General features: G+C 60.9%; 55 protein-coding genes (2 of these 55 cut by a window edge). 35 read left to right on the top strand and 20 right to left on the bottom strand.

Translation table 11 applies throughout. The annotated features are described in order from the left end of the window. The 4 genes in view from AC1DXU_RS05440 to AC1DXU_RS05425 are tightly spaced (at most 8 nt apart) and all read left to right on the top strand, a layout consistent with a single transcriptional unit that may run on beyond the window. Positions 1–148, top strand: the 3' end of a protein-coding gene (locus AC1DXU_RS05440) for an ABC transporter permease (protein WP_477365284.1). The gene continues 764 nt to the left of window position 1, outside the view; 148 of the gene's 912 nt are visible here — the last part of the coding sequence; its start codon lies beyond the left edge, outside the window; its stop codon occupies positions 146–148. A gap of 1 nt (position 149) precedes the next feature. Beyond that, complete coding sequence (locus AC1DXU_RS05435; protein ID WP_477365281.1) at positions 150–968, top strand: ABC transporter permease; 819 nt, start codon at positions 150–152, stop codon at positions 966–968. Positions 969–976: 8 nt separating this feature from the next. Beyond that, positions 977–1,723 carry an aspartate/glutamate racemase family protein gene (locus tag AC1DXU_RS05430; RefSeq protein ID WP_477366046.1) on the top strand — a complete coding sequence of 249 codons (747 nt, stop codon included), beginning with the start codon at positions 977–979 and terminating at the stop codon, positions 1,721–1,723. Between the two features lie 5 nt (positions 1,724–1,728). After that, on the top strand, positions 1,729–2,556 hold the full coding sequence (locus tag AC1DXU_RS05425; RefSeq protein WP_477365278.1) for a GNAT family N-acetyltransferase: 828 nt from the start codon (positions 1,729–1,731) through the stop codon (positions 2,554–2,556). 53 nt (positions 2,557–2,609) lie between these two features. Here AC1DXU_RS05425 and melA (AC1DXU_RS05420) read toward each other — a convergent pair whose 3' ends face one another. The 6 genes from melA (AC1DXU_RS05420) to melA (AC1DXU_RS05395) form a co-directional block, all read right to left on the bottom strand. Next, the gene (gene melA, locus AC1DXU_RS05420; protein WP_477365275.1) at positions 2,610–3,980 is read right to left on the bottom strand and encodes an alpha-galactosidase; all 1,371 of its coding nucleotides are present in this window, start codon (positions 3,978–3,980) and stop codon (positions 2,610–2,612) included. A 21-nt stretch (positions 3,981–4,001) separates the two neighbouring features. Then, on the bottom strand, positions 4,002–5,669 hold the full coding sequence (locus AC1DXU_RS05415; protein ID WP_477365272.1) for an ABC transporter ATP-binding protein: 1,668 nt from the start codon (positions 5,667–5,669) through the stop codon (positions 4,002–4,004). A 9-nt stretch (positions 5,670–5,678) separates the two neighbouring features. Then, entirely contained in the window at positions 5,679–6,815 is a 1,137-nt protein-coding gene (locus AC1DXU_RS05410; protein WP_477365269.1) for an ABC transporter permease, read from the bottom strand. A 1-nt stretch (position 6,816) separates the two neighbouring features. Further along, a complete protein-coding gene (locus AC1DXU_RS05405) occupies positions 6,817–7,824 on the bottom strand; it encodes an ABC transporter permease (protein ID WP_477365267.1) in 1,008 nt (335 codons plus the stop codon). A gap of 209 nt (positions 7,825–8,033) precedes the next feature. Beyond that, positions 8,034–10,118, bottom strand: a complete 2,085-nt coding sequence (locus AC1DXU_RS05400; RefSeq protein ID WP_477365264.1) for an ABC transporter substrate-binding protein — start codon at positions 10,116–10,118, stop codon at positions 8,034–8,036. Between the two features lie 111 nt (positions 10,119–10,229). Beyond that, complete coding sequence (gene melA / locus AC1DXU_RS05395) at positions 10,230–11,696, bottom strand: alpha-galactosidase (RefSeq protein ID WP_477365261.1); 1,467 nt, start codon at positions 11,694–11,696, stop codon at positions 10,230–10,232. Between the two features lie 206 nt (positions 11,697–11,902). Between melA (AC1DXU_RS05395) and AC1DXU_RS05390 the strand changes: the two genes are divergently transcribed. From AC1DXU_RS05390 to AC1DXU_RS05355, 8 genes are all read left to right on the top strand, one after another. Continuing rightward, on the top strand, positions 11,903–12,778 hold the full coding sequence (locus tag AC1DXU_RS05390; RefSeq protein ID WP_477365258.1) for an AraC family ligand binding domain-containing protein: 876 nt from the start codon (positions 11,903–11,905) through the stop codon (positions 12,776–12,778). Between the two features lie 73 nt (positions 12,779–12,851). Then, on the top strand, positions 12,852–13,625 hold the full coding sequence (locus tag AC1DXU_RS05385; protein WP_477365255.1) for an SDR family NAD(P)-dependent oxidoreductase: 774 nt from the start codon (positions 12,852–12,854) through the stop codon (positions 13,623–13,625). A 131-nt stretch (positions 13,626–13,756) separates the two neighbouring features. Continuing rightward, complete coding sequence (hisD, locus tag AC1DXU_RS05380; RefSeq protein WP_477365252.1) at positions 13,757–15,079, top strand: histidinol dehydrogenase; 1,323 nt, start codon at positions 13,757–13,759, stop codon at positions 15,077–15,079. A 9-nt stretch (positions 15,080–15,088) separates the two neighbouring features. Continuing rightward, positions 15,089–16,114: a zinc-dependent alcohol dehydrogenase gene (locus AC1DXU_RS05375; RefSeq protein WP_477365249.1), complete on the top strand. Its 1,026-nt coding sequence runs from the start codon at positions 15,089–15,091 to the stop codon at positions 16,112–16,114. Positions 16,115–16,146: 32 nt separating this feature from the next. After that, positions 16,147–16,878, top strand: coding sequence for a histidine utilization repressor (hutC, locus tag AC1DXU_RS05370; RefSeq protein ID WP_477365246.1), 732 nt, complete (start codon positions 16,147–16,149; stop codon positions 16,876–16,878). A gap of 206 nt (positions 16,879–17,084) precedes the next feature. Continuing rightward, complete coding sequence (locus AC1DXU_RS05365) at positions 17,085–18,098, top strand: ABC transporter substrate-binding protein (RefSeq protein WP_477365243.1); 1,014 nt, start codon at positions 17,085–17,087, stop codon at positions 18,096–18,098. Positions 18,099–18,212: 114 nt separating this feature from the next. Next, positions 18,213–18,980 (top strand): ABC transporter permease, encoded by a 768-nt coding sequence (locus tag AC1DXU_RS05360; protein ID WP_477366043.1) that lies wholly within the window; start codon positions 18,213–18,215, stop codon positions 18,978–18,980. A 10-nt stretch (positions 18,981–18,990) separates the two neighbouring features. Then, positions 18,991–19,773, top strand: a complete 783-nt coding sequence (locus tag AC1DXU_RS05355) for an ABC transporter ATP-binding protein (RefSeq protein WP_477365240.1) — start codon at positions 18,991–18,993, stop codon at positions 19,771–19,773. 114 nt (positions 19,774–19,887) lie between these two features. Here the strand turns inward: AC1DXU_RS05355 and AC1DXU_RS05350 are convergent, their stop codons facing one another. The 3 genes from AC1DXU_RS05350 to AC1DXU_RS05340 form a co-directional block, all read right to left on the bottom strand. Next, the gene (locus AC1DXU_RS05350; protein WP_477313130.1) at positions 19,888–20,703 is read right to left on the bottom strand and encodes an oxidoreductase; all 816 of its coding nucleotides are present in this window, start codon (positions 20,701–20,703) and stop codon (positions 19,888–19,890) included. A 66-nt stretch (positions 20,704–20,769) separates the two neighbouring features. Next, positions 20,770–22,062, bottom strand: a complete 1,293-nt coding sequence (gene fabF, locus AC1DXU_RS05345; protein ID WP_477365237.1) for a beta-ketoacyl-ACP synthase II — start codon at positions 22,060–22,062, stop codon at positions 20,770–20,772. A gap of 45 nt (positions 22,063–22,107) precedes the next feature. Then, a complete protein-coding gene (locus AC1DXU_RS05340) occupies positions 22,108–22,686 on the bottom strand; it encodes a TetR/AcrR family transcriptional regulator (RefSeq protein WP_477365234.1) in 579 nt (192 codons plus the stop codon). 449 nt (positions 22,687–23,135) lie between these two features. Between AC1DXU_RS05340 and AC1DXU_RS05335 the strand changes: the two genes are divergently transcribed. The 7 genes from AC1DXU_RS05335 to AC1DXU_RS05305 all read left to right on the top strand — a co-directional run bounded on the left by AC1DXU_RS05335 (position 23,136) and on the right by AC1DXU_RS05305 (position 31,048). Next, positions 23,136–24,704 carry an ABC transporter substrate-binding protein gene (locus AC1DXU_RS05335; protein ID WP_477366040.1) on the top strand — a complete coding sequence of 523 codons (1,569 nt, stop codon included), beginning with the start codon at positions 23,136–23,138 and terminating at the stop codon, positions 24,702–24,704. 178 nt (positions 24,705–24,882) lie between these two features. Next, complete coding sequence (locus AC1DXU_RS05330; protein ID WP_477365231.1) at positions 24,883–25,866, top strand: ABC transporter permease; 984 nt, start codon at positions 24,883–24,885, stop codon at positions 25,864–25,866. Continuing rightward, positions 25,863–26,765 carry an ABC transporter permease gene (locus tag AC1DXU_RS05325; RefSeq protein WP_477365228.1) on the top strand — a complete coding sequence of 301 codons (903 nt, stop codon included), beginning with the start codon at positions 25,863–25,865 and terminating at the stop codon, positions 26,763–26,765. Before AC1DXU_RS05330 ends, AC1DXU_RS05325 begins: the two co-directional genes overlap by 4 nt. Next, on the top strand, positions 26,762–27,577 hold the full coding sequence (locus AC1DXU_RS05320) for an ABC transporter ATP-binding protein (protein ID WP_477365225.1): 816 nt from the start codon (positions 26,762–26,764) through the stop codon (positions 27,575–27,577). Before AC1DXU_RS05325 ends, AC1DXU_RS05320 begins: the two co-directional genes overlap by 4 nt. Further along, the gene (locus tag AC1DXU_RS05315) at positions 27,574–28,512 is read left to right on the top strand and encodes an ABC transporter ATP-binding protein (RefSeq protein ID WP_477365222.1); all 939 of its coding nucleotides are present in this window, start codon (positions 27,574–27,576) and stop codon (positions 28,510–28,512) included. Before AC1DXU_RS05320 ends, AC1DXU_RS05315 begins: the two co-directional genes overlap by 4 nt. A 21-nt stretch (positions 28,513–28,533) precedes the next feature. After that, positions 28,534–29,010 carry a GNAT family N-acetyltransferase gene (locus AC1DXU_RS05310; RefSeq protein ID WP_477365219.1) on the top strand — a complete coding sequence of 159 codons (477 nt, stop codon included), beginning with the start codon at positions 28,534–28,536 and terminating at the stop codon, positions 29,008–29,010. Positions 29,011–29,038: 28 nt separating this feature from the next. Beyond that, a complete protein-coding gene (locus tag AC1DXU_RS05305; RefSeq protein WP_477365216.1) occupies positions 29,039–31,048 on the top strand; it encodes a beta-N-acetylhexosaminidase in 2,010 nt (669 codons plus the stop codon). A gap of 77 nt (positions 31,049–31,125) precedes the next feature. Here AC1DXU_RS05305 and AC1DXU_RS05300 read toward each other — a convergent pair whose 3' ends face one another. The 5 genes from AC1DXU_RS05300 to AC1DXU_RS05280 all read right to left on the bottom strand — a co-directional run bounded on the left by AC1DXU_RS05300 (position 31,126) and on the right by AC1DXU_RS05280 (position 36,758). Continuing rightward, positions 31,126–31,626, bottom strand: coding sequence for a peptide deformylase (locus tag AC1DXU_RS05300; protein ID WP_477365213.1), 501 nt, complete (start codon positions 31,624–31,626; stop codon positions 31,126–31,128). 6 nt (positions 31,627–31,632) lie between these two features. Continuing rightward, entirely contained in the window at positions 31,633–32,838 is a 1,206-nt protein-coding gene (locus AC1DXU_RS05295) for an ROK family protein (protein WP_477365210.1), read from the bottom strand. 176 nt (positions 32,839–33,014) lie between these two features. Further along, entirely contained in the window at positions 33,015–33,758 is a 744-nt protein-coding gene (locus AC1DXU_RS05290) for a class II aldolase/adducin family protein (RefSeq protein ID WP_477365208.1), read from the bottom strand. A 224-nt stretch (positions 33,759–33,982) separates the two neighbouring features. Then, a complete protein-coding gene (locus AC1DXU_RS05285; RefSeq protein ID WP_477365205.1) occupies positions 33,983–35,566 on the bottom strand; it encodes an ABC transporter substrate-binding protein in 1,584 nt (527 codons plus the stop codon). Between the two features lie 34 nt (positions 35,567–35,600). Next, positions 35,601–36,758 (bottom strand): serine hydrolase domain-containing protein, encoded by a 1,158-nt coding sequence (locus AC1DXU_RS05280; protein WP_477365203.1) that lies wholly within the window; start codon positions 36,756–36,758, stop codon positions 35,601–35,603. Between the two features lie 156 nt (positions 36,759–36,914). Here AC1DXU_RS05280 and AC1DXU_RS05275 point away from each other — a divergent pair, with 156 nt between their 5' ends. From AC1DXU_RS05275 to AC1DXU_RS05260, 4 genes are all read left to right on the top strand, one after another. Then, positions 36,915–37,562, top strand: a complete 648-nt coding sequence (locus AC1DXU_RS05275; RefSeq protein WP_477365200.1) for a TetR/AcrR family transcriptional regulator — start codon at positions 36,915–36,917, stop codon at positions 37,560–37,562. 250 nt (positions 37,563–37,812) lie between these two features. Next, positions 37,813–39,204 carry an endo-1,3-1,4-beta-glycanase EglC gene (gene eglC / locus AC1DXU_RS05270; protein ID WP_477365197.1) on the top strand — a complete coding sequence of 464 codons (1,392 nt, stop codon included), beginning with the start codon at positions 37,813–37,815 and terminating at the stop codon, positions 39,202–39,204. Positions 39,205–39,304: 100 nt separating this feature from the next. Then, positions 39,305–41,059: a type I secretion system permease/ATPase gene (locus AC1DXU_RS05265; RefSeq protein ID WP_477365194.1), complete on the top strand. Its 1,755-nt coding sequence runs from the start codon at positions 39,305–39,307 to the stop codon at positions 41,057–41,059. Continuing rightward, positions 41,059–42,369, top strand: a complete 1,311-nt coding sequence (locus AC1DXU_RS05260; RefSeq protein ID WP_477365191.1) for an HlyD family type I secretion periplasmic adaptor subunit — start codon at positions 41,059–41,061, stop codon at positions 42,367–42,369. The genes AC1DXU_RS05265 and AC1DXU_RS05260 overlap by 1 nt, the downstream gene beginning before the upstream one ends. A gap of 92 nt (positions 42,370–42,461) precedes the next feature. On the opposite strand, the gene AC1DXU_RS05255 is transcribed toward AC1DXU_RS05260, so the two are convergent. Together AC1DXU_RS05255 and AC1DXU_RS05250 are read right to left on the bottom strand one after the other, a co-directional pair. Further along, complete coding sequence (locus tag AC1DXU_RS05255; protein WP_477365188.1) at positions 42,462–44,291, bottom strand: patatin-like phospholipase family protein; 1,830 nt, start codon at positions 44,289–44,291, stop codon at positions 42,462–42,464. Between the two features lie 718 nt (positions 44,292–45,009). Continuing rightward, positions 45,010–46,248 carry a tyrosine-type recombinase/integrase gene (locus AC1DXU_RS05250; protein ID WP_477365185.1) on the bottom strand — a complete coding sequence of 413 codons (1,239 nt, stop codon included), beginning with the start codon at positions 46,246–46,248 and terminating at the stop codon, positions 45,010–45,012. 88 nt (positions 46,249–46,336) lie between these two features. On the opposite strand from AC1DXU_RS05250, the gene AC1DXU_RS05245 reads away from it, so the two are divergent. The 10 genes from AC1DXU_RS05245 (at position 46,337) to AC1DXU_RS05200 (ending at position 52,410) form a co-directional block, all read left to right on the top strand. Further along, complete coding sequence (locus AC1DXU_RS05245) at positions 46,337–46,810, top strand: MerR family transcriptional regulator (protein ID WP_477365182.1); 474 nt, start codon at positions 46,337–46,339, stop codon at positions 46,808–46,810. 58 nt (positions 46,811–46,868) lie between these two features. Continuing rightward, complete coding sequence (locus AC1DXU_RS05240; RefSeq protein WP_477365179.1) at positions 46,869–47,072, top strand: DNA-binding protein; 204 nt, start codon at positions 46,869–46,871, stop codon at positions 47,070–47,072. A gap of 194 nt (positions 47,073–47,266) precedes the next feature. Then, positions 47,267–47,425 (top strand): hypothetical protein, encoded by a 159-nt coding sequence (locus tag AC1DXU_RS05235; protein WP_477365176.1) that lies wholly within the window; start codon positions 47,267–47,269, stop codon positions 47,423–47,425. Then, positions 47,422–48,033, top strand: coding sequence for a DUF1376 domain-containing protein (locus AC1DXU_RS05230; RefSeq protein WP_477365173.1), 612 nt, complete (start codon positions 47,422–47,424; stop codon positions 48,031–48,033). Before AC1DXU_RS05235 ends, AC1DXU_RS05230 begins: the two co-directional genes overlap by 4 nt. Beyond that, positions 48,030–48,797 carry a hypothetical protein gene (locus AC1DXU_RS05225; RefSeq protein WP_477365170.1) on the top strand — a complete coding sequence of 256 codons (768 nt, stop codon included), beginning with the start codon at positions 48,030–48,032 and terminating at the stop codon, positions 48,795–48,797. The genes AC1DXU_RS05230 and AC1DXU_RS05225 overlap by 4 nt, the downstream gene beginning before the upstream one ends. Next, positions 48,794–49,135 (top strand): hypothetical protein, encoded by a 342-nt coding sequence (locus AC1DXU_RS05220; protein WP_477365168.1) that lies wholly within the window; start codon positions 48,794–48,796, stop codon positions 49,133–49,135. Before AC1DXU_RS05225 ends, AC1DXU_RS05220 begins: the two co-directional genes overlap by 4 nt. A gap of 100 nt (positions 49,136–49,235) precedes the next feature. After that, positions 49,236–50,204, top strand: coding sequence for a hypothetical protein (locus tag AC1DXU_RS05215; protein ID WP_477365165.1), 969 nt, complete (start codon positions 49,236–49,238; stop codon positions 50,202–50,204). A gap of 234 nt (positions 50,205–50,438) precedes the next feature. Beyond that, a complete protein-coding gene (locus AC1DXU_RS05210; RefSeq protein WP_477365162.1) occupies positions 50,439–50,945 on the top strand; it encodes a hypothetical protein in 507 nt (168 codons plus the stop codon). A 206-nt stretch (positions 50,946–51,151) separates the two neighbouring features. Beyond that, complete coding sequence (locus tag AC1DXU_RS05205; RefSeq protein WP_477365159.1) at positions 51,152–51,619, top strand: hypothetical protein; 468 nt, start codon at positions 51,152–51,154, stop codon at positions 51,617–51,619. 176 nt (positions 51,620–51,795) lie between these two features. Beyond that, entirely contained in the window at positions 51,796–52,410 is a 615-nt protein-coding gene (locus AC1DXU_RS05200; RefSeq protein WP_477365156.1) for a hypothetical protein, read from the top strand. 614 nt (positions 52,411–53,024) lie between these two features. Here AC1DXU_RS05200 and AC1DXU_RS05195 read toward each other — a convergent pair. Further along, positions 53,025–53,903 (bottom strand): hypothetical protein, encoded by an 879-nt coding sequence (locus tag AC1DXU_RS05195; protein ID WP_477365153.1) that lies wholly within the window; start codon positions 53,901–53,903, stop codon positions 53,025–53,027. Between the two features lie 154 nt (positions 53,904–54,057). Here AC1DXU_RS05195 and AC1DXU_RS05190 point away from each other — a divergent pair, with 154 nt between their 5' ends. After that, positions 54,058–54,621: a hypothetical protein gene (locus AC1DXU_RS05190; protein ID WP_477365150.1), complete on the top strand. Its 564-nt coding sequence runs from the start codon at positions 54,058–54,060 to the stop codon at positions 54,619–54,621. 333 nt (positions 54,622–54,954) lie between these two features. Further along, positions 54,955–55,485 (top strand): hypothetical protein, encoded by a 531-nt coding sequence (locus AC1DXU_RS05185; RefSeq protein ID WP_477365147.1) that lies wholly within the window; start codon positions 54,955–54,957, stop codon positions 55,483–55,485. A 72-nt stretch (positions 55,486–55,557) separates the two neighbouring features. Here the strand turns inward: AC1DXU_RS05185 and AC1DXU_RS05180 are convergent, their stop codons facing one another. The 3 genes from AC1DXU_RS05180 to AC1DXU_RS05170 form a co-directional block, all read right to left on the bottom strand. Next, positions 55,558–55,794, bottom strand: a complete 237-nt coding sequence (locus AC1DXU_RS05180; protein ID WP_477365144.1) for a hypothetical protein — start codon at positions 55,792–55,794, stop codon at positions 55,558–55,560. Between the two features lie 122 nt (positions 55,795–55,916). Further along, positions 55,917–56,300, bottom strand: a complete 384-nt coding sequence (locus AC1DXU_RS05175) for a sunset domain-containing protein (RefSeq protein ID WP_477365142.1) — start codon at positions 56,298–56,300, stop codon at positions 55,917–55,919. A gap of 427 nt (positions 56,301–56,727) precedes the next feature. Further along, a protein-coding gene (locus tag AC1DXU_RS05170; RefSeq protein ID WP_477365139.1) for a J domain-containing protein crosses the window boundary here: on the bottom strand, positions 56,728–56,922 show its 3' portion. 345 nt of this gene lie beyond the right edge of the window; 195 of the gene's 540 nt are visible here — the last part of the coding sequence; its start codon lies off the right edge, out of view; the stop codon is at positions 56,728–56,730.

Raw genomic sequence — 56,922 nt, 5'->3', positions numbered from 1 at the left:
GAGCGCCTCGGTGGCGCTGATGATGAAGAACCAGATGTCGCTGCTGCAATATCCGGCCGCGGCCGCCAATGCGGTCGTGCTGCTGGTGCTGGTGCTGTTGATGGTTGCCGGCATCCTGCGCATCGTCGACATCCGCAAGGAGCTCTGACGTGAGCCACGAAAAGCGCAGCCTGGAATTCTATGTGCTGGCGGCGTTCTTCGCCCTCTTCGTGCTGTTTCTCTACGGCCCGCTGTCGGCGATCCTGATCCTGTCCTTCCAGGGTGAGAATGGCGGGCTGACGTTTCCGCTCAACGGCGTCTCGCTGCACTGGTTCGCCAATCTGTTCGAGCGCCAGGCGGTTGGCGATTTCGGCGGCAGCTTCAAGCGCTCGCTGATGCTGGGGGTGATGGTGATGATCGTCACCGTGGTCGTGTCGCTGCTCGCCGGCCTTGCCTTCCGTCAAAAATTTCGCGGCGCCACCGCTTTGTTCTACCTCGCCGTCGCCAGCCTTGTGGTGCCGTCGATCATCATCTCGCTCGGCATCGGCGTCGTCTTCCAGCAGATCGGCTTTCGCCCGGCCTGGTACACGTCGGCCTTCGGCGCCCATCTGACCTGGACCTTGCCGTTCGGCGTGCTGATCATGTTCGCCGTCTTCAACCGGTTTTCGCCGGCCTATGAGGAAGCCGCGCGCGATCTTGGCGCCACGTCCTGGCAGACCTTCGCTTATGTCGTGCTGCCGATGATTGCGCCCAGCCTGATCGGCGTCGGCCTGTTCGGCTTCACGCTGTCCTATGACGAGTTCGCGCGCACGCTGATGACGTCGGGCACCTTCAACACACTGCCGCTGGAAATCTACGGCATGACCACCAACGTTACGACGCCGGTGCTCTATGCGCTGGGCACGGTGACCACGGTGTTCTCCTTCCTGGTGATCCTGGCGACGCTTGGCGCCATCCTCTATGTCGGCCGCCGCCGGGCAAGGGCTTGAGAACCGCAGTGCAGATCCTCGTCGTCAATCCGAACACCACCACCAGCATGACCGAAACCATCGCGGCGGCGGCGCGGTCGGTCGCCGGCGCCGCGACGGAGATCGTCGCCGTCACCTCGTCGATGGGGCCGGTGTCGATCGAAGGTTATTATGACGAGGCGCTTGCCGTGCCCGGCCTGCTGGTCGAGATCGCCGCCGGCGAGCGCGCTGGTGCGCAGGCTGCGATCATCGCCTGTTTCGATGACACCGGCCTCGACGCGGCGCGCGCCATGGCCAACATTCCGGTGATCGGCATTTGCGAGGCGGCGCTCAGCATCGCCTCGTTTATCGCCCAGCGCTTTACCGTGGTGACGACGACCACGCGGTCATGGGTTCCCGTCGAGGCGCTGGTGCAGCGTTACGGCATGGCCGGGCGAGCCCGCGTACGGGCCGCCGACATTGCGGTCCTCGCGCTTGAAGATCCGGCATCCGGCGCGGTCGAAAAACTGCGCGGCGAGATCGCGCGCGCCATCGACGAGGATCGCGCCGAAGCCATCGTGCTCGGCTGCGCCGGGATGGCCGATCTTGCTCTCCGGCTGCAGGCGGAATTTGGTCTGCCGGTCATCGACGGCGTCGGTGCCGCGGTCAAGCAGGCCGAGGCGTTGATTGCGCTTGGCCTGTCGACATCCAAGCGTGGCGCCTATGCAAACCCGCTGGCAAAGCCGTATCGTGGCGCCTTGAAATCCTTCGCCCCGGGAACCGTTGCCGCCGAGTGACCGCAATGCCTCGAACGATCCGGATGCTCGCTGAGAGCGAAGTGGAAACCCTTGTCGACTGGGCAGCCGTAGAAGGCTGGAACCCCGGTCTCGACGATGCTGCGGTGTTCCGTGCGGCGGATCCAGATGGCTTCATCGGCGCTTTTGTCGACGGCGAAATGGTCGCCGGGATTTCGGCCGTGGCCTATGGCGACGATTTCGGCTTCATCGGCCTCTACATTTGCCGCCCCGACATGAGGGGCAAGGGCCATGGCAAGGCAGTGTGGGATGCCGGCATGGCGCGGCTTGGCAACCGGACCGTTGGCCTCGATGGCGTTGCCGAGCAGCAGGCCAACTACCGCAGCATGGGCTTCGTGCCCACCTATGATACCGTTCGCTACAGCGGGCGCGCTGCCAGCCTAGTTGGCAGGGGCGATATCCGGCCCGTCACGCCTGGCCTTGTCGCCGATATCCTGGCCTACGACCGCCACTGTTTTCCGGCGCCACGGCAAGCCTTCCTGCAGAGATGGCTGCAGCCGCCGCGCAGCGCGCTTGCAGTCGTCAACTCGGGAAGGGTTTCCGGCTATGGCGTCGCACGGCCATGCCGCGACGGTTTCAAGATCGGGCCTTTGTTCGCCGACGACATGGACGTTGCGCTGCAACTTGTGACGGGATTGGCAGGCCGTCAGCCAAGCGACACGCTGCACATCGACGCTCCCGCGACCAATGGTGGGTTCATCGGGGCACTCGAGGCGGCTGGTTTGTCACCGGGCTTCACAACGACCCGAATGTACAGGGGAGGTGTGCCGGCCCCATCGGGAGTTTTCGGGATAACGACCCTGGAGCTCGGCTGAAGCCGAGCCCCAGGCATACGGTCAATCATTCCCGCATCGTTTGGAAGCGACGATCAGGCCGCCCGGGCTCCCGGCGTTTTGCGTGCCCAGGCTGGAAGCCAGTCGCCATGGGTGGCGAGCAATTCATCCACCAGCGACCATATCTGGTCGAGGTCGAGTTCGGCTGCCGTGTGCGGGTCCATCATTGCCGCGTGATAGATATGCTCGCGGTTTTCGGTCATCAGCGCCTGAACCGTCAGTTCCTGCACATTGATGTTGGTGCGGATCAGCGCGGTCAGCTGCGGCGGCAGGTCGCCGATGAAGGTGGGCTGGATGCCGGAGGCATCGACCAGGCACGGCACCTCGGCGGCGCAATTGGTGGGCAGCGAGGTGATGCAGCCATTGTTGCGGACGTTGCCGTAGATCACCGACGGCTCGCCGGTCCACACCGAATTCATGATCGAGGAGGCATATTCCTTCGACTGCTCGACCTCGATCCTTTCGGCTGAGCGGTAGGCTTCGGCTTGTCCCTTCCAGCGTTCGATCTGCTCGATGCAGCGCTTGGGATATTCGTCCAGCGGGATGCCGAACTTCTCGATCAGATCGTCGCGGCCTTCCTTGATGAAGTAGGGCGTGTACTCGGCGAAATGCTCCGAGCTTTCGGTGACGAAATAACCGAGCCGCGTCAGCATTTCATAGCGCACCTTGTTTGGACAGCGCGGGTTCCAGCCCGGCTTCGGTGCTCGGCCCTCGCGATAGGCGCGCACAAGATCGGGATAGAGATTGCGGTAGGAGCCGTCTGGCTGGCGATGCTCGAATTTGAGGTAGAAGGCCATGTGGTTGATACCGGCCGAGCGGTAGCGGATTTCCTCGTAGGGAATGTCGAGGTCATGCGCCAGTTCCATCGCCGTTCCCTGTACCGAATGGCAGAGGCCGACCTGCTTGATCTCGGGGTATTTCTCCGCGATCGCCCACGTGTTGATCGCCATCGGGTTGACGTATTGCAGCATGATCGCCTGCGGGCAGACGGCGAGCATGTCCTCGCAGACCTTCCAGAGATGCGGCACGGTTCTGAGGCCCCGCATGATGCCGCCGACGCCCAGCGTATCGGCGATGGTCTGGCGCAGGCCGTATCTCTTCGGGACTTCGAAATCGGTGACCGTGCAGGGCTCGTAGCCGCCGATCTGGAAGGCGACGACGACGAAATCGGCACCCTTCAGCGCCTTGCGCTGATCGGAATAGGTTTCGGCCTTGGCCTTGACGCCGAGGGTCGAGATCAGCTTGTTGACGACGATGGCGCTCTCTTCGAGGCGCTGCGGATTGAGGTCCATCAGGGCGATGCTTGCCCCCGACAATGCGGGACGCTGCAGCACATCGCCGACGATGTTCTTCATGAACACCGTGGAGCCAGCTCCGATAAATGTGATCTTGGGATTTCTTGTCATAACAGTCTCCGGAAAATGCGATCAGGCTACCTCGAAAGCGGCTTTGACGAGCCGTTGCGTGTAGGCGGTTTTGGGATTGGACAGAACTTCGTTGACGGGCCCCGCTTCGACGATCTTGCCGTGCTGCATGACGATCACACGGTGGCAGAGCGCGCGGACGACCTTGAGATCGTGCGAGATGAAGAGGTAGCTGAGGCCGCGGTCGCGCTGTAGCTTGCGCAGCAGTTCGATGATCTGCGCCTGGACCGAAAGGTCCAGCGCCGATGTCGGCTCGTCGAGCACAATGAACTCGGGTTCCAGCGCAATGGCGCGGGCGATTGCGATGCGCTGGCGCTGGCCGCCGGAAAACTCGTGCGGGAAGCGCGAGAGGATATTGCCCGGCATGCCGGCGCTGGTCAGCGCGTCGCGCACCCGGTCGATGCGGTCGTTCCTTGTCGCCCCGATCCTGTTGACGACCAGCCCTTCCTCGATGATCTGGCCGATCGTCATACGCGGGTTGAGCGATGAAAACGGGTCCTGGAAGACGATCTGCATGCGCGAGCGCAACGGCCGCATCTCAGCCCGCGAACGACCATGGATCGGCTGGCCGTCGAAATAGATCTCGCCGCCGCTGCTGGTGTTGAGCCTGAGCAAGGCTTCGCCGAATGTCGTCTTGCCCGATCCGGATTCACCGACGAGGCCCAGCGTCTCGTGGCGGCAAAGGGTCAGGTCGAGACTGTCGACGGCGACGAGTTCGCGCAGGTCCGGTTTCAGGAACGTGCCATGCCGCAGCATGAAGGAGACGCGCACGCGCTTGGCATCGAGGATGATGCCGGCGCCTTCCGGCAGCGGGTTGGCCTGGCCGCGCGGCTCGGAGGCCAGCAAATGCTTTGTGTAGGGATGCTGCGGATCGGCGAACAGCCTGTCCGTCACATTGTGCTCGCACATGGCGCCGTGCTGCATGACATAGACATAGTCGGAGAACTGCCGCACCACCGTCAGGTCATGGGTGATCAGGATCACGGCCATCCGCAATTGTTTCTGCAGGTTGCGAATGAGGTTCAGGATCTGCGCCTGAACGGTCACGTCGAGTGCCGTCGTCGGCTCGTCGGCTATCAGCACGTCGGGATCGTTGGCGAGCGCCATGGCGATCATCACGCGCTGGCGCTGGCCGCCCGAAAGCTGGTGCGGATATTGCCGCAGCCGCGCCGAAGGGTTCGGTATCTGCACCTGCTGCAGCAGTTCGAGCGCTCGCGCCTCGGCCTGCCCGCGGCTGACCCTACGATGCACCCTGATCGCCTCGACGATCTGGCTGCCGATCGTGTAGATCGGATTGAGCGAACTCATCGGCTCCTGGAAGATCATCGAAATGCGGTCGCCGCGCAGTTTGCGCCGCTCCCGTTCGGAGAATTTCAGGATGTTGGCGCCGTCGTACTCGACGGTCGATTTCGCCGACACCACCGCGCGCTTGGACAGCAGCCCCATGACAGTGCGCGCCGTCACCGACTTGCCCGATCCGGATTCGCCGACGATGGCGATCGTCTCGCCGCGATAGAGCTGGAAGGAGATGTCTTTGACCGCTTCGACCGTGCCGTGTTCGACCTTGAAATCGACCGCGATGTTGCGGGCGTCGATGACCGGGTTTTCCGAACGTCCGTCATGGTCGAGCCGGACAGGCGGGGCGAAGGAATTGACGAGCGCGTTGGTCATCACATTCCCTCAGTATGGATCGACTGCGTCGCGCAGCCCATCGCCAAGCGCGTTGAACGCGAAGACGGTGACGAGCACGAAGCCAACGGGTGCAAGAATCCAGGGATAGGTGCCGATGACCGAGTAGGTCGCGGTGTCCTGCAGCATCAGCCCCCACGAGATCAGCGGCGGCTTCACCGCGAAACCGAGGAAGCCCAGGAACGATTCGAGCAATACGACACTCGGGATCGCCAGTGTGACGGCAACGATGACGTGGCTCATCACATTGGGGAAAATGTGCTGCATGATGATGCGACGGTCGGTGGCGCCGACAGCGATCGCGGCACGGACATAGTCGATCCGGGCAAGCGCCAGCGTCTTGCCGCGGACCTCGCGCGACATCTGCGCCCAGCCGAGCGCCGACATGACGATGATCACGAAGGCGAGGAAGACGTTGGTCGGCGCTGTCACCGGGACCAGCGATGTCAGCGCCAGATAGAGCGGCAATTGCGGAAAAGCGAGCACCAGTTCGACGAAGCGCTGCACCCAGACATCGAAGGTACCTCCAAAATAGCCCGAGACCATGCCCACAGTCGTGCCGATGACGGTGACGATGAAGACCACGGTCAGCGCGATCATCAAAGAGATGCGCGACCCGTAGATGGCGCGGGCCAGCACATCGCGGCCGAATTTGTCGGTGCCGAGGAAATGCACTGGCTGGCCGTCGGTCGAGCCAAAGAAGTGCCGGTTGGCGGGGATCAGGCCAAGGAGCCTGTAGTCCGCGCCCTTGACGAAGAAACCGAGCAGGCGCGGATGATCGTAGTCCGGTCCGACGACCGGCTGGAAGGTCACGGGATCAAGTTCCTCCGAATCCGCCAGCGCATAGACGCGCGGTTGGAAGACGAAATTGCCGTCCTTGTCGTGGAAGGTCATCATTTGCGGCGGCGCGAAGCCGACGTCGGTCACCTTGGGATCCACAGGGGCGAAGAAATCGGCAAACACTGCCATCAGCACCAGAAACACAACCAGGATCAGCCCGGCCATGCCGGTCCAGGATCGCTTCAGGCGACGCCAGACGAGCGCCATATAGCTCTCGTTGGCATGCGGCCGTCGCTTGGTGACGGGTTCTTCGACCGGGGGCGGCAGGGAGGGATCGATCGCAAGCATCTCAAGCCCCCGCATACTGGCGGACACGGGGGTCGAGCAGGACCAGCAGCATGTCGGCGATGATGTTGCCGACGATCAGCGTCGCCGACAGCACCATCATGAAGGTCGCGGTGACATAGACGTCGCCGACCGCCATCGAGCCGACGATCGCTGGCCCGACGGTCGGCAGGGCAAAGATGATTGCCGTCTCGATCTCACCGGTCAGCATGTAGGGCAGCACTACGCCCTGATACATGACAAGGGGATGCAGCGCGTTCGGCACCGCATGGCGCATGACGACCGCAGCGCCGCTCAGGCCCTTGGCGCGGGCCGTTTCGACATACTGAGCATTCAGCGTGTCGAGCAGATTGCCGCGCATGACGCGCATATTGTAGGCAAGGCCGCCGAAGGTCGCGATCGCAACGACCGGCCAGACATGTTTGACGAGATCGGCGAATTTGGCCCACGACCACGGCGCTCCGCCATATTGCGGCGAGAAGAAGCTGCCGATCTCGGACACGTTGAACTTGAAAACCAGGAGATAGACGATGATCAGCGCCATCAGGAAGCGCGGCACCGTCATGCCGAGGAAGGCGACGGTCGAAAGCGCGCTGTCAATCCAGCTATACTGTCTGGTCGCCGCCCAGATGCCGAAACCGATGCCGAGCACGGAGGCCAGGATGTGGCACACAAGGGCGAGCAGCAGCGTGCGCGGCAAGCGTTCGCCGACCACATCGGCAACCGGCTTGTTGTAGTAGAGGCTGTAGCCGAAATCGCCGCGGGTGACGATGCCGCCGATCCAGTTGAAATACTGGACCAGCAACGGCTTATCGAGCCCGTGCTCGACCCGGTAGGCTTGCGCCTGCGCGTCGGCCTCGGCGAAGGAGGCGCCACCCTGATTGATGAGCTGGGAGCGGATGTAATCCGCGTAATCGCCCGGCGGCGCCTGGATGATGGCAAAAGTGACCGCGCTCAGGATGACCAGCACCGGTAAGGCTGAGGCTATGCGCACGAGCAGGAATCGTAACATTTGACGGTTCGCTTCGCTTTTGCAGCAGTTGCTCCTCGTGGGTGCAGCCGGCGGTTTCTTTTTTGTCCCGGCCGCGCTCGCGGCGCGGCCGGAAGGTCTTTTCGTCTGGGAGGATCTTAAAGCGCGGCGCGGGTGGCGGCGCGCTTTAAGTTTCTGTTTTGATGCGTGTCGTTACCCCAAAACCGCTGTGCGCTTTTGGGCGAGAGGCATTAGTTCATCGGACCCTTGTCTCCGGGCTTGCCGGGCAGTTGTTCAGGGAACAGCTCATACTTGCCCTGTTTGTCCGCGGCGACCCAGACACGTTCGCGGATGATCGAGTCTTCGGCCCAGTTGAACATGAAGATCGGCGTGCCTTGCAGGATGTTCGAGAAGCGCTTGTTGATGATCAGCGCGCCCGGATATTCCGTCAGGCCGATCGTGTAGATGTGTTCCGTCGAGATCTTCTGGAACTGCTTCATCAGGCTGGCACGCTCGTCATTGTCCTGCGTCGAGACGAACTTGTTGACGATGTCGACGAGATCCTTCTCGAACGGCATCAGATCGACCTGGCCGCTTTCCGGAGCGCGATGGTTCCAGCTGGTTTTCGGGCCGACAGGGGCCAGCTGCTCGGTGTTCTGCACCACGGAGGTGAGCTCCTGGTCGTTACGCCTTACCAGCCAGTCGAAGCGGCCGGAATAGTTGGAGGCGTCGCGCTGGACACCGTCGAGCCCATTGAGGACAACGCGCAGGCCAAGCTTCTCCATCTGGCCGACGACGCCTTCTGCGAGGCTCTTGTCAGTGGTGTAGTCGTTGTTGACCAGCATCACGATCTCGACGTTCTTGCCGCCGGCGGTGCCGGCCGGGAAGTTCACGAAACCGTCGCCGTCCGTATCCTTCAGGCCTGCCTTGGCGAGTTCCGCCTTGGCGCCGGCGAGATCGAATGGATAGTAGACGGTCGAATTCCGGTCATAGAAGCTTGTGCCCGAGGAGAGGCCGCCCGGATAGATCGCGGTGAACGGACCCTTGACCAGCGAGTCGCCGAGCGCCTTGCGGTCGAGTGCCATGGTGACGGCCTTGCGGAAGTCCTCATTGCGGTTCAGCTCGCGGATCGCCTGGCCGCGTTCGTCCGGGTTGCCCCAGCCATTGGCGGAGAAGTTCATGCGCAGATTGTAGCCGATAAGGCGTGGGCCGAAGGCGAGACGGGCCGGCGCGTCCTTTTCCGCCGCACGCTTCAGCGAGGCGACGAAGTTTTCAGGCTGCTCAAGATTTGAGAAGTCGGCGGCGCCTGCCACGGCCTGGACGTCGCGGTCTGCCCAGGTCGACAGCTTGTAGTGCAGTTCGTTGAGGTAAGGCAGCTGGTTGCCCTTCTCGTCGACCTTCCAATAGTAGGGGTTGCGACGCAGCACGATAATGTCATCGGGCCGGTATTCGACCGGCACCCAGGCGCCCATCACCGGCAGGTTCATATATTCCGGCGGGAAGGCGTTCTTGAACTGCTCGTAGGTGTTCTTCGAATATTTCGGATGCTGGGGCTTCAAAATATGCGAGGGGCCTGGGCAGAAGGTGCCGTAGGCCATGGCATAGAGATACTGCTTCGGGAAGGCCTCCTTGAAGGTCCACTCGACGGTGTAATCGTCGATCTTCTTCAGCGTCGTGCCGACGCCGAAGGTTTCCTGGGTGGCGCCGTTCAGCGGCGACACGTTCGGGTCCATGACCTCGTCATCCCAGTAGAACATGACGTCGTCGGCATTGAACGCAACGCCGTCAGACCATTTGGCGCCCTCGACCAGGTGCATCGTCAGCGTGTGGCCGTCCTTCGACCAGTCCCAGCCCTTGGCCAGGTTCGGCAGCGGCTCGGTGTCCTTGGCCTCGACCTGGAACAACGGCGCGGTGCGCGTCAGGCATTCGGAAAGGCCGATATCGATGCCGCCCCAACCTTGCGTCTGGCCGGCACCATAGTTCCAGCCCTCCGGCCGGCCGCCGATGACATGGCGCATCGTATCGCCGTAGACGCCGATGCCGTCCTGCATGTTGGCGGTCTTGAAGACCAGCGGCTCCTTGGGCAGCCGATCCTTGACCGGCGGCAACGCGCCGGTCTTGACGTATTTCTGCGTGACCCAATCGGGCTCGTGGTATTCGGGCAGCGCCTTGAACTCCAGGATGGAGTCGCGCGCCACATATTTGATTTTTCCTTCGGCGGGAAATTGTGCGGGCGCCGGTGGCACCGTCGGTTCGGATGCGTGCGCATTCAACGCCGCGATGGACACGCTAAGCGCCAGCCCGGCAAGAATGCCAATGTTTCGGAAACTCGTCATCGTCTCTCCTCCCTGTTGTTTCGGAGCGCTTACGTCGCTCCATTCTCCTCGAGATATGCGGACCGCTGATCTCCCCCCGAAAATCAGCCGCGATCCATTCTGCCTTTTTGCTCAGACGGCCTGTTTGAGGGCCGCCTTTTCGGCGCGCAGTTCCTCGATCGAGCGGACGTCGCGGCGTGCGGCGCCTGCCCATTCGCGGGTCTTGACCCTGGATTTCGACAGCCGTTCCTTGGCAGCCGGAATGGCATGGGCGTATTGCGGCAGCCAGTTGGCCTGGGCGACGACCATCTCATCGACCATTTGCCAGACTTCTTCCGGCGTCGAGACGGCGCCGACCAGCGGGTCGTGCAGGACCGCCAGCTTCAGAAGGTCGATATCGCCTGATATCGCCGCATGAACGGACATGCGCTGGACGTTGATCGAGGCCATGCAGGTGGCGGCGCAGGCTTCTGGCAGCGTGATGCCCGAGGCCATGTTGATGCCGAAGCGATCGACGAAGCCGGGCGACTCGATGATCGCGTCCTGCGGCAGGTTGGTGATGACGCCATTGTTCTTGACGTTGAAATGGCCGCGATAAACCCGGTTGGTCTCCAGCGCTTCCAGGATGTGGCTGGCATGCTCGTTGGAGCGCTTGGCAGGATCGATCGGCCTGGCGGCGGATTCGAGAAACTGCGGAAATTCCGTCTCGAACCAGTTGCGCGTTTCGGTGGAGTAGCGAAGGTAGCCACCGGTTTCGCCATGAATCCAGTCCGACATGTCGATCCAGCGGGTGATTTCGTCTGGCCGCTTGCGGTACCAGGGCAGATATTCGGAAAGGTGGCCGTTGCTTTCGGTCGAATAGACACCGAAGCGCTTCAGGACGTCGATGCGCAGCTTTTCCTGCTGTGAAAAAACCGGATGCGCCTCGAAGGCCGCAACCAACTCGTCCTTGCCGATCTTGCGGCCGTTGAGGCGCAGGTCGATGAACCAGGTCTGATGGTTGATGCCGGAACAGACATAGTCGAGTTCGCTATGCGATTTGGCGCCGAGCACTTCGGCGATCTGTTCGGCGCCATGCTGGACGCCATGGCAGAGGCCGACGGTATCCACCTTGCCGTACTCGATCGCCGCCCAGGTGTTCATCGCCATCGGGTTGGCATAGTTGAGGAATTTCGCGCCGGGCTCGGCGAGTTCGCGGATGTCCTTGCAGAAGTCGAGAATGACCGGGATGTTGCGCTGGCCGTAGAGAATGCCGCCGGCGCAGATCGTATCGCCGACGCACTGGTCGATGCCATATTTCAAGGGGATTCGGATGTCGTCGGCATAGGCTTCGAGGCCACCGACGCGCACGCAGCTGATGATGTAGCGAGCCCCCTCGAGGGCAACGCGGCGATCGGTCGTCGCCGTGACCCTGGTCGGCAATTTGTTGAATTCGACAATCTTGTCGAGGATCTCCTTGATCATCGCGAGATTGTGCTGGCTAAGGTCGGTCAGCGCGAATTCGACGTCCCTGAATTCCGGAACGCACAGAATGTCGGTAAACAGCTTCTTGGTGAAGCCGACGCTGCCCGCGCCGATGATGGCAATTTTGAAACTCATCACTTCACCTCGATCCTGCCGAAATGTTAGGTAAGGGCGGCAAAAGGAAATTTGATCCACATGCCGCGGCAAGCAGCCACGACAAACCCGAATCCGACGTCTCCTCCTGACCGCTCCTCGACTGCGGCTTCTTTTGCTTTCGGGAGGGATTATGCGCCTATTCAGCGATGCGACCAGAGAAGGATTGTGCTTTCAGGGGTAATTTTGTGCTGCGCGACCTGATCGACACCGGACCATCGGCCAGAACCGTCTCGTTGCCGCGCGGGCGTCAGCGCCTGCACACCATGCCGACAAGCACCGGCTACGAAGTGCGCGAGAACGAGGTCTACGACTGGGATGGACGCAAGCGCGGCCAGACGCCGTTTACCGTGCTCCAGCACACAATCAGCGGCACTGGCCGGCTGCGCTACGAGAACCGCAACTACCGCCTGCAAAAGGGCGACACGCTGCTGGTTCTGGTGCCGCACAATCACCGCTACTGGCTGGCCAAGGGCGAGCGCTGGGAATATTTCTGGATATCGATGAACGGCGATGAGGCGCTGCGCATCCACAAGCTGGTGCTTGCCGCCGTCGGCCCGGTGCTGCGGTTGCAGCCATCGACGATCGATCATCTCGCCGACTGCAGCGTGCGCCTCGTCAAGGGCGCGGTCTCGCCCGGCGCCGCGTCCGCCGTCGCCTACGAGGCGGCGATGGCACTCTATGACGATGTGTTCGGCTCGCATGCCTTTACCGACGAGAAGAGCCCCATGCAGCCGGTGATCGATCACATCAAGGCCAATCTCGACAGGCCGCTGTCGGTTGACGATCTGGCGGGGATCAGCGGGCTCAGCCGCGCGCATTTCTCGCGCTGCTTCGCCGAGAGCGAGGGCCTGCCGCCGGCCGAATTCGTGCTGCAGCAGCGATTGCAGCGGGCGGCGAAATTGTTGACGAAGGCCGATTTCCTGCCGGTGAAGGAAGTGGCCATCATGTGCGGCTTCGAGGATGCCAACTATTTTTCGAAGGTCTTCCGCCGCCTGTACGGCATCAACCCGACGCAATTTCGCACCACCGGCATGTATGCCAGCGTGGGCAACCACCGTTAGATGGTCCCGGACGGTGAATGCGACGGCGAATGAGCCGATGGATCGGAAGACGGCACCGAGGGGATGAACTCACATGCGCAATGCTTCTCTTTTCGACCTTTCCGGTAAAAAGGCGCTGGTCACCGGCGCCAGTCGCGGCATCGGGCGCAGTATTGCCGAGGCTTTGAGTGCCGCCGGCGCCGATGTCGCGGTCACCGCACGCGCCTTGCCGTCACTCGACGAGACGACCGCGGCCATACGCCAAGCCGGTGGGATCGCGCATGCGCTGGCGCTCGATGTCACCGATGTCGGTTGCTGCAGGAGCGCGGTCGCGGAGGCAGCCCACCTGATCGGCGGTCTCGACATCCTCGTCAACAATGCCGGCGTGGAAGAGGTTCGGCCTTCACTCGACGTCGAGGAAGCCTTGTGGGACATGATCGTCGACACCAATCTCAAGGGCGCTTTCTTCTGCGCCCAGGCTGCCGCCCGCCATATGAGAGACGCAGGGCGGCCAGGCGTCATCATCAATCTCTGCTCCCTGACCTCCGAAGTCGGCGTGCCGACGGCGGTGCCATACGGTTCGTCGAAATCGGGCCTGCTTGGCATGACGCGGGCTCTGGCGGCGGAGTGGGCGGAACTCGGCATCCGCGTCAACGCCATCGCGCCCGGATACTTCCGGACAGCCATGACCGATGTCTTCTACAGCGACGAGACCTGGCAGCGGGCAATGCTTGCCAAGATACCGCAGCGACGCTTCGGCGATGTCGCCGACCTGCATGGGGTCGCAGTGTTCCTGGCGTCCGATGCTGCTGCCTACATAACTGGGCAATCGATCCCGGTCGATGGCGGCTTTCTGGCATCGATATGACCGGCTGACGGCAGCTGCGCTGCGGCGCGGAGCCGGACATCGAGAATCAACTTGGCATCTTGTATGTGGTTGTACATACTTTATGGGAACCTCTGCCGGCATGCCCCTATTTTCCGAGAGAAGGAACACCCATGTCTGACATCAGCTTTCATGATCTGTCGTCGATCGATGCCGTCCAGCGGGCCAGCTTGCTGAAGCGTGCCGAAGGCGATCTGTCGATCTTTGTCGAAAAGGTCCGGCCGATCATCCAGTCGGTCAGGGATGAAGGCGATGCGGCGCTGATCCGGTTCGCCCGGGAGTTCGACAAGGCCAATGTGGCTGAAGGGGAGCTGAAGGTCTCGGAGGCCGAATTCGATGCTGCGTTCGACAAGGTCGAAAAGGAGGTCATCGAAAGCATCAAGTTCGGCATCGGCAACATACGGAGTTTCCACCTGGAGCAGCGGCCGGAACCGATGTGGCTGAAAGAGGTTCGGCCGGGCGCCTATGCCGGCGACCGGTACACGCCGATTTCTTCGGTCGCGCTTTACGTTCCACGCGGCAAGGGGGCCTTCCCGTCGGTGACGATGATGACGTCGGTTCCGGCCGTGATCGCCGGGGTGCCGCAGATCGCCATCGTGACGCCGCCGACATCGGATGGTTCCGTGGACGCCGCCACATTGGTCGCCGCCCGCCTTGCCGGTGTCGACACCGTCTACAAATGCGGCGGCGCCCAGGCCGTCGCGGCGGTCGCCTACGGCACCGAGACGGTGAAGCCAGCCGTCAAGATCGTTGGCCCCGGCAGCCCGTGGGTGGTTGCGGCAAAAAGCTTGTTGTCCCCGGTCATCAACACCGGTCTGCCGGCCGGTCCCTCCGAAGCGATCATCTTTGTCGACGACAGCATCGACGGCGGCCTTGCCGCCCTCGACCTTTTGATCGAGGCCGAACATGGTCCCGATTCATCGGCCTATATCGTCACGCACAGCCGCAAGGTTGCTGAAGCCGCCCTTGCCGCCATTCCGGAACACTGGTCGCGAATGACCGAGCAGCGTGTTGAGTTTTCGCGTGCGGTGCTGACGGGAAAGCGCGGCGGCATCGTGCTGACGGCGTCGCTGGAAGACAGCTACCGCTTCATCAACGACTATGCGCCCGAGCACCTCGAGATCCTGTCGAAGGAGCCGTTCGCGCATCTTGGACAGATCACCGAAGCAGCCGAAATCCTCATGGGTCCGCATACGCCGGTGACGCTCGCCAACTTTGTGCTGGGACCCAATGCGGTGCTTCCGACCAGCCGCTGGGCGCGAACCTACGGGCCGCTGTCGGTGACGGATTTCGTCAAGCGCTCGTCCGTCGGCTATGTCACCTCGGCAGCCTATCCCGAACTGGCCGGGCATGCGCGCAAGCTGGCACGCTACGAAGGTTTCAGTTCCCACGAAAATGCGATTTCAGAGATCCGCAACCGCTATCTCGTCCTCTGAGGGATCGCCGTGAAAGCCGTACGCCTGCATGGACCCGGTGACTTGCGCGTCGAAGATATCGCAGCGCCAGGCGATCCCGATGCGGGTTGGGTGAAGCTGAAGGTCACAGCCGCGGGCATCTGCGGCTCGGACCTGCATAATTTCCGGACGGGCCAGTGGATAAGCCGGTCTCCGTCGACGGTGGGGCATGAACTGACAGGCGAGGTCATAGCGGTCGGGGAGGGCGTGGACACGGTCGCCATCGGCGACAGGGTCATCGCCGACTCGCGCTTCTGGTGCGGAGACTGCGCCGAGTGCCGCGCCGGGCGGAGGCAGCACTGCCTCTCGCTTGGGTTTGTCGGTGAGGTCTGCGACGGCGGTTTCGCCGAAGAAGCCGTCTTGCCCGCCCGTCTCCTGCACATCGTCGATGCCGCGCTTGACGAGCGGGTCGCGGCAATGGCTGAGCCGCTTGCGGTGGCTTTGCATGCCGTGCGGCGCCTGCCGAAAACGGGACGTTGCGTCCTCGTCACCGGTTGCGGCCCGATAGGCGGTCTCGTTGCCTTGCTGCTCTCCCGAACATTCCAGGGGACCATTCTGGTCACCGATCGCAACCCGAGCCGCTGCGCGCTGGTGGCGCGGGTCACCGGCGCCGTGCCGGTCGAACTGACCCGCGATGCCATCGCCGCGGCCACGTCGCATGCCCCCTTGCTCGCGGCCGTCGAAGCGACAGGCAGCATCGCCGCACTCGAACAGCTGCTGGGTGTTCTCGATCCGGGCGGCGCGATGGCGATGGTCGGCATATTCCATGGCCGTCTCGACGTCGATCCCAACATCCTGGTCGAGCGGGAAATCACATTGCTGGGCTGCCATGCGTTTGCAGACGAACTTCCCGACGCCATTGCGATGCTCGGGGCACTGACAGAGCCGTTGATCGAGCTGATCGACCGCGAGGTCGGCCTCGATGACGTTCCCGCTGCCTATGAGCGGTTGTTGGCGGGGCGAGCCGATGGCTTGAAAACGATTATCCGGATGCGGCAACCTGCAGAGGGCGCATGATTTTCGATGGATTGCCGGAAAGGACTTTGAAAATGAACACCTTGCCCAATACGGCCAGCCCGCTCTACGAGAAGGTGAAGGACTATATCCTGACCAACATCGGGACCGGCCGCTGGAGCAAGGACCGCAAGCTGCCATCCGAAAACGAACTCGTGGCATCGCTCGGCGTGTCGAGGATGACCATCCATCGGGCCTTGCGGGAGCTGACTTCGGCCGGATTTCTGGTCCGCATCCAGGGCGTTGGAACGTTCATTGCGCCGCCTCGGCCGCAGTCGGCCCTGCTTGAGATCAACAACATCGCGGCGGAAATTGTCGGGCGTGGCAACAAGCATCGTTCCGAAGTGCTCGTCCTCGAAACCATCATGCCGGCAAAGGAACTGATGCTTGCCTTCGAGATGGCCAAACGGGTTCCCGTCTACCATTCCGTCGTTGTCAATTTCGAGAACGACCTGCCCGTGCAAGTCGAAGAGCGCTTCGTCAATCCGAGCCTCATCCCCGACTATGACAAGCAGGATTTCACGAAGACGGCGACGTATGACTATCTCATGCAAAAGACCCCGGTGACCGAGGTCGAGCACATCATCTCCGCCATCCCGGCGGATACCGAGACCGCGCTGCATCTGGGCATCGAGGTCGGCGATTGCTGCCTCTTTCTGCATCGCCGCACATGGACCGGCGCCGTGGTCGCGACGATCAGCAAACTGACCTACGCAGGCAGCCGCTACGCCCTCGGCAGTCGCTATTCTCCGTCCAGAAATGCCTGACCATTGGGCTCCACATGGGAAGCCATCACTTGTATATGCATGTATGTATTTTTACTTCTTGACAACGGCTTTCGGCGACGTTGAAATGCCTTTGCACTTCCATGAAGGCTGCGGAAAAACGCCAGGGCAAGAGCCGCGAGAGCAGAACCCGCCTTCTCACCAGACCGGTGCTTTGTTGAAGAAGTGATCCGGCATCAAGGGGAACAATGACGATGCTTAACCTCACAGGACAATTTCGCGCGCTGTTCATGGCTGCGGCCATCGGCATCGCCGCCAGTCAGGCCGCAGGCGCGGCCGATGCGACCATTCCGACCACGCCCGAGGCGGGCTCGTTCAAGATCGGCATCGAACCGTGGCTCGGATATGGCCAGTGGCATGTCGCCGAGGCCAAGGGCCTGTTCAAGGCAAACGGGTTGGCGGACGTGCAGATCGTCAACTTTGCCGAGGACAAGGATATCAACGCCGCCCTGGCGAGCGGCCAGCTCGATGCCGCCAACATCGCAACGCACACGGCGATGGGCATGGTTGCCGCCGGACTGCCGGTGAAAATCGTGCTGTTGCTCGATGTCTCGATGACGGCCGATGCCATGATCGCCGGCAAGGACATCACATCGGTCAAGGATCTGAAGGGTAAGCAGGTCGCCTTCGAGGAAGGCACGACCAGCGATATCCTGCTCAAATATGCGCTCGCCAAAAACGGCATGACGATCGACGATGTCCAGCCGGTGCCGATGCCGGCGTCAGATGCGGGCGGGGCGCTGATCGCCGGTCAGGTTCCGGTCGCGGTCACCTATGAGCCTTATCTCACCGTGGCCATGGCACAGAACAAGGATGTCAAGCTGATCTTCACCGCCGGTGAGGATCCCGGCCTGATCAGCGACGTGCTGGTGGTGCGCGATGAAGTGATCAAGTCGCGTCCGGGGCAGGTGCTGGCCATGATCAAGACCTGGGACGCAGCCCTGAAGGACTACAATGCCGATACGCCCGGTGGCCGCGCCATCATCTCCAAGGCTGTCGGTTCGAGCGTCGAAGACCTCAACACCGCCTTTGACGGCGTGCGCTACTATTCGCTCGCCGAAAACAAGACGGCGTTGACCGGCGATTTCTCGACCAAGACGTTTGCCGATGTCGAAGCCGCCGCCAAGAACGCCAAGCTGCTTCAGGCCGACGTGACGCCCGAGCAGATGATCGACCCGGCATTCGTCAAGGCAGCTGAGTGACGAAGGCCTGACGTGGCAACGAAAACGGCCGAGGAGCGTGCTGTGACCACGAGCCCGCCTCCCGAGCCAGTCACGAAACGCGCGCCGGCGCGCCGCCGATCCTCAGGGATCGGCGTGCCCATCGCCCGGTCGCGCTTCGTGATGATTGCCGTCGCAGTCTTCGTCGGGCTTGGTCTTGCCTGGTGGGCGGCGACGGGCCTTGGCGCGGTGAAGGCCATCTTCCTGCCATCGCCCGGCAGTGTGGCAAGCCAGCTTGCCAAGCTCGCCGGCGATGGCACGCTGTGGATCGATCTCAAGGCGTCGATGTACCGAATTTCCATCGGATTCTTGATTGCCTCGGCCCTGGCGATCCCGATCGGCGTGCTGATCGGCAGTTTCAGGTCGTGGGAAGCAGCGGTCGAGCCGCTGGTGGATTTCATCCGCTACATGCCGGTGGTCGCTTTCGTGCCCCTGTCCATCCTCTGGGCCGGTACGGCAGATACGCAGAAGTTCCTGATCATCTTCATCGGCACCTTCTTTCAGCAGGTCCTGATGATCATGGACAATGTGAAGCGGGTGCCGAAGGACTTCATCGGCCTTGGGCGGACCCTCGGCCTGCCGGATCGCAAGATCCTGACCCGCATCGTGGTGCCGAGTGCCTTGCCGGGTATCTGGGACACGTTGCGCATCAGCCTCGGCTGGGCCTGGACATGGCTCGTGCTGGCGGAACTCGTCGCGGCGACCTCCGGCCTCGGCTATCGCATCACCGTGTCGCAGCGCTATTTCCAGACCAACACCATCATCGGCTACATCCTGCTGCTGGGCGTGCTTGGGTTGGTCACGGACCAGGTCATGAAGGCGCTCGAGAAAGTGCTGTTCCGGCAGGATGGCCAGTCGCAATGAGATGCAGCCGATGAGTGTTCCCAAATTGCACATCGGAGGCCTCCACAAGAGCTTCGGCTCGGGGGAGCGGCGCACGGAAGTGCTGCGGGATATCAATCTCGATCTTGCCGACAACGAGTTTGTCTCGCTGGTGGGCACATCGGGTTGCGGCAAGAGCACGCTGCTTTCGATCGTCGCGGGACTTCAGGATTTCGACGCCGGCGAGCTTGCCATCGACGGCGCCCCAATCCTTCAGCCGGGGCTCGACCGCGGCGTCGTCTTCCAATCCTACACACTGCTTCCCTGGCTGACGGCGCAGCAGAACATCGAATTTGCCCTCAAGGCCGCTGGCCATGACCGTTCGACCTGCCGGCGGATCGCGCTCGAGCATCTCGACCTGGTCAAGCTGCCGCATTGCGCCGATCGCTATCCATCCGAACTTTCAGGCGGCATGAAGCAGCGCGTCGCCATTGCCCGCGCGCTTTCCTATCGACCCAAAATGCTGCTGATGGACGAGCCCTTTGGCGCGCTGGATGCCTTGACCAGGCATCAGATGCAGGAACTCCTGACCCAGATCTGGGAAGAGCACCGGCTGACGGTGCTGTTCGTCACCCATGACATCGAGGAGGCCGTCTATCTCTCGGACCGGATTGTCGTCATGGGCATTGGCCCCGGACGCATCACCCAGACCTTCAATGTCGATATTGAGCGTCCACGCCGCGAAGAGGTCATGGAAACGCCGGCGTTCATGGATCTGCAGCGCGGCGTGCACAAGGCGATCCGCGAGGCGTCAAAACGCCCTGAAATGGCGTAGGCACGCGGCGGTTGAGTTTTGGCGGCGCATTCACGTCGAAAATGTCAGCCGGCGACCAAGGCTTGGGACACGCTTCTCCGTTCGAGGGACGCAATGGCAGCGCAGCCCGAACCGTCAGACCGGCAGCCCGAGCTGCTTTCGCAGGCTTTTGTCGAATGCGGACGCGGGAACGAACCGGCGCAGGAAACTGACCTGGCGCGCCATCTTTCCCGCCGCATAGCGTTTTTTTGGAGCGGGATCGGTCGCAGCGGCCAAAACGGTCTTGGCTACCACTTCGGGCGCATCGCCTGTTTCCATCGCTTTCCGCACGGCTACAGTCATGCCAGCGCGCGCGGAGTCATAGATTTCAAGCAACTGATCGGGGGCGGCGAGATTGTCCTCGAATGACGTGCGGGTATAGGCAGGCTCCACCAACGAAACGCGAATGCCGAACGGGCGCAATTCGTGATCGAGCGATTCGGAATAGCCCTCGATGGCATGTTTGGTCGACGCGTAAAGCGCGAAATAGGGAGCGGGGATAAACCCCTGCACCGAACTCAAATTAACGATTCTGCCCTTCCCTTGGCGTCGCATTGCCGGCAACACCGCGTTGGTCATGCGGAAAACGCCGAAGACGTTCACGTCGAACAGCGCCTGGGCCTGGGCGGTCGAGGACTCCTCCGCGCCGCCAAACAGCCCCATGCCGGCATTGTTGACAAGCAGGTCGATGCGCCCGGCCTTTGCCAGGACGTCATCGACCATTTTCGCAACGGACGCGTCGTCGGTCACATCGCAGGTCAGCATGGTAACGCCGTCGGATTGCTTGGAGGCCGTGCGACGGCTGGTTCCGAATACGTGAAAGCCCGCGTTCCGTAGGGTGTTGGCGGTTGCGCGCCCGATGCCGGAGGATGCCCCTGTCACCAGGGCGACGCCAGGATTGGTCTTGTTCATGGAAATCATGTCTTTCTTTGCGTTGGATCGGAGTGGGAGAAGCATGAAAGGTCGGAGCAAAGGGCGTCAGTTGTGAGCGTCCTTGACGCTCGCGTCGGGCCAGCGCCTAAACAACGCGCTGGCATTCACGCCGCCAAAGCCGAAGCCATTTGAGATCGCATACTCCATCGCCATTGGCCGGGGCTCGTTTGCGACGAAGTCGATGCCGTCGGCGGCCGGATCGGGAGCGCTCAAATTGAGCGTCGGCGGTGCCACCTGATCCCTGAGCGCCAGGATCGCGAAGATGGCACCAAGCCCGCCGGCCGCTCCGAGAAGGTGTCCGGTCGCCGATTTCGTTGCGCTGACAGCTATCGCGAAATCGCGCCCGAACAGGCTCTTGATCGCTTCGATCTCACCCAGGTCGCCGACTGGCGTGGAGGTCGCATGCGCATTGAGGTGACGAACCTCGCGCGGCGAAATCCCTGCTTGCGCAATGGCGATCTGCATGGCTCGGCGCGCACCGTCGCCGTCCTCAGGACCGGAAGTGACGTGATGAGCATCCGCGGTCGTCCCGTAGCCGACGAGCTCGGCCAGCGGTTTTGCGCCGCGCGCCAGCGCGTGGCTCAACTCCTCGATGACCAGCACGCCGGCTCCTTCGCCCATGACGAAGCCGTCGCGCGACTTGTCGAACGGCCGGGAGGCCTCATCAGGACGGTGATTAAAGGAGGTCGAAAGAGAGCGTGCCGCGGCAAACCCACCGAGGCTGACGATATTCATGCATGCTTCCGTCCCGCCGCACACGGCAATATCGGCTTCATTGGCGCGGATAAGACGAGCCGCATCGCCGATCGCCTGGATGCCGGCCGCGCACGCCGTCACCGGCGCGCCGAGCGGACCTTTGAAGCCATGGCGGATCGAGATGTGACCTGCCGCAAGATTCACCAGGAAGGACGGCACCGTAAACGGCGACAGGCGGCGGACACCGCGCGTGTCCACCGTGCGCACCGCCTCGGTGATGGCGGGAAACCCGCCGATCCCTGAAGCGATGATCGTGGCTGTGCGCAGGCGATCCGTTTCCAAGGCAGGCTTCCATTTCGCCTGCGCAAGCGCCTCTTCCGCCGCAGCCAGCGCAAAGACAATGAACCGGTCTACCTTGCGCTGATCTTTCGCAGACAGGACGACATCGGGATCGAAACCGGCGTCCGGATCTTCTTCCAAGGAGGGCACCACGCCGCCGATCTTCGCCGGCAGGTCTCCCACCACATCGTCCGGAAGCCTACGGATGCCCGAACGACCTGCCAAGAGGCGCGACCAGGACGCTTCGACATTGGCGGCAAGGGGCGTGACCGCTCCCATGCCGGTAACAACAATCCGTCGCATCTATTCTCCTATCACTTGGGTGTACCGGCAGCGCTGCCCACGCGTTCAAGCCGCGACTGTTTCGCGAACCTGATCTGTCGCCGCACCCAGAAAAGCCTGTGCAAGGTCGGGATCGTTGACGACCCGCGAGAGGAGCACCGCGCCGACCATTGTCGAGAGAATGGCCATGGCCTTGCCCTCCGACTCCTCTGCATTGGTCTCGGCAACCAAACGGCCGAGGATCTCGAGATGCTCCTTGATGCCGGCTTCGAACGACGCTTTCACGTCCGTGCCCTGCCTGGCAGCATCCGAACCGAGCGCCACGACCGGACAGCCGTCCATCTTTTCTCCGCGGTGATCCATACTGAGGTAGAATCCGATGACCGCGCCCAGCGGATCCTCAGGGTTCGCCGCAGTTGCGGCCGACCATCGGTGGGTGGCGCTCTCCATCGCCCGCCTGGAAGCCTGCGCAGCCAGATCCTCCTTTGACGCGAATTGCTTGTAAAAGGCGCCCTGGGTCAGTCCGGCACCCTTCATCAAATCCTTGAGGCCGATGCCGTCAAAGCCGCGCTCCCGAAAGAGGCGGCTTGCGACGTTGATTACGGTTTCGCGGTTTTCCGCAGCCTGACTACGACTCACACGCATCGTCAGTCTCCCTTTAGAGTTCATTCGCAATCTATACCTCATATAGATTACGAACGCAATCTATCAAAAGGAGATAAGAGACGATCCGCAGGGCATCAATCCAACGCAATTTCGCACCGCCGGCATGTGTGCCAGCCTTGGGCAACCAGCGGTTCTGCGTACCTCAACCGGCATTGCTGAACAGGGGCGTTGACGGCGACACCGTTTCCCACTTAGGATTAAATCAAATTGATTTATCTTATTCGCCCGAAGAGGCGGAATGGCAATCAACCAAGGGGAAATGAAGCATGACCGCCAAGCTGCCACACCCGAACCTGAGTCACCCGCAAGACCTGTCGACGGCGATTTCACGCTGGCGGCTGTTGATTGGCACGGCACTCGCCGCCGCGACCATTGCCACCGTTTTTCCTGTCGGCGTGAGATCGGCGTCCGCCGAATCCGTGCTCGCCATGCACATCGAAGAGCAGACGAGCTGGGTGCAGAATTTCAACCCGTTCGATCTCGGCGGGCGCCGTCAGAGCACCATGGATTTCGTCTATGAACCGCTGGTCATCTTCAACGACTATGATGGCGGCAAGCCGATCTACCGGCTGGCGACGGGTTATAAATTCTCCGACGACTTGAAGTCGATCACCTACACGTTGCGCGACGGCGTCAAATGGTCGGATGGCCAGCCGCTGACTTCGGCCGACATGAAATTCACGCTCGACCTGATGCTGAAGAACCCGGCGGTCGACACTGTCGGTGTCGGGAGCAGCGTCGCCTCGGTCGAAGCGCCGTCGCCGACCGAAGTCAAGATCACGCTGAAGGACATCGACACGCACTTTCCCGAATCGATGGCCGATTTCCCCGTGGTGCCCGAGCACATCTGGAAGGACGTCGCCGATCCGCTCGCCTTCAAGAACGAGAAGCCTGTGGGATCGGGTCCGATGACGGAGATCCGCCGCTTCACGCCGCAGGTCTACGAACAGTGCCGCAATCCGAACTACTGGGATGCCGCCTCGCTGCATGTCGACTGCCTGAAGCTGCCGCAGATCGCCGGCAACGACCAGATGCTGGCGCTGTTGCCGGAGGGGTCGATGGACTGGATCGGCTCGTTCCTGCCGGAGATCGACAAGACCTACGTCGCGCTCGACAAGGACCACAATGGCTACTGGCAGCCGCCGGCGGAAACCATCGCTTTCCAGATGAATTTCAAGACGGCCAAACCGGCGCTGGCCGAAGCCTTCAACGACATCAATTTCCGCCACGCCTTCAGCCTGGTCATGGACCGCACGGCAATGGTCGATATTGCCGGCTTCGGCTATCCGGTGGTCAATCTGCATGCCAGCGGCCTGCCGCCGCGGTTCGACGCCTGGCGCAACAAGGCAGCCGAAGGCGACAAGGACGTGTGGATGACCTACGACGTCGACAAGGCCAACAAGGTGCTTGACGACGCCGGCTACAAGAAAGGCGCCGACGGCATGCGCACCACGCCGAAGGGCGAGCCGATCGCGTTCTCGATCATCGTTCCCAATGGCTGGACCGACTGGATCGACGCCGTTCAGATCGCCACCGAAGGCCTGCGCAAGGCCGGCATCAACGCTTCGGTGGCGACGCCGGAATACGAGCAATGGCAAAAGCAGATTCTCGACGGTTCGTTCGATGCGGTCATGAACTCCCGCGCCGACGGCCCGACACCGTTCCGTGGCTATTACCAGTCGCTGTCGACGGCCTTTGCCGGGCGCATCACCAGCGCACCGTCGCGCTATTCCAATCCGGAGCTGGACAAGGTTTTCGATGCCTACCGAAAGGCGACCACCGACGACGAGCGCAAGAAACTGTTCGATCAGGTGCAGGTGATCATCGCCGACAATTTTCCGGTCGTGCCGGTGTTCAACGGACCGACCTGGTACCAGTATTCGACCAAGCGTTTCACCGGCTGGGTGACCAAGGACGAGCCGGTGATGAACCCTGAAAACCACGACAACAACCGTCTGCGGCTGATGCATTTGCTGCGCCTGAAGCCCGTGCAATAATTTGGGTAAGCGCCCTTCTCCTCCTTGAGGGGAGGGGCGTCCCTGCCTTGCCTTTGGCAAGCAGCAGGGCAGGCGTCGCCAGGTCGGACGACGGTGCTGACGAAGCAGCCGACGTCCGCTTCCATCCGTTACCTTCTCTGACAGGAGGAGAAGGCAAACCGAGCGCAAGGACAGGTGAATGCGGATTCCTCTTCGACGACTTGGGGTCTACTTCGTCGCATTCCTGTTCGCTATCGTCATGAATTTCACGGTGCCCCGGCTGATGCCGGGAAGTCCGGTCGACGGCATGATCGCGCAGCTGGGGCCACGCGCGACGCCGGCGGCGATCGAAGCCATCAAGGCCCGCTTCGGCGCCGTCGAACAGCCGATCCTGGGGCAGTTCGTCGATTATATCACCGGTCTCGCCAGGTTCGATCTCGGCGTGTCGGTCAAATACTACCCGCAGACCGTCACCCAGGTTCTGGCCCGCTCCGCCGGCTGGACCGCCTTCCTGGTCACCACGGCGATCATGTTTTCCCTCTGCGTTGGAGTCTCCCTCGGCGCAGTGGCAGCCTGGCGGCGGGGCGGACGCTTCGATGCGTTCGTCTCGCCGTTTTCTGTCGTGTTGATCGCGATCCCTCCGGTCATCATCGGACTGGCGACCTTGTTCACCTTTGGCGTGACGCTGCGCTGGTTCCCGGTCGGCTATGCCTACAATCCCGACCTCGATCCGGGGCTGAACTTCACCTTTTTCGGCAGCGTCTTCTGGCACGCGATCATGCCGGTGCTGACCCTGTCGCCCTATCTGATCGGCGAGTTCCAGACGACGACGCGCTCCTCGATGATATCGGTGCTTGGCGAGGACTATGTCACCATGGGCCGCGCCAAGGGGCTCGGCGAGACGATGGTGATGTTTTCCTACGCGCTGCGAAACGCCATGCTGCCGGTGCTGACCAATCTCGCGCTGATGCTCGGCGCCGTGTTTGGCGGCTCGATCGTGACCGAGATCGTCTTCAACTATCCCGGCCTCGGGCTGACGCTGTTTACCGCCAGCGTCGCGCGCGACTATCCGGTCATCCAGGGCCAGCTGCTTTTGATGACGATGGCGACGCTCGGCGCGAATCTTTTGGTCGATCTTCTCTACGGCGTCGTCGATCCACGCATTCGGGAGGAGCGGGCATGAATTTCGGTTGGCGACTTTTGTGGCGGCAGAAGAAGGCCGTCGCCGGCCTGATCATCGTCACGGCGCTCTGCCTGATGGCGCTGCTGGCGCCGATCCTCGCGCCGACCGATCCTGGCGAGCGCGTCGGCCGCTCGCATCAACCGCCGACCGTCGAGCATTATTTCGGCACCACGAAGATGGGCCGCGACGTCTATGCGCAATTCGTCTGGGGCGCGCGCCCGTCGCTGGCGGTCGGCTTCGCCACGGGCCTGTTCATCACCGCGCTCGGCACCATCATCGGGCTTGTCGCCGGCTACTTCGGCGGCCGCACCGACGCCACGCTCGATCTGATCACCAATGCGGTGCTGGTGATCCCCAACATTCCGCTGTTGATCCTGCTCGCCTCTTTCGCCGGCACGGTCGGACCTGTCGCCATCATGATGATCATTGCGCTGACCTCATGGCCGTGGGGCGCGCGCATGACGCGATCGCAGACGCTGGCACTCAGGAACCGTGAGTTCGTGACCGCCGCGCGCATGGTCGGCGAGCCGTCATGGCGGATCATTTTCGTCGAGATCCTGCCCAATCTGGTGCCGCTGATCGGCATCAACATCGTCGGCTCGATCATCTACGCCATCGTGGCGCAGACGACGCTCGAATACCTTGGCTTCGGCGATCCGCTCAACGTCACCTGGGGGACGATGCTCTACAATGCGCAGAATTCGTCCGCCATCATCGTCGGTGCCTGGTGGGACATCGGCGCGCCGGCCGCCGGCATCGCGCTGGTCGGGCTGGGCCTGGCGCTCTTGAACTTCACCTTCGACGAGATCGCCAACCCGCAGCTGCGCTCCGGTCCGGCGCTCAGCCGCTGGCTGCGCCTCAACCGTCTGCGCAAGCATGAGCTGGAGGCGGCACGGTGAGCGAGGCACTGCTGCAGATCCGCGACCTCAGCGTCGACTATTTGCTCGACAAGGGAGCTTTCCGCGCGGTCAAGAACGTATCCTTCGACATCGGCCGCGGCGAACTGTTCGGGCTGGCCGGTGAATCCGGCTGCGGCAAAAGCACGATCGCCTATGCCATCACGCGCCTCGCCAAGGCGCCGGCCTGGGTGGCGGGCGGCGAAATCCTGCTCGACGGCGAGGACCTTTTGAAACTGCCTGAAAGCCGGCTGCAAGAGGTGCGCTGGCGGCGCATCGGCATGGTCTTCCAGAGCGCGATGAATTCGCTCAATCCGCTGATGCGGGTCGAGGCGCAGTTCCACGATGTGCTGCGCCGGCATACCGGTTCATCGCGCGAAAAATCGCGGGCGCGGGCGGAAGAGATGTTCAAGCTGGTCGGCATCCCGGCCAGCCGGCTTGGCGACTACCCGCATCAGTTCTCAGGCGGCATGCGCCAGCGCATCGTCATTGCCATCTGCCTGGCGCTGAAGCCGGAGTTGATCATCATGGACGAGCCGACGACGGCTCTCGACGTGGTCGTGCAGCGCGAGATTCTCGAACAGGTCATCGACCTGCAACGCGGCTACGGGTTCTCGGTGCTGTTCATCACCCATGATCTGCACCTGATGGCGCAGCTCTGCCACCGCATCGGGGTGATGCTGAAGGGCGAACTGGTCGAGATCGGTGACGTCCGGCAGGTCAGCCGCGCCCCGGCGCACGACTACACGCGAAAACTCTGGGGCGCGATCCCGCAACTGCCCGGCCACCCCTTGGCAAATGGAGCGGCCGTATGAACGCCGTGCCGACGACCCCAATTGCCACGATCGAGGCCGAACCGATCATCAGGCTGGACGGCATCGAGCGCAGCTTCGGTCTTGTGCAGGCATTGCGCGGTATCTCGCTGTCGCTGCGGGGCGGGCGTGCGTTGGCATTGGTTGGCGAGTCCGGCTGCGGCAAGACCACTTGCGCCCGCATCATTGCGCGCATGGATGCGCCCACCGGTGGCGACATGTTCTTCCGCGGCCGCGACGTGACGCGAACCGGCACGGCGGCCGGAGAGAAGGCCTATCGCCGTGCCGTGCAGATGGTGTTCCAGGATCCATTCGCCTCGCTCAATCCGGTGTTTTCGGTGCAGCATCATCTCGCCCGGCCGCTGGCGCTGCATGGCCACGCCAAAAGCAAGGCCGAGCAAGTGCGCGGCGTCGCCGATCTGCTTGACTGGGTCGGGCTGGAGCCGGCGCTGACGGCGCACAAGTTTCCGCACGAGCTTTCGGGCGGCCAGCGCCAGCGCGTCAACATCGCCCGTGCGCTCGCCGTTCAGCCGGAGGTTCTGGTTGCAGATGAGCCGACCTCGATGCTCGATGTCTCGATCCGTCTCGGCATCCTCGATCTCCTGGCGCGCATCAAGCGCGAGCGGCAACTGGCGCTGCTCTATATCACCCACGACATCGCCACCGCGGCCCATGTTGCCGAAGAGGTGATCGTGATGTTTGCGGGACAGATGGTCGAGTGGGGCGACACGCGTGCCGTGATCGGCGATGCCCGCCATCCCTATACGCGGCTGCTGCTTTCAGCCGTACCGGACCCGGAACGGCCTTTCATCGCCGGCGACAGCGCCCGTTTTCTGGGCCACGCCGAGGAGGTGCGCCGCTTGAGCCGCCCAACCTCGACAGTGGTCGACCAGGTCGGGCCGAACCATTTCGTCCGCGCGCTCGGTACGGTTTCCTGACATTCACGCCGGAAGGTTTTCATGGACTATCTCGTCAATCTCTCGCTGCTTGCCCCCGATCCGGAACTCGACGCGCGCGTCCGCGGTGCCGCTGTCACCATTCGCCGGGCGCTGGCGCCGGAACTCGAACTGGTCACCGGCTGGGTGCGGCAAAAATTCAGCGCCGGGTGGGCGGGCGAGACGGCCGTTTCGATGATGCGCCAGCCGCCGACCTGTTTCCTGGCCACCAAGGGGGAAAAACTGGTCGGCTTTGCCTGCCATGAATCGATCGCCCGCGGCTTTTTTGGCCCCACAGGTGTCGACGAAGCGGTGCGCGGCCAAGGCATCGGCCACGCGCTGCTGCTGGCCTCACTGCTCGACCTCAAGACCATGGGCTATGCCTACGCCATCATTGGCGATGTCGGCCCGTCCGAATTCTACGAACGCACCGTCGGCGCGACGCAAATCCCCAATTCGGAACCCGGCATTTATGCCGGCCTCTTGAAGTCGGCCGACTGATCTTTTCACGCTTACACATGAGATTGCCATGACCGAGACACTTGCCCTGCGGCTGGAGAGTTTTTGGACGCCCGCATCCGACGGCCAGGCGCTGGCCTATTCGCTCAAACTCACCAACGCCTCAAGTGGGGCCCTGCAGGATTTCCGCCTCTGCATTAGCGGTCCGGCGCGGATCGATCCCGCAGCCGCGGTGGAAGGCGCCGCACTGGTCAATCGCGTGTCGAACCATGCCGAGTTCGCGCCGCCCGCCGGCTTCGTGCTTGAACCCGGTGCGGCCTGGACATTGACGGCGCGCGGCCTGAGCTACCCGCTGCGCCACTGGACGGATGGCGCCACCGGCGCCTATCTCGTGCTGGCCGATGGCAGCGTCCAGCGCATCGCCGTCGAACCGACGAAGGCCAAGGGCGACAACGCGCCGCTGAAGCGCGGCGCCGAGCCCTATCCGGTGCCGACTGTCGCGCCAGTCCCCATCTCGGTGATCCCCTGGCCGCGCCAGGTCGAAGTGTCCGGCGTTTTGCCGGCACCCGCCGGCATCGACCCGAGGCCAGAAGGCGAGGAGGCCGAGGCCGCGGTGGCCGCCTTTGCCGAACTTAACGCCAGGCTGTTCCCTGTCGAAGGCCTTATGCGCCCGGCTGCGGAAGGCGGCTTTCCGGTCAATCTGTCCCGCAAGGACAGGTTCGGACCGGAAGCCTATGCGATCGATTTTGCAGCCGTCGGGGCAACGATTTCGGCGTCCACGCGCACGGGATTTCTCTACGGGCTGGTCACGCTTGGCCAGATCCTGCGCGGCGCCCGAAAGCATCCCGCAACCTTTGTCTTCCCGGCGCGGGGAGACATCCACGACGACCCGTCGCTCGGCTGGCGCGGCTGCCATCTCGATACGGCACGCCAGTTCTACGCCTCGGCCGAGATCGAGCAGTTCCTCGCCATTTTTGCCTGGAACAAGCTCAACCGTTTCCATTGGCATCTCTCCGATGACGAGGCATGGCGGGTCGAAATCGACGCATACCCTGCGCTCACCAGCATCGGCGCCTGGCGCGGCCATGGCCTGCCGATCCCCTCGCTGCTTGGTTCGGGTCCCGGAAAGACTGGCGGCTACTATACCAAGGCGGCGATCCGCGAGATCGTCACGCTTGCCGGCCGTTTCGGCATCGAGGTGGTGCCGGAGATCGACGTGCCCGGCCACTGCTACGCCATGCTCGAGGCGCTGCCCGAGCTGCGCGATCCCGGTGAGCATGGTCAGTATTTTTCCGTGCAGGGATTTCCTAACAACTGCCTCAACCCGGCACGCGAGGAAACCTACCGCGTGCTCGAAACGATCTTCGACGAGATGATCGAGCTGTTCCCGTTCAAGGCGATCCATGTCGGCGCCGACGAAGTGCCGATCGGCGCATGGTCGGGCTCGCCGCAAGCGCTGCATCGGCTTGCCGAACTCGGCGGCGAGCGGATGGCGCAGTCGCACGCCAAACGGCTCGGCGTGGTGACCAACACGCATGGCGCCGACGAGATCGACGGCTCGGGGGCTGCCCTGCTGCAAGCCCAGTTCCTTAAGCGGATACAAACATTCCTTGCTTCCCGCGGGTGCATCACCGGCGGCTGGGAAGAAGCCGCGCACGGCAACGTCATCGACAAGACGAAGTGCTACCTCAATGGCTGGCGCAACGTCGAAGTTTCGGCAGCACTGGCAGGCGAAGGCTATGACATCGTCGTCAATCCCGGGCAGGTCTACTACCTCGACATGGCCAACAGCCAGGAATGGTCGGAACCGGGCGCCGCCTGGGCCGGCTGGTCATCGCCCGAGAAGCTTTACGGCTTCGATCCTGTGGAAGGCTGGAGTGCGGCGCAGAAGAAGCATTTCCTCGGCGTGCAATGCTGCATCTGGTCGGAGCCGATGACCGACCGTGCCGTCTTCGATCGGCTGGTTTTTCCCAGGCTTTCAGCGCTTGCCGAGACCGGCTGGACGGTGCCGGAGCGAAAATCCTGGGAGCGGTTCAGCGCACTCGCCGGACTGATGCCTGTGCTCTACGGGTTGTCCTAGAGTCTTTGTTTTTACGCTATTCCGGTCGGAAAACCGCTCACACTTTTCCTGGAATTGCTTTAGCGCCGGACTTCCGTTCAGGACAACCGCATCAGTTTGTCGTAGCGTTTGGTCAGCCGGTCGCGCTTCAAGCGCGACAGCCTGTGCGTCCAGAAGATACCGTCGAGTTGATCGATCTCATGCTGGTGGCAAATCGCCAGCAGACCCTCGGCATCCTCGAAACGCTCGTTGCCGTCGAGATCCTGATAGCGAACACGCACGCTTGCGTGTCGCTCGACCTCTTCGGTGACGCCGGGCATCGAAACGCTGCCTTCCGCATGGCGGATCATTTCGGGCGAGGCCTGGATGACAGATGGATTGACATAGATTCCCGGCTTTGCGGCAGAAGGCAGCTGGATCACGACCAAGCGTTTCAAAATGCCAATATGCGGGCCAGTGATGCCGATTCCGGGTGCCGCGCGCATAGTGTCGATGAGATCGCCCGCCAGGCTCGACAAGTCGTTGTCGAACAGCTGGATTGGCTCCGCGACAGCGCGTAGGAGCGGATTGGGAAATCTTACGATCGATCGAACCGCCATAGGCGTCTAGCCGAACGGTTTCTGCAGCACGTCGAATTGCGGGTTGGTCTCCGAAAATATCGGCAGCGCGGCAGCGCCCAGAACCGAGGTGTCCTTGCCGGCGGCTCCAACCAGCACCCTTGGTACAGTGCGGGTGCTGGTCGAGCTGACCGAGAGATACAAGGGATCGAGCCGGCTCGCCAGAAGCTCGATCACCGCCAGCGGCATGAAGCCGCCGAGGACGACGGTTTCAGGATCGAGCGCCAGTTCGAGCACATTGATCGCCTGGCGCAGCGGCGCAGTGGCTTGTTCGATCCATGCTTCCATGCGGCTGTCGCCACTTGCCAGCAAAGCCTCGAGCAGTTCCGGCGAGGCGTGATCGGGATCGGGGATCTCCAAACATTCATAGGCGGCGCGCAAGGAGACATAGCGTTCAAGACAGCCGCGCTTGCCGCAGCCGCATTCGAGGCCGCCAGGATTGACGATCATATGGCCGATCTCGCCGGCGTTGTGGCGGGTGCCCTTGTAGAGATGGCCGTCAAGAAACAGGCCGGCACCGAGCCCGGTGCCGATGAACAAATAGACGAAGCTGCTGAGGTTGCGGGCAACGCCGTAAAGCCGCTCGCCGATGGCAGCGGCGGTGGCGTCGTTCTCGACCGTCACCGGAATGCCGGTCAGCCGCTCAAGCTCTTCGGCGACGGGGAAATCCTGCCAGCCGGGCAGTGCCGTCGGCCCGACCGAGGTCATGCCCTCGACATCGAACGGGCCGGGCATCGCCATGCCGATGCCAAGCAGGCGGCTGCGGTCGAAACGAAACGTCCGCATCAAATCATCGGCGATCGCCGCCAGCAATGGCATCGCCTGCGCCGGCGTCGGCCGGTCGACCGGCCGCTCGAAACGGGCCCGAACCGTGCCGGAGAGATCGGTGATGACGCCCACCGCCAGTTGATGGTCGAGTTGCAGGCCGATCGAATAGCCGCCGTCGGGATTGATCGAATAGGGGACAGCCGGCTGACCGCGCGCGCCCTTCTGCGTCGCCTCCGGGCGCAGCAGCTCCTCTTTTTCGAGCTCCTCGACGATGTTGGAAATGGTCTGGGAACTCAGCGCCGTCAGTCGCGCGATGGCCGCACGCGACAAGGCACCGTTGGTTCTGATCGCTTCGATCACCACGCGGCGGTTGTGCGACTTGGCCTGTTCGAGATTGGTGCCGGCGATGGCTTTCTTGACTATCATGATGACCAGCTAGACGAGTCTTTCGGAATTATGATCCTGAAAATAAATCAATCATCTTGATTTAATTAATGTCAAGTGTTTGATTTCGGCTAAGTGCCAGCCCGGTCCGCAAGCGCAAGATATCGGGGACAGGTGGCGCAGCACTCACCTGACCGGCTTCCGAGCTTTTAGACTTCTCAGGTCCGAAATGTCGGGTCAATCGAATCGAGCATGCGCAAGTGTGCGGCCCATTCCAACTCAAGTCCCCCGTCATCGAGCGACATTTGATCGTTTTGCAAGGCCACTCTCTGTGCGATGGCCCCTGGGATTGGAACAAGGTCCCGGCCCATTGATAGCGTTGCCACCTGGATCTCGCAGGCTCGGTTCAGATAAAACATATTGTTGAACATTTCGGCAGCGGTGCGGCCCACGGTGAGAAGGCCGTGGTTGCGCAAAACAAGTGCGGGATGATTTCCAAAGTCGGCGACGATCCTGCCCCGCTCGGCGTGATCCAGGGCTATGCCCTCAAAGTCGTGGTATGCCAATCGTTCGAAAAACTGGAGTGCTATTTGATTGAGCGGAAGCAAGCCTTCCGCAAGACACGAAACGGCTACTCCCGCCTTCGTATGTGTATGCATGACCCAGTGCGCCTCCGGGCGAGCAGTGTGAATGGCACTGTGAATCGTAAACCCTGCAGGATTGACGGGGGCAGATGTATTCTCAATTTTTTTGCCATCTGTATCGATCTTGACCAGAGACGACGCTGTAATCTCCTCCCACCGTCGGCCATAAGGATTTATGAGAAACTGACCTTCGGCACCTGGAACCTTGGCTGTGATATGGGTGTAGATGAGATCCGTCATCTGAAAATGACCAGCCAGCCTATAGCAGGCGGCCAAAGCAACTCTGGTGGCTTCTTCCGATTGCAGCGCATGATTCATGCTTTGCCCAGTCTTACAATTTGAAATTCGATAGGCCGTCAACAGGTTGATGCCCCAACAGCCGGCTCATTGGCCGCTGGGGCTTCAAAAATGGAATCGGCCGGATTTTGCGCTCTGTTCGCGACTGGAGCAGTTCACCAATTCACGGAAACGGCGAACTGCTCTATCCCTTTGTTTTTACGCAATTCCAGGCGGAAAACGTTTCCCGCCTTCCTGGAATTGCTCTAGGAGGTCATCCAACAGCGGATCAAGGCCGAACCGCCGGACATTTCGTAATTTGGATCATCGACCCAGCCCTCTACATTTGGACCAGTTGCGTCGATGTAGTCGTTGAACATGGGGACGACGGCCCCGCCATCGTTCCTGACAATGGATCCCATGTCGGCGTATAGTTTCTTGCGCTTTTCAGTGTCCAGTTCCGAGCGGGCCTGATTGAGCATCTTGTCAAAATCATCGCGGAAGAATCGGGTCTCGTTCCAATCGGCCTTGGAATAATATCCCGTCGTGTACATGAGATCCTGCGTTGGCCGCCCGCCCCAATAAGAAGCGCAAAACGGCTGTTTGTTCCACACCTCTGACCAGTAGCCGTCTCCAGGTTCGCGCTTGATATCCAGCTTGATGCCGGCTTTGGAAGCGCTCTGCTGATAAAGCTGCGCGGCATCGACCGCGCCGGGAAACGCAACTTCGGAGGTTCGCAGAAGGATTGAACCGCTGTGTCCGGACTTCTTGTAGTGGAAGGCGGCTTTGTCCGGGTCATATGACCTTTGCTCGACGGGCGTGTAGAGCGGATATGTTGCGTTTATCGGGCTGTCATTCCCGACACTGCCGTAGCCGTTCAGAATTTTCTTGACCATTTCATCGCGGTCAACTGCATATTTGAGCGCCAGCCTGAGGTCATTGTTGTCAAAAGGCGCGGTGTCGCAGTGAACGACGAACAGGTAGTGTCCCCTTCCTGCAACCGTGCGGATCGTCACGCCGGGTACCTGCTTGACCAGATCAACGATCTTCGGCTCGACACGATTGATCATATTGACCTGACCACCCTGAAGTGCGGCGGTGCGGGCAGTTGTGTCGTTGATCACAATAATTTCGACCGAGCCGGCATGGCCTACTTGGTCATTCCAGTATCCGGCAAATTTCTCTCCAGCATGCCGCACGCCTGGCTGGTTGGTCGAAATCTTGTACGGTCCAGTTCCTATTCCCGCCGCGGGATCGTCCTTGCCCCCATTTGGTTGGATCGCCAAATGATAGTCCGCCAGGATATAGGGCAGATCCGCGTCGCCATCTTTCAAACCTATGACAATGCTGTCGCCATCAGCCTTGATCGTGTCGATCCCGCGCATCAAGCCAAGGGCGCCGGATTTCGACTTCGCATCAGAGTGTCGCTCGAGCGTCGCGGCAACGTCGGCGGGCACAAGTTTCTTGCCGTCGTGAAAGGATACGTCTTTTCTAATTCTAAACGTCCAGGTCTTCGCATCTTTCGACGAACTCACTTGTTCCGCGAGTTTCATGGCGATCGAACCGTCCGGACCGATGTCAACCAGCGTCTCGCCCCAAGTTCGTCCGAATGTCAGAGGCACCTGGCTTGCCCAAGTTGCGGGGTCGAGGCTGTCTGTCGACTCACCACCGACCATGCCCGCCTTCAGTGTGCCCCCCTTGGTCGGGCCTGCAGCGCGTACAGCACCGACAAGCAGGTTCTGGGCCACCGTGGCGGTGATCCCCAATGTTGCCGCACGTGCCAGAAATTCCCTCCGGCTCAGTTTGCCCCGCACCACGGCCCTTGCCATGATTTCGAATTCTTTTGGCATATTATTCTCCCCTTTTTTGCGGTTCCATCATTGCTTATTGCGGATCTACTGCTTGGAAGAGCTTCTCCAGCACGAAGCGCGAGCGACGATCATCCGGATCGTTCCTCATCTGGTTCATCGTGTAGGACAGCCCTGTTTTTCGTGAAGGCCAGGCGGCATGGATGGAGCCGCCAGCTCCCGAGTGCCCGAAGGCATCGTGGGCTGGACCGAAACGCATCTTTTGTGTCTGAAGCGCAAAGACCGTGGCAAAGGCCATCGGCTCTAAAAAGTAGGGATCTGTGAAGCGCGAACGTTCAATCAGACCTTGATCCAGTGTCTCGGGCTTCAGGATGCGTACGCCATCAATCTCGCCCCCCTGGCTGAGACAGCCGTAGTAGCGAGCCATGGAACGAGCCGCCGCGATACACCCAGCTCCGCCAATTTGACCGGCGTGAAAAGCCCTCGTGTTCCACGAATTGGCATGGCTGGTGAGCAGGGGAGGATTTCCCCAGATCGATCGATTTATAGGACTTTCCGGATCCGCGTCGACCCAGTCTGTCGCGTTCTCAACCTCGATCTCTCCCACGCGCGGTTCGAGGTCTTCCGGCAGACCGATCCATGCCTCCAGATTCAACGGCCGAGCAATCTCATCAGCAAAGAACTGTCCGAGCGTCCGGCCATCCACGCGACGGATAATGGCCCCACACAGCCATCCTATGGTCAGTCCGTTATAGCAAGCGAAGGCATCGGGATCGTTCGCGATGGGCTGTCTTGCAAGAAGCCCCTCTATTTTCTCGTAGTCCGGCACGTCATCTGCCGCCAACGGAACCAAAACACCCGGTATCCCACTACGATGCGAAACAATATGACGGACGAGAATGCGTCCTTTTCCGCCTTGGGCGAACCCAGGCCAATATTTCGCCACGGGCGCATCTGGATCCACCAGGCCACGCTCGATCAGAATTAACATGCATCCTGCCAATAGGCCCTTGGTGCCGGAGAAGACGACTTGCAGGGTGTCCCGCTGCCATGGTCGGCCTGGCGCCGCGTTGCCAGCCCAGATGTCGACAACGGTTCGGCCCGAATGTACCGCAGCGAATGCGGCGCCTACGTCGCCTCGCTCGGTGAAATTCCTCTCAAACTCCTCCGCAACGGCTTCGAATCCGGGCTCGACATGGCCCTTTACGATCCCATTTGACGCGGTGAAGGGCATTGGTTCCCTGATGGCTATTGGTACATATGTACCAATGTTGTACAAGCGTACTATATCCTTTGTCAAGGGACTGCAAGGCGTGGCGAGCCGCGCTATTATCCGTATTTGGAATCGAAAGCCGATTCTCTCGGTGAGCGTCGAAAGATGGTGGCGGCAATGCGGAAATCCGCACGAACATATCTAACCTCCGAGGAGCGGAGAGCCGAGATTGTCGAGGCGGCTTTCCAGTGCATCAAGGAGGTCGGCTACGCCAAATTAACCGCTCGAAAAATTGCCGAGCACCCCAATATTTCGTTGGGTCACATAACCTACAATTTCAAGGACATGAATGAGGTTCTTGTTGAGACCTACCGGTATACGTCAAATCTCTTGATAGAAGCGGTCCGCGATCAACGCGCCAGAGGATCTAGTTCCCCGAATGAGCAGCTTAAGCTTTTCCTGGGAACGTTCCTGACCCCCAATTTCCTCAAAAGGGACTTCTTGCGCGTCCGGATCGACCTCTGGTCTGCCGCTTTGGCCTCTGACGATATTTTGAGGACCGAGATTTCCCTTTACCAGCATTTCCGAGATGAACTTTCTGGGATACTCAATCAGATAGCGGATGAACGAACGAAGGGCCGTGGATCAGTCCCATTTCTCGTAGACAGCATTACTGCGACGATGGACGGGCTGTGGCTTGATTGGGTGCGTCGAAGGAACAGCGAGGCCATAGAGAATGGCCTGAGGGCTTGCCTGCTTCTCGTGAATTGCGTTTTGGATGCCGCCCCATCCAAAGCCCAAGGCGACGCGCTCGAACCCGGATAGCAGGTATCGCGGTTCGACCAGGCAGTTTCCCCAATCCTTTGCCCGCAGATTGCGACGACTCGTGACCAAAAAAGTGCTGGCTGCCCAATCCTTATGCATTCGAGGCAATGAGGCGGCTCGGACCGCCTGCGTGTTAAGTTCTTGGTAACTCTCACAAGTCGAACCCAAGTCGACGACCAAATAAGAGGTTTGGCTTCTCGTCCCTACCGTAGATGCTAGGGCCGGCATCGAGCGAGACGAGGAGACCAGAATGGCCACCGTCCTGAACGCCAAAGGCGTTCCACTCCCCTATAGCGGGTCCTCAACAAAGTGGTACTCGGCGACGAATTCCGGCCCGTCACTCTTCGGCAGCATATACAACGACACCATCTACGGCGACGCCAGCGTCAGCGTCACGATGTATGGCGGCAAGGGCGACGACATTTACTATCTGTATTCCACGAAGAACAAGCCGGTCGAGCTGGCCAATGAGGGTGTCGACACCATCTCGACCTGGATGAACTACAGACTGCCGGCGAATTTCGAGAACCTGACCGTCACCGGCGACAAACACTATGCTTTCGGAAACGCGCTAAACAACATCATTACCGGCGGCGCCGGCCAGCAAACGCTCGACGGCTTGCAGGGCGATGACGTTCTGAAAGGCGGATCCGGGGCGGATATCTTCGTCGTTACCCGGGGCAACGGCAGCGACCTGATCCTGGACTTTGGCGCCGACGACACCGTGCGCGTAGGCAGCTACGGCTTCACCTCCTTCGAGCAGGTGCAGGCCAATATGGTCCAGTCGGGCGCGAATGTGCGGCTCAATCTTTCCAGCACCGAGTTTCTGGTCTTCGCCAACAAGACGGTCGGCCAGTTCACCGAAGGCCAGTTCGATCTGGCGCTGGACAGGTCGCATCTGGAACTCACCTTCTCCGACGAGTTCAACACGCTGAGCCTGAGGAACGGCTCGAGCGGCACCTGGGATACGAACTTCTGGTGGGGCGGTGCGAACGGCAGTTCGCTCACCGACAATGGCGAGCTTCAATGGTATATCGATGCCAACTACGCGCCGACCAGTTCCGTCCACCCGTTCAGCGTCGAGAACGGCGTTCTCACCATTACCGCCGCCCGGGCCGCGGATGCGATCCAGCCCTTGATCAACGACTACAAGTATACTTCAGGCCTTCTGACGACCCACGATACCTTCGCGCAGACCCATGGCTATTTCGAAATCCGTGCCGACATGCCGGAAAAACAAGGCGCGTGGCCGGCCTTCTGGCTGCTGCCGGCGGACGGTTCCTGGCCGCCGGAACTGGATGCAATCGAGATGACCGGCCAAGACCCGAACAAGCTCCTCCTGACTGGCCACACGAACGAGACGGGAACGCATACAACCGTGGGCGCGACGCCCTTTGTCTCGGATACCGCAGGCTTCCACACATACGGGGTGCTGTGGACGCAAGACGAACTGGTCTGGTATTTCGACGACGTCGAAGTCGCCCGCGCCGCGACGCCCGCCGACATGCACGAGCCGATGTACATGCTGGTCGACCTGGCGGTTGGCGGCATCGCGGGAGCGCCCGCCGACGGGCTCGCAACGCCCGCGGAAATGCACGTCGACTATGTTCATGCTTATGCGCTGGGCGATTGGTTTATCTAAGCGCAACAGCTGAGGGTGAGGTCGGTACGGACGCGTTCGTCATCAAGCCTCGGCAATTTCCGTTTATTGCACTGCCGCCTGAGACTGAACTGGAACTGATGTGAAGGCGACAACGCAACTCCATCCATCCGAGCCGCCGCGAACAACCCTGGCAGTGGTTTTGGCTTCTTTTCGACGCGCGTTCGCCGGCATCGCGTTGATGAGCGGCGTCGTCAACATCCTGGCGCTGACCGGCTCGTTCTTCATGCTGCAGGTCTATGATCGCGTCATACCCGGCCGCAGCGTGCCGACGCTCGTCGGCCTTGCCGTGTTTGCCGCCACGCTTTTCATCTTCCAGGGCGTTCTCGAGCTCATCCGGTCACGGCTGCTGGTGCGCATCGGCATGGCGCTCGACGCGCAGCTGAGCGGGCAAGTCTATGCCGCGCTGATGCGCCTGCCATTGCGCACCACGCTCGCCGGCGATGGCCTGCAGTCGTTGCGGGATCTCGACCAGGTGCGCTCGTTTCTGTCGAGCGCCGGTCCGACCGCGCTTTTCGATCTGCCGTGGATGCCGCTGTATCTGGGTATTTGCTTCCTGTTCCATTTCTGGATTGGCATGGCTGCGCTCGCCGGCGCCGTCATTCTCTTTGGCCTGACATTGCTTGCCGAAATGCGCACACGAGAGCCGGCAAAAAGGGCAAACAGCCAGGCCGCGGCACGCAACACGCTTGCCGAGGCCACCCGGCGCAACGTCGAGGTTCTGCAGGCCATGGGCTTTGGCTCGCGCATCGCCGAGCGCTGGTCGGGTATCAACGCCGACTATCTCGACACGAATGCGAAAGCGAGCGACCTGGCGGGTACGCTCGGAACGATCTCGAAGATCCTGCGGATGATGCTGCAGTCGGGTGTGCTGGCGATCGGCGCCTATCTCGTCATTCATCAGGAGGCGACGGGCGGTATCATGATCGCCAGTTCGATCATGATGGGCCGGGCGCTCGCTCCAATCGAACTGGCCATCGCCCACTGGAAGGGTTTCGTCACTGCCCGCCAGGCCTGGGCTCGGCTGACGCAGCTTTTGGCGCTGCTTCCCGAAACTGCAACAAGTGTCGCGCTGCCGGCGCCGATATCGGCGCTTTCGGTCGAAGGCATCAGCGTCACGCCGCCGGGCGAGCGCCGCGTGGTTGTCCAGGATGCGGGCTTCGCGCTGGAGAAGGGTGCTGGCCTTGGCATCATCGGGCCGAGCGCTTCGGGAAAATCCTCGCTTGTCCGCGCGATCGCCGGTATCTGGCTGCCGGTGCGCGGAACCGTCAGGCTGGACGGCGCGACGCTCGACCAGTGGTCGCCCGAACAGCTTGGCAAGCATGTCGGCTACCTGCCGCAGGACGTCCAGCTGTTCGACGGCACCATAGCCGAAAACATATCGCGCTTCGAACCCCTGGCGCCCTCGGACAAAATATTGGCGGCGGCGCGCGCCGCCGGTGTGCACGATCTCGTGGTCCATCTGGCGGAAGGTTACGAGACGCGGATCGGCGAGGCCGGGTCGGCACTCTCGGCTGGACAGAGGCAAAGGGTGGCGCTGGCCAGGGCTCTCTACGGCGATCCGTTCCTGGTCATTCTGGATGAGCCCAATTCCAATCTCGATTCCGAAGGCGAAGCCGCGCTGACGGCGGCAATCCAGGGCGTGCGTGAAAGAGGTGGCATCGCCATCGTTGTGGCGCATCGGCCAAGCGCGCTGGCAAGCCTGGATCAGGTGCTCGTCATGGCCGGTGGCCGCGTCCAGGCCTTTGGTCCCAAGAATGATGTGTTGAACAAGGTTGCCCGCCCGGCAGGCGTCCCGCTGAAGGTCGTCTCCGCCCCCGAAGGGGCTACATCCTGATGGCGGAACGCGCTGCATCCGCGATTGACCGGACCATTCGGCGCTATCTCATGGGCGGTGTCGCCGCCTGCGTCCTGCTTGTTGGCGGCGCGGGAAGCCTTGCGGCGGTCACCGAGCTTTCCGGAGCCGTCATCTCCTCCGGCAAGCTGGTCGTCGATTCCAGCGTCAAGAAGGTGCAGCATCCGACCGGCGGCGTGGTCGGTCAGATCTTGGTCCGCGAAGGCGACGCCGTGCAGGCAGGGCAAGTCCTGATCCGTCTCGATGAAACGATCACCCGCGCCAATCTGGCCATTGTCACCAAGAGCCTCGATGAATTCGATGCCCGCCTGGCGCGCCTTGAAGCCGAGCGCGACGGCGCCGACGTCATCGCCTTTCCAGCGTCACTCATGTCGCGGCAAGCGGAACCCGAGACCAGCCGCGCGATGGCCGGCGAGCGATCCCTGTTCGAGTTTCGCAAGCAGGCGCGCGCTGGCCAGAAGGCTCAGCTGGCGGAGCGTATCGCTCAGCTTGTCGAGGAGGTCTCCGGCCTGACCGAGCAAAGAGACGCCAAAAGCCAGGAAATCAAGCTGATCGAAATCGAGCTCGAGGGCATGCGCAAACTTTGGCAAAGCAAGCTGGTCTCGATCGAACGTATAACCGCGCTCGAACGCGATGCCGTGCGGCTGGAAGGCGAGCACGGGCAGCTGACCGCGTCGATCGCGCAGTCGAAGGGCCACACGTCAGAAATCCGCCTGCAGATCATTCAGGTCGACCAGGATCTGCGCAGCGAGGTCGCGACCGAGCTGCGCGATGTCCAGGCAAAGATCTCCGAGCTGGTCGAACGCAAGGTGTCGGCCGAGGACCAGCTCAAGCGCATCGACATACGCAGCCCGCAAACCGGCGTGGTTCTTCAGCTTGCCGTGCACACGGTCGGCGGTGTTGTCTCTCCGGGAGAGCTGATCATGCTCATTGTGCCGGTGGCGGACGAACTGACCGTCGAGGCACGCGTGGCTCCCCAGGACATCGATCAACTGAGGCCAGGGCAGGGCGCAACGTTGCGGCTGTCGGCTTTCAACCAGCGAACGACGCCGGAACTCAACGGAACCGTCAGCAAGATTTCCGCCGATCTCAGCATTGATGAGCGAAGTGGTGCCAGCTTCTATACCGTGCACGTCGTTTTACCGCGCGAGGAACTCGCCAGGCTCAAAGGATTGTCCCTGACGCCTGGAATGCCGGTCGAGGTGTTCTTTTCGACCAGCAGTCGCACAATGCTTTCCTATCTCGTGAAGCCCCTGGCGGATCAGATCCAGAGGGCGTTCCGGGAGGAGTAAACGTGTGCTGCTTCCGAATGCCTAGCGCGAGGGGTACAGAGGTCAGCCGATACCCTCCGTGAACCGCTTGAGCATAGTGGGACTGTGACGCGCTAAGTATGTGCGTTACCGAGCACCGCCCGGAGCCCTGAGTCGTTCTCGCGGAGACGTTCCTCGATCCATTGCGCCGTGCGGTCGTAGGCGTCCGAAAACAACTCGGAGTGCCGACTCCAATCCATGAAGGTGCTCGAAACCTGCGGACAGACCAAGACATCCTCGTCGCCGACGGCAATGTCCTGCGGCCCGTGTGCCAGTATGCTCGCGGCAATAACCTGAAGCATGCTCGGAACCTGCGGCAGGCGGGCACGGCCGAAAGGGTTCAGCAGGGCGACCGCCAGTTCCAATCTTCCGGGGATGCGGTCATAGTCGATGTGGTATTTTTGCGGTCCACTGGACCCAAAGCTCACGATGACATTGGGGCCGGTCTTGAGTTCCCTCATCTGTTCCAGCGGCAAATTGTTCATGATGGCGCCGTCCACCAGCATATCGCCGTCTGCGGTAAAGAACGGCGGCAGAACACCCGGGAGCGAGCCGGATGCCCGAACGGCGTGCCAGAGTTTTCCACGACGGTGGACATGGGGCTGACGGCTGCTCAGATTGCTCGAAAGCGCAAAGAACGGAAGCCAAAGATCTTCGATCAGAACGTCGCCGTATTCCTCCCGAAGGGCTCGATCGAAGGCTTTGTGGTCTAGAAGCGCGAAACGCGGCAAGGTGGGGCGCCGAAACGCCCGACTCTTGACAAATACGTTGTGAGTGCCGCGGTCGATCTGCTCCGCGTCCAACCCTCTTGCGAAGCCGGCCATCATCGCCGCTCCGGAACTCGTCCCGCCGAGATAGTCGAAGCGCCCGCCCGCCTCGACGAAGGCCTTGTAGACGCCCAAATGGGCGCTGCCCAGGGACCCACCCCCCGCCGCCACGAAGCCACGTGCCTTGCAGGAAATAAATCGGACCAGGCGCTGGATATCAGACGCGTCCTCCAGCGCAACATGATGATGCTGGCCGACATGGGGGCGCTCATCGAGCCACGCAGCGGTGCCGGAGACCGTAGCCGAGCGATTGTCGTGAATTAGGACAAGCCGACCGGTCGATGGTGGATGGACCGATAGCGCCAATTCCTCGGACCTGTTCAAGCGAGGCGAGGAGGACGCGTTCGCTAGCAGCAGGACGGTATCGGCCTGGCGAATGCAGACTCGTGTCCATTCATTAGGTTCTTCATCGGCGACGTAGACAACGAATTCAGCTTGCGCCTCCAGTTCGTTCAACCAGTTAAGGACCAGCTGGTCGTCGATCGGACGACCTGCGAACTTCGCGTGGACGTCAAGCCGGGAAACGAACTGAGCGCGCGTGACCGCGCCGAACTCTTGCTGTAGGTGCCCGATGAAAACCGGTGAGATGCGACTTCCGCCGGCTGCAATGATGGCAAGCGTTCGGATTTTGGCAGGTTTCTGGAGACGTGACAAAATCGGAGATTGCGTGGCGAACCGGCGCGCCAGAGATATTGTGACCGCCTCTCTCAGGTTCGGCAGAGCCTCGGCCGCCTTCTCGAAATGATTACGACTGATTTCAAGGACGATCGAATCGCGCGCTGCAAGGACAGTGGCCGTACGGGGCAGCCCTGCAAAGAAACCAATTTCGCCGACTAGTTCGCCCTGTGCGATCTCGGCGACCGAGCCAATCCGATCTCCTTTGTGTACCGTAAAGCGACCGGACAGCACGACGAAGAACCTGTCCGATGGATCGCCTTCGCGAACCAGGACCTCACCGCGCCTCAGGACCCGACGGTCGGATTCGGCAGCCAAAGCCTCGAGCGCCAGCAACGACGCACGATCGAACATCAATGTCGCCGACAATAATCTCGCGGCGAGAGAATCGATGGAGGACATTTGAGCCATCCAGGGGAAGCAAGGTAGTTGTATCCTGTACCGCTCGTGCTTGCAGCATCGCAAGGCGCGATCCGAGCCGAACCGCAACGTTGCCGGCTGGAGCCCGTCTATGGATCAAAATTCTGATGTGCCGACCTTATGCGAAGCATTGGTTCACTGTGGCGTCTGCGAGGCGTTCGATCCGCGGCAACTGGTGGGAATTCGCCAGGCCATCTCGAAGGCGCGCCGTCGCTGCGGACGCTTCTGACTATCCGAGGCCTGAAGCTGCCGGTCCGCTCTCGGCCCGAAACGCGACGTCCGAGTAGTGGCTTGGCGATGTCCGCAGTTGCGCAAGCCGGACCTAGCGAGCAACCGCATAGTTGTGGTCGTCATTGGATAGGCGAGCGAACCGCAAAACCGCCCGCATCAAGTCGACGCTAAGGCATTGATATTGCTGTTGTCAAAACCTGGGGATTTTTGGGACTACTCCCCAGCTTCGGAGAATGATCGGCATCCAGAGAGCAGTTTGCGCTCGGGGCGCTGCCGCACTCCCCAGCTTTTGGCCACACACCCTGCAAACGCTAGGCTTTAGAGCGCCTGCCAGCGGAGCAGAGAATTGTTTGGATTTTGAGGGTGGTAGCGGGAGAGGGACTTGAACCCCCGACCCCAGGATTATGATGCTTGGTGCGATTGCTGATTTTGTTGCAGAATTTGCCTCTTTGTCGCGTTTATGTCGCGCTCAACCCAAAAGCGACCGCTCTGCCGCTGCCATTTCATCGGCATCATCACCGCGCGGGAACAGGTGCCCGTAGACGTCCATCGTCATCATGATCGAGCTATGCCCGAGCCGTTCCTGGATGACCTTTGGCGGAAGCCCGAGCCCACCATCCTGCGGCCGATTGATCGACCACGAGGCATAGAAATGGCGGAGGGCGTGCATGCCGCCATACTTGCCCACCATGACGACCTCGCCAGCGTCGTCTCGCTCGTCACTCGGCACTGTCACGCCGGCCGTCACCTGGGTCGGCAGGAAACCGCGCTTGGTCATGTTCGAGCGGCTTTCGATGTTGCCGCTTCCCGTCGGGAAAACGTAGTGCAGTTCCTTCACTGGATTGCCAGCGGCATCGATGTTGCCAGTCGGTCGGCGAGGGCAGGCCAGCTTCCACTCTCTCAGGGCATTGATGACCATCGGCGGAACCGGAATCGTCCTTTCTCCCGCTTCGGACTTCGGCCGACCGATCTCGCCATAGTCATCGGCGCGCTGGTGCACGCTGATCTGCGCACGCTCGAAATCGACATCCTGCCAGCGAAGGCCGCGCAGCTCTGACGATCGCATGCCGGTGAAAATCGCGGTGATCAAAAGAGGGCGCCAGCGGCCAGCCGACGCGCCGACAACGGCCTTGATCTCCTCACGGGTCGGAACGTCGACCCCGACCTTGAGCTTACCCTTCTGGCGCTTGTCGGCCTGGCGTTCCTTGCCTCGACGTCGCGCGCCGCGGAGATCCTTGACCGGATTCCGAGCGGCCAAGCCGCGCTCCTGAGCATCCGACAGGAGGGAGCCAAGAGACCCTAGAAGCTTTCTCACCATCGCCTGTGACCGGCCGCTTTCCCTCATGTTGTCGGCGAACTCCCGCACCGCCGGGACGGTGAGTTGCGACAATAGGGTGGCGCCGATGAAGGGCTCGATGTGAAGGGACAGATGGCGCTTGCGCTGGTCGATCGAGGAACGTTCGAGCCCGTCCTGTTCGCCCGTGGCAATCCAGAATGCGCCCGCAGCCTTTACGGTGACGCTTGCGCTGTCTGCGACGTGGGAGCCTTCGCGGACCTCCACTTTGGCTGTCGCGGCGAAGCTGTCGGCATCTTTCTTCTTGGCGAAGGTTTTCAGGCGGCGAACGCCTTTGCCGTCGGCATAGTCGACAACCCAAGCCGTTTTTTCCTCGCCCTTGCCGTTGGTCCATATGCGCTTGCGGATCGACATAATCGAAATCCCCCTGCTATTGGTTGCCGCTACTTGACAGCCATAAGTACCCTGTGTCAAGAACGTAAAACATTTTGCGGGTTAACCCATGCCTGGACTCGAATTCACCTCAGCTGACCTCGTCCGGATCACCGGCATGAAGCCCCGTTGGGTTCAGGCATTGGCCGAGAAAAACATTATTCATCCCGAGCCTGACACTGATCGAGCCGGCACAGGGACGCCGCGCCGGTTTTCGCAAAGCGAGGCAATCATCGCTTGCGTCGTTGCCACTTTCGCCCGCCGCAAAATGACGGTTGGGGCTATCCAGCGCGTTGCCACCAATCTGCGCAAAAATCTGGTCGAAGGAGGTATGGCTGGCCACCTGCTCGATATCATCCGTGAGGGCGAGCCGGCATGGCTGGTCGTGTCCTGGGGCCTTTTGTTGGAGTTCCACTACATCGTGAAGACGGTCGACCCGGCAAAGGGCAACTTGTTCTCAGATGTCTTCGGCTCACTTGGGCACGGAAACGATGGCGTTGCCGAAGTGATCTACCTCACGAAAATCCTGAAAGACGTCGTCTGAAATTTTTTTGGCCTATCTAACCCCTAAAATGTTTTCTGATCAAACTAAAGGAACGCCGATGAAGAGCAACGAACCCACCGAAACCGCCGGCCTCTCGCTCATCTGGGGCGCGGCATCCATCGCAGCCGAGCTAGGCCTTTCACAGCGCCAGTGCTTCTACATGCTCGAAACTGGCAAGCTGCCAGCGCGCAAGATTGGCGACAGATGGGTCGCGGATCGCGTCGCATTGCACGCGTTTTTCCGCAGTGGGGAGGCCGCATAAATGACGAGCGTTCCCGAAACTGATGATCACACTTCCGAACCCTCGACCATTGAGCGCGGCGAGCGCTTCCTGGCCGAAGTGCCGCGCCATATGAGAGGCCCGGCGATCCCCGCCCTTCGTGAGATCGGCCTCAGCCCAAAGGAGGCTTGCGAAGCAGTCAGGCGCCACAACCTTGCGATGGCGAGGGCACACTGATGGCCGAGATTACTCCCGACCTCATCGACCGCTGCCGGCGGTTCCTAGCCTACGCCGCCGACAAGCGCGCGCCCGACCTAGTCCTCGCCGAGCGCTTCCAACTCGATCGTCCCACCGCCTGTCAGATCGTCAAGGCGATCGAGAAGGCGGCATCATGACCGATCTGGCTTGGATGAAAACCTACATCGGCACGGAGACCGCCTTGACCGCGCATCTCACGGCCGAGGAGTTCGGTGCCTATGAGCGCTTGCGCCGGCACTACTGGCAGCACGGCTCGATGCCTTCGGATGATGCTCGCCTTATGCGCATCAGCGGGATCGATCCAGAGAGGTGGGAGGGCGTCGCCCAGGCGATCGGCCCATTGATGTCGGAAGTGCTTCAACGTCTCGATGCAGAGCGGTCGGAGGCTACCGTCAAGCGCGAAAAGAAGGTGGCTGCAGGACATAGAGGAGCGGAAGCAAGGTGGCGCATCGATGGCAAGCGCAATGCGGATGCCAATGGCAGAAGCATGGCAAGCGCATCGGATACGATAGCAGGCGCATCGTTTTGCCAATGGCCATCAGCATCAGCATCATCATCAGCATCAGACAAGATTGCTCCGGATGAAAAGGAAGAAAGGTTAGAGCCTGCGCGCGCGAGAGAACCCAACGTGCTGACGATGTCTATGGCAGAAGCCGAGGAACATCTGCGCAAGACAGGCGCGCTCCCAACCGAAGACGTTGAGCTGCGGGCCAGCGCGTACGCCACTGCGACGAGGGGCACATGACAGCCCGGCTCGCTTCACAACCCAAGCGTCCACCCAGACGGCTCGGCCATGTCAGCGGGCTGACTCGCTGCCTCGACGAGATCAGCGGCCGCCTTCTCGACCAGATCTGCCGAGTGACCTATTCGGTTGAAACGCTGCACGATGAGATTGTGAATCCTCACAAGCCTTTCGGCTCGGTGAAGTTCGGCGCGTTTCTCGTCTCCAATGACCAATTGTGCGAACTGCACGGCGACGACGGCTCCTCGATGCGCGGTGATGTTCCGGCTAACCGTCTCTCAGAGACTTTGTTTTCGCGATACCGCCAAATGGCTGTCAGCCACACACAAATGGCTTACTCCATGCCTTCTTGGACGCCCTTTCGCCTTAAGTTTGCTGGCCAGGTAACCTCGTCATTGTCGTCGGGGCTCTGCGGAGAGGGCCGGGGGGACCCAAAACTCAATTCGGAATTTTTAGCCAGGCCGACCGCTTTGGTTCCCGAGACGGCGCTACAGTTGCGACTCGTGGAGCCTAGAGGGTTCGGACGACCGAACCGGGCCACGATATCGCACGGGAGGAGCGGGGCCGATAAGGTCGCGCATTGGCGGTTGTTGCTCTGCAGGGCGCACGTCCACGTCGACGGCCTTTCGGCTGAGCCACGCCGGCAGGAGTTCCTGGATAACCGATTTGAGGTAATCAACCATGGAACGGCAACGCATGTTGCCTTCTATGGGTTCCCTCGCCTGGCAGCCGGCAATGGCAGGCAGCCCGTTGGAGGCGCTGCATGACGCTAGCCCAACAGGATCCGCACTTGGCCAGTCTAGTGGCGGAGATCAAAGCGGCTGAGGCCGCACTTGCTGCCAGGCTGGCCGAATTGCACGGTTACATCGGCCAGGGAGACCAGCAAGCTTTACCTTCACCCCCAACATCTGCTGTCGAGCCAGAGAGGCGGACAGACCTTATCGGCAAGGAGTGGATTGAGACGGGCGCAGCGGCACAGCGGTTCGACACTTCGAAAGTGAGGATCCTCGCCTGGTGCCAACGCGACGACAACTTCGCGTGGAAGTGCGGCGGGCGCTGGCTCGTCTCGATATCAAAAATGCACGCAAAACTCGGCATCAAGTAACTGTCGTGTCTGTCGTGTTTGTCGTGTTTTGAGGCCTTCGTCTGTCGTGTTTCGTTCGGCATCTTCGGTGTATGTCCACAGCCCGAAAGTTCGAACACAGATGAACATTCAAACAATCGTCAAGTCGTTGCGAGGAGGCCAGACGAACACGGCCGACCAGCTGCGTCAGACGCTCGATCAGATCGACATCGAAGGCCTGGAGGCCGCGGCCGAGAAGCTGGAAGCGGAACGGCGCCGGGTGCTGCTCGACGGAACCGACAAGGAGCTCGAAGCGATCGAGATCAAGATCGCCGCGGCAAACCGGGATATCGAACGCGCCTATGCCGCAAAAGCGGAACTCGAGAAACGCCTGGAGGCGGCTATCGCAGCTGCGACTGAGGCTGAACTCGCCGGCATCTACAACAATGCCAAAGCGAAGGCAGACGCTGCCGCCAGGTTGCTTCGGAAAGAATATCCGGACCTAGGCCGCCGCTTTGTCGAACTGATCAGGGCAGTGGCAGAGGCGGACGTGGCGGTCGAGGAGGCAAACAAGCGCCTGCCTGCAGGGGCTGCCGCGCTATGGCCTGTCGAGGTGATGGTGCGCCGGCGCCCAGGATCGGAAGAGAAGACGATCAGCGAAAAGGAAGTTGGGCTTTGGACGCACGCCGGATCTTACGACATCCTGCCCGACAATAGGCAGGCCGAGGCCGGAAAACGCGCCAGCGAGCTTGAAGCCGAAGGGCGGCTGCGTCCCGATGGTGTCGTCCACCTTCACAGCGGAATCCGGGCGGTCAAGCGGCGCTTCATTCGCCGCACATATCTGCCCCGGACCAACCCGATCCATTACTCGCCGCTGGCCAGTGTCGTGCTGCCCGGTCTCGTCGCTGGCGACCCACCGATTTGGGAACACAGGCACAACAGCACCGACATGCCCAGACTTGTCCTTGCCAGGATGAGCGATCTCGCGGCCATGAAGCCAATGCCGCCCGATGCCGATCAGGAACCGGTGGTTCAGCTGATCGCTGTTGCCGATACGCCAGCCAAGGCCAAAGAAGAGCCTGCCACCATCGACATGGCCGAGGAGCCGTGATGATGACGAGTGTTAGTTATGCGCTCGGATTGAATACGCCGACGGTCTGGACGGTGGTCGGCGTTGGCCCCTGGATGGACAAGCGGGCGCGCGTCCACCGGGGGCCTTTTACCCACCCCCAGGTAAGGTTCCCCACCTCCGCTCAGCTCCGGATACGGGGCGGCGAAGCCCAGGCAACGCGGATTTCTGAGATTTCCATTTTCTCACTTCGCTTCCGTTTGGGGAGCCTCGCGAATGGATAGGCAATCAGCGAAAGAGCAGGCCAATACGATCAACACCGCCACCGCCGCTGCGCTCATCAAGGTGACACCGCGATACGTTCAACAGCTCGCGTCGAAGGGCTGCTTTAGGCCTATTGCGCGCGATCGGTGGAACTTGGTTGATGTCGTCCAGGGCTATGTCGCCTGGCTTAAGGATGAGGGCCGACAAGCATCAAAATCGGCAGCAGAGTCGCGCGTTCGCGATGCGCGTGCCACCGAGATCGAACAGCGCATCGCCCGCGAAGACCGCAAGCTCGTCACGATGGAAGAGGCGACCGCCACGTTGGACGAGATCGCCGGCTCTTTCATCACGTTGGTGTCTCGCCTACCGCATCGCATCACGCGCGATCCGCGTGAGCGCCGGCGCATCGAAGCGATCATCGACGCCGAACGGCTGAGGCTGTCGGACACGTTCGCGAAAACTGCCAGGAAGTTGAAGGCCGGCCAGGCGCTCGTCGACGCCGACGACGAGGACGATTGAAACATGAGCAACGCCAGTCACACCTATTGCCCGGCCGTTCCTGTCAGTCCGGTTGCGCAAAGAGCCGGAGCCTTTCACAGCGGTTGGGTTCCGGCTCACTCCTATTCACGAAAGACGCCGTCACGGGTTCAGAGAGAACGTGGCAGCGTCGCGGCCAGGATGATTGACTCCCGTCCTGGCCGCATCGATCAGAAGGAAGCCGTAACATGATACCCACCGCCACCTTTTCCCCAGCATGGCGTGCCGCAATTGAGCGCGGCGATGCCTCACACTTCGAAAGCCAGGCTGATCTCGCCGCCTTCTTCCGCGCGACCAGTATGATTGGCGGCTGTTTCAACGACCTTCCCGAGAGCCAGAGAGACAAGGTCATTGGCCTTCGCGAGCGTTTCCCGGCGGCCATAGCCGAGGCACGGGCAGTAGCCACAAGAGAACGTGAGGCGGCCGACGGCGCCCCGCGTTTCATCGGTCGGACGAACCCTGATCGCATGCCGACGCTCGCCGAACTAAAGCCAGAGCTGATCGCCATCGAGGCCGAGATCGGCAAAGTGGCGCCGCCTACTCCTAGTGCCAAGGACATCTATGCGCGTCGCGCCAAAGCTCGCAACGCATGGGATGACGTCATCGCTCGGCGCAATGAGAAGTTCGATGCATTCCTCATGGGAAGGCCTGGCTGATGCAGAGCGTCGAACGGGTCCTGGGAAACCGTCAAATAGGATACGGATCGGCTACGCGCACAGTGTCTCTAGGCACAGACTTGCAAAACTTGTGCATGATCAAACGCAATCACGACGGGTTCTTGCGTATGCAAGGCTTTGAGCCGCAAATCCGTGCAAATGCGAGTTGCTGAAAAATGACGCTGATGTCCCCAACTGAATATGCCCACACAATCGGCGTCTCGCCGTCCACAGTCAGCCGCGCGATTGCCAAGGGTCGCATTCCGACGGTGACGACGGCCGATGGCAAGAAAATGGTCGACCGGCAAACTGCCGACTCGGCGAGGCGACGGGACGGCAACATCCAGGGCGGACATGGCGGTCGGCCAGATCGCGCCATCCGGAAGGCCTCGCTTTGGAGGGCGCAGAGCGGGAACGGCTACGATCCCCAAGTGCTTGCCGCCCTCGGTGTCATGGTGGCCGATTGGCCAACCCTGATGCGCGAAGCGATGGAAATCCTCGGCGCCGATGAGATGAACCAGGCGCGCGCGGTCTTGGCGCTGGAAGACCTTGCCGCGACGCTGGCGTGCGCGGTGCATCAAGATATCAACCGGGGGCGCATTCACGATTATCGCGTCCCACTTCCCGCCAGGCCCGTTCTAGCGTGGTCCGCCGAGGTGCAGGCCTTCGTCAAACGGGTTGGTGACGATGGCAGCGGCGAGCAATGGACAAGCGACGGCGAAGAGGGCCTACCCGGCGGCGCGGAATTCGCTGATCGCGCGATGTCGGCGTGCTGGTCGGCGAAGCCCTGAAACACGAGAAGGAATGTTGAAATGGCCCGCAAAAACACGATCTGCAAAAGATCAGTTTGGAGGGTGGCGAGCAGATCATCGCCCAGCTCAAGGCGCTTGGCTCGCCTTCGCGGTGGCCGCTGGCGTCGTGTTGGCGCTGGCGTGGTGGCCGTTTTGGATGAGCTAAAACTTTTCCGGCAAAGAAGTCCGAGCGCCTGCCTCGGGCTTGGCTGCACCCGCACCGTCAACGCACACCCAGCCAGTTACCGTACAAGCGATGGTCGGCGTCGAACACAGCGCCTTGCCGTCCTCAACGAGGCAAATGCTGCATCCATCGTTGAATTGCCGGCATGATGGGTCGTCGCGGATGTGACCGGTGAGGCTTTGTCCGGCATTCGCGGGCGACGCAAAGATCAGCAATGCTAGGGACAACAGGACTTTTCGATCCGCCATCGTCGTTCTTCCAATTTCTAACTCCCACGACGGTTTGACGAAGGCGCGGATCTGATCCTTGGGTGGTTGGAAAAATTCTTTTGCCCCCAGGGGCAATTCACGGAAAGGTGGTGGTTCGCACATACTGGTTGAGTTGGGGCCAGATTATTGGTTTGAGTGCCTGGGATCTCCATCAATCTATTTCACATTTCACAGTAAATATACACGACCCCATCTACCTCCGCTCGTGTGTTCTTGTCGCACATGGCGTTTGGTGAGGTCACAAATCCCTTACTCGCAAACTGCCTAGTAAAGCATTGCACAACGGGTTGACCGTTGCCATTCGTGCTATGTACGACACGATCGCAGATAGTCAAATCAAACGCAGGACTTTGCACGCTAGTATTCGGCGACACTGGTGGCTGTTCGCCCTGCTGTCCCTCTTGCTTCAGCTCTTCCTGCCGCTGCTGCTCTTTCCAGCGCTCGTACTCGTCGACTAGCTGGCCCGCTTTTCGATTCGCCTCCAGCTCCTCAGTACGGGCCTTGTCGGCCATCGCTTTCTTTAGCTGTTCTCCTGCTGCCATTGCGCTGTCACGAGCCATTTCAATGTCAATGTCATTTGCATTCTCTAGGGTCGATGAGTCTTTATCCTTCTCACGGGCATTTGCCAGATGAGAAGCAAGGTCATGGCTATTGTTTGCACTCCTCATGCACTTTCGCATGAGTGTATTGTATGAATTTATGCTCTCATTTGCTCTTGTAACATCTTCTCTACACTGCCACCATTCATCATAGCATTTATTTCTGGACGAGCCTGTCCAATTTTCTCTTAAGGGACCGATTCCATTCGTCCCGCTCAATGCATTGCAGCGATCTATATTTCCACAGACCTCCGAGGGATCGACGCGGTCATACAGGGTCGGTGGAGAAGGGCAAACCCCGCTTTTAACAGCAGCATCCAGGCGTGCTCTTTCCGCACTGAAGTCACTGGCGCCTAAAGCGGAACTTGCAAAGAAAACGGCAGCCACAAGGAGGACGATCGAGATGGACGAGAAATTACTAAAATTGGAAGTACGGGCCATCGAACTCAGCCTTCTAGGGGTTCTGAAAGGTATCCATTCTTCACTTCGCTGCGCACCGGGCTTTGCAGCTTGAGCTTAGCACAGTCGGCGCGCTGCCGCTTGTTGCAACATTAGAAATATGAAATCCTCAACGGCTACAGCTGGGGATTTCGCCATGCCTTGCTATCCAAACAAAGCTTCCTTTTCTCTGATTTTGGCTTCCTCTGTTCTTCTCGGCTGTCCTGCCGTTGCCGACGAGATAGGTGACGCCATCGAGCTCCTCCAGTTGGCAATGAAGTGTCCCGTTCAGAACCGGGAGGGTGATCGCACAATTGCTGGTCGCACGTGGAAATGGAGGGAGAGCCGCACGGCTAGAGTTGCTGGAAGCGAAACAGAGCTCAAGATAGAATTCCAGAAGAAGCAGGTATCCCAAAAACCATATGCTTTTCCGATTTGTATTGTAAATCAAACGTTAGCGGCAGATTTTTCTAAAATAGAAGCTTCCCTTCCGAAACCGACAGTCATTCGATTGACCTGTAAGGGCGGCGACAAGTGCATATCCGAGGACCGGATCGAAACTAAATACGAATCAAATTGCGGATATTACTATGAATCATGCTCCGACAGGCTCACAGATCATTTTAAGGAATCGCTGGGGGCCACCAACCTGAAGGTGTGTGATGAAGGCTCCGCGAGTGATGCGATAGCGGCTTTAGCCGTCCTCACCAAGGGAAGATAGGCGCCTCAACACCGGCAGCAGGTCACCACCGGGAAGGGATATGGGGCGAGGCCACATGCGGCCCGACATTTCACAGCCGAGTCGAGCGAGGAAATCTTCTTCTCAAAAGCATATTCTTAATGCCATATCAGATGGAACGAATGTAGGAGGCGCGGCCCAATGTCTCCAAAGCCTCGACTGTCAATCGCTGTCATGGCAGCCGCACTCGCTGCCTTGGTCTCTAGTGTTGCTCAAGCCGGAGACCAAACCTGCCCGCCCACCTCTGATCACCTCAGCGGAGCACATTGCTTCCGCAATGGGCAGGCAGCTCGCGACTGCGATGCCACATTCAAATTGGCCAGCAAAGAATGGCAGGCTTGCTACCACAAGATATTCGAGTGCTCAAAAGCCGTCGATGAGAAGAACAAGGCTATCACCGCGCAAAATCAAAAGACATACGCCTGTCGCGCGCGAATGAGGAAGCAGTCTACAGAAAGCCCCGCGTGCGATCCGGCAACCAATGCAGCTGCTGTGAAGGAGGCGCGCAGCGGTCTGGATAAAGTGGACAAGTTCATCGCTCAGCTAAGGTCTTTGGGACTGCCAGTGCCATCGACTTTAGTTTCAGCCGTGACGCACGCCGCAAGCGCTGGCGTGGATCTCGGCGAGGCAGCTGGTCAGGTAGATGCTGAGGTTCAGAAAATTGTGAACGATAAGACGAAATTGTGCTCCGGTCTCACCGAAGGTGCGGCAGAAGAATGTGAAGCAAGGGTCCCTCGTCAGTGGCAGCAACGGAACGTTGAAGTTACCTTGGATTGGAAAAATACTCACTCCGTACTTCGCCGAGTCGTTGCCAAATGGACCGGCCACCGTTGTCCAGGCAAGTAGGGTTCGCATTTGTTCAAGCGATGGTTTGGTCGCGCATCGGTGGCGTCGCTTCCCTCGCCTGGCCCGCGCGAGTCAGTCTAAAATGATCTGTCCCCCGACATCGTCGTCGATGCTCATCCCACTCAAGCGGCGATGCCAAAAATAGCACTGTGCCGAATGATGGAGGAATGTGCCATGGTCGTCACGCGTCGCGAACTCAATCCTTGCGGTACGCGCCGCGAAATCCTCTTCGGAATGCAGGAGCCGAAAGCCGAAATTCGGAACGATCCTGACTATCTTGTCGGGCGAAACGACCATCGTGACCGCCATATACAATGCCGTCTGTGTCCTGACTGCCGACACGCAAGTATGTATCATGCTCCAGCGCTCGCCATCGTCGGCGTGTGCAGACAGAGCCGCCGTTACGAATAGCACTGCCAGCCAAACGCGCTTCACTGCCTTGCCTTCCGCCAACCGGCCGCCATCGCCTCCGCCTCACTGCAGAACCAGCGCTCTCCATATTGCGGGCTGATCTTCGTCTCCCAGTAATGTTCCTGGCCCGGCACATGGTAGATCCGCTCGCCGGTGTTGATGGAGATATTGCCTTTGATGTCGCAACTGCCGGCGGCGCCGTCGGCGATTGCTGTGCGCCAGCTGGCAGGGACGAAGCCGGCAACGGTGTCGAGGGTTTGTGGTCTCGCTGTGAGAAACGCAGCCAAGGGGACCATCAGCAACGCGAACAAGTATTGAGGTCGGAAACGCGCCCGACGCCTCCTGGCGTTTCTCCGCCAACGGTCAGCCTGGTTGGCACCCTCATGACGCTGGACTTTGCCCACGCCCCTTCTCCTCGATGGGAGAATGCTTCGGTTGCGCGAGAGAGTCCAGATATCGTCGAGCCGCGCGGGAGCAAGAGGCACGGAATTTGCGACGGCATCATCATATCAGGGAGAGGAGCCAAATGATGCGTCAAGATGGAACGACAGCGCGAAAAGTGGCAACACGGTACGTGCCAGAATGGCGCTTCAACAAGAGAACGTTTGAGCTTCCATACCTCATGAAGCTCGGCAACATTGGCCGCCAGGAAGCGCTGGCTTTGATAGCTATGCATGGTGGGGACAGAGACGAAATCACCGCCGAGCTGTTTTCGCGGAGAGTTCGATCACAATAGCTTTCGCTTAGGCGGTGTAGGGGAGAGCGGCCAGCGGAAACCGACGCTGGCGAGGCGCTTGAGGCTTTTTAGCAAGCGCTGAAGGCATGGCCGCCCTAATGAGCGTGATCCAGTAGTCTGGTCACCGCGGCCCCACGAGGATATTCGGAGTTCGCGCGATCTATGCCTTCAATAGTGATCGCAATGGTTCCGTTTTCGATCCTCGAAATCCAGCCTTTCGCCTTCATATACCAGACATGAAACTCCAGATGTTCACGAGGGCAGCCTGACAATCGTTCGATTTCCACGTC

This window comes from Mesorhizobium sp. P3_A10, assembly GCF_056403175.1.
This window is presented reverse-complemented; position numbering and strand designations above follow the sequence as displayed.

Excerpts from the sequence above, each read along its gene's own strand:
- AC1DXU_RS05425 (WP_477365278.1), top strand. The coding sequence starts at position 1,729 with ATGCCTCGAACGATCCGGATGCTCGCTGAGAGCGAAGTGGAAACCCTT.
- melA (WP_477365275.1), bottom strand. The coding sequence starts at position 3,980 with ATGACAAGAAATCCCAAGATCACATTTATCGGAGCTGGCTCCACGGTG.
- AC1DXU_RS05415 (WP_477365272.1), bottom strand. The coding sequence starts at position 5,669 with ATGACCAACGCGCTCGTCAATTCCTTCGCCCCGCCTGTCCGGCTCGAC.
- AC1DXU_RS05410 (WP_477365269.1), bottom strand. The coding sequence starts at position 6,815 with ATGCTTGCGATCGATCCCTCCCTGCCGCCCCCGGTCGAAGAACCCGTC.
- AC1DXU_RS05405 (WP_477365267.1), bottom strand. The coding sequence starts at position 7,824 with ATGTTACGATTCCTGCTCGTGCGCATAGCCTCAGCCTTACCGGTGCTG.
- AC1DXU_RS05400 (WP_477365264.1), bottom strand. The coding sequence starts at position 10,118 with ATGACGAGTTTCCGAAACATTGGCATTCTTGCCGGGCTGGCGCTTAGC.
- melA (WP_477365261.1), bottom strand. The coding sequence starts at position 11,696 with ATGAGTTTCAAAATTGCCATCATCGGCGCGGGCAGCGTCGGCTTCACC.
- AC1DXU_RS05385 (WP_477365255.1), top strand. The coding sequence starts at position 12,852 with ATGCGCAATGCTTCTCTTTTCGACCTTTCCGGTAAAAAGGCGCTGGTC.
- hisD (WP_477365252.1), top strand. The coding sequence starts at position 13,757 with ATGTCTGACATCAGCTTTCATGATCTGTCGTCGATCGATGCCGTCCAG.
- hutC (WP_477365246.1), top strand. The coding sequence starts at position 16,147 with ATGAACACCTTGCCCAATACGGCCAGCCCGCTCTACGAGAAGGTGAAG.
- AC1DXU_RS05365 (WP_477365243.1), top strand. The coding sequence starts at position 17,085 with ATGACGATGCTTAACCTCACAGGACAATTTCGCGCGCTGTTCATGGCT.
- AC1DXU_RS05355 (WP_477365240.1), top strand. The coding sequence starts at position 18,991 with ATGAGTGTTCCCAAATTGCACATCGGAGGCCTCCACAAGAGCTTCGGC.
- AC1DXU_RS05350 (WP_477313130.1), bottom strand. The coding sequence starts at position 20,703 with ATGAACAAGACCAATCCTGGCGTCGCCCTGGTGACAGGGGCATCCTCC.
- fabF (WP_477365237.1), bottom strand. The coding sequence starts at position 22,062 with ATGCGACGGATTGTTGTTACCGGCATGGGAGCGGTCACGCCCCTTGCC.
- AC1DXU_RS05340 (WP_477365234.1), bottom strand. The coding sequence starts at position 22,686 with ATGCGTGTGAGTCGTAGTCAGGCTGCGGAAAACCGCGAAACCGTAATC.
- AC1DXU_RS05335 (WP_477366040.1), top strand. The coding sequence starts at position 23,136 with ATGCACATCGAAGAGCAGACGAGCTGGGTGCAGAATTTCAACCCGTTC.
- AC1DXU_RS05330 (WP_477365231.1), top strand. The coding sequence starts at position 24,883 with ATGCGGATTCCTCTTCGACGACTTGGGGTCTACTTCGTCGCATTCCTG.
- AC1DXU_RS05325 (WP_477365228.1), top strand. The coding sequence starts at position 25,863 with ATGAATTTCGGTTGGCGACTTTTGTGGCGGCAGAAGAAGGCCGTCGCC.
- AC1DXU_RS05315 (WP_477365222.1), top strand. The coding sequence starts at position 27,574 with ATGAACGCCGTGCCGACGACCCCAATTGCCACGATCGAGGCCGAACCG.
- AC1DXU_RS05310 (WP_477365219.1), top strand. The coding sequence starts at position 28,534 with ATGGACTATCTCGTCAATCTCTCGCTGCTTGCCCCCGATCCGGAACTC.
- AC1DXU_RS05305 (WP_477365216.1), top strand. The coding sequence starts at position 29,039 with ATGACCGAGACACTTGCCCTGCGGCTGGAGAGTTTTTGGACGCCCGCA.
- AC1DXU_RS05300 (WP_477365213.1), bottom strand. The coding sequence starts at position 31,626 with ATGGCGGTTCGATCGATCGTAAGATTTCCCAATCCGCTCCTACGCGCT.
- AC1DXU_RS05295 (WP_477365210.1), bottom strand. The coding sequence starts at position 32,838 with ATGATAGTCAAGAAAGCCATCGCCGGCACCAATCTCGAACAGGCCAAG.
- AC1DXU_RS05290 (WP_477365208.1), bottom strand. The coding sequence starts at position 33,758 with ATGAATCATGCGCTGCAATCGGAAGAAGCCACCAGAGTTGCTTTGGCC.
- AC1DXU_RS05285 (WP_477365205.1), bottom strand. The coding sequence starts at position 35,566 with ATGCCAAAAGAATTCGAAATCATGGCAAGGGCCGTGGTGCGGGGCAAA.
- AC1DXU_RS05280 (WP_477365203.1), bottom strand. The coding sequence starts at position 36,758 with ATGCCCTTCACCGCGTCAAATGGGATCGTAAAGGGCCATGTCGAGCCC.
- AC1DXU_RS05275 (WP_477365200.1), top strand. The coding sequence starts at position 36,915 with ATGCGGAAATCCGCACGAACATATCTAACCTCCGAGGAGCGGAGAGCC.
- eglC (WP_477365197.1), top strand. The coding sequence starts at position 37,813 with ATGGCCACCGTCCTGAACGCCAAAGGCGTTCCACTCCCCTATAGCGGG.
- AC1DXU_RS05260 (WP_477365191.1), top strand. The coding sequence starts at position 41,059 with ATGGCGGAACGCGCTGCATCCGCGATTGACCGGACCATTCGGCGCTAT.
- AC1DXU_RS05255 (WP_477365188.1), bottom strand. The coding sequence starts at position 44,291 with ATGTCCTCCATCGATTCTCTCGCCGCGAGATTATTGTCGGCGACATTG.
- AC1DXU_RS05250 (WP_477365185.1), bottom strand. The coding sequence starts at position 46,248 with ATGTCGATCCGCAAGCGCATATGGACCAACGGCAAGGGCGAGGAAAAA.
- AC1DXU_RS05245 (WP_477365182.1), top strand. The coding sequence starts at position 46,337 with ATGCCTGGACTCGAATTCACCTCAGCTGACCTCGTCCGGATCACCGGC.
- AC1DXU_RS05240 (WP_477365179.1), top strand. The coding sequence starts at position 46,869 with ATGAAGAGCAACGAACCCACCGAAACCGCCGGCCTCTCGCTCATCTGG.
- AC1DXU_RS05235 (WP_477365176.1), top strand. The coding sequence starts at position 47,267 with ATGGCCGAGATTACTCCCGACCTCATCGACCGCTGCCGGCGGTTCCTA.
- AC1DXU_RS05230 (WP_477365173.1), top strand. The coding sequence starts at position 47,422 with ATGACCGATCTGGCTTGGATGAAAACCTACATCGGCACGGAGACCGCC.
- AC1DXU_RS05225 (WP_477365170.1), top strand. The coding sequence starts at position 48,030 with ATGACAGCCCGGCTCGCTTCACAACCCAAGCGTCCACCCAGACGGCTC.
- AC1DXU_RS05220 (WP_477365168.1), top strand. The coding sequence starts at position 48,794 with ATGACGCTAGCCCAACAGGATCCGCACTTGGCCAGTCTAGTGGCGGAG.
- AC1DXU_RS05215 (WP_477365165.1), top strand. The coding sequence starts at position 49,236 with ATGAACATTCAAACAATCGTCAAGTCGTTGCGAGGAGGCCAGACGAAC.
- AC1DXU_RS05210 (WP_477365162.1), top strand. The coding sequence starts at position 50,439 with ATGGATAGGCAATCAGCGAAAGAGCAGGCCAATACGATCAACACCGCC.
- AC1DXU_RS05205 (WP_477365159.1), top strand. The coding sequence starts at position 51,152 with ATGATACCCACCGCCACCTTTTCCCCAGCATGGCGTGCCGCAATTGAG.
- AC1DXU_RS05200 (WP_477365156.1), top strand. The coding sequence starts at position 51,796 with ATGACGCTGATGTCCCCAACTGAATATGCCCACACAATCGGCGTCTCG.
- AC1DXU_RS05195 (WP_477365153.1), bottom strand. The coding sequence starts at position 53,903 with ATGGCCCGTACTTCCAATTTTAGTAATTTCTCGTCCATCTCGATCGTC.
- AC1DXU_RS05190 (WP_477365150.1), top strand. The coding sequence starts at position 54,058 with ATGCCTTGCTATCCAAACAAAGCTTCCTTTTCTCTGATTTTGGCTTCC.
- AC1DXU_RS05180 (WP_477365144.1), bottom strand. The coding sequence starts at position 55,794 with ATGGCGGTCACGATGGTCGTTTCGCCCGACAAGATAGTCAGGATCGTT.